This is a genomic window from Gordonia shandongensis DSM 45094 (genome assembly GCF_000423025.1).
Taxonomy (GTDB): domain Bacteria; phylum Actinomycetota; class Actinomycetes; order Mycobacteriales; family Mycobacteriaceae; genus Gordonia; species Gordonia shandongensis.
In genome coordinates, this window is record NZ_AUHE01000002.1 from 1 (window position 1) to 57,671 (window position 57,671).

General features: G+C 70.0%; 55 protein-coding genes (1 of these 55 running past the window's edge). 43 read left to right on the forward strand and 12 right to left on the reverse strand.

The window, feature by feature from the left end; translation table 11 throughout:
* The 10 genes from G528_RS16210 to G528_RS0102810 form a co-directional block, all read left to right on the forward strand.
* Positions 1-307 (forward strand): transposase (locus tag G528_RS16210; protein WP_035718775.1); only part of this gene is annotated, 307 nt, incomplete at its 5' end.
* 408 nt (positions 308-715) lie between these two features.
* On the forward strand, positions 716-1,123 hold the full coding sequence (locus tag G528_RS0102770; RefSeq protein ID WP_026917636.1) for an OsmC family protein: 408 nt from the start codon (positions 716-718) through the stop codon (positions 1,121-1,123).
* The gene (locus G528_RS0102775; protein ID WP_026917637.1) at positions 1,123-1,401 is read left to right on the forward strand and encodes an acylphosphatase; all 279 of its coding nucleotides are present in this window, start codon (positions 1,123-1,125) and stop codon (positions 1,399-1,401) included. Before G528_RS0102770 ends, G528_RS0102775 begins: the two co-directional genes overlap by 1 nt.
* A 52-nt stretch (positions 1,402-1,453) precedes the next feature.
* Entirely contained in the window at positions 1,454-5,056 is a 3,603-nt protein-coding gene (gene smc / locus G528_RS0102780) for a chromosome segregation protein SMC (RefSeq protein WP_026917638.1), read from the forward strand.
* Positions 5,057-5,073: 17 nt separating this feature from the next.
* Entirely contained in the window at positions 5,074-6,423 is a 1,350-nt protein-coding gene (ftsY, locus tag G528_RS0102785) for a signal recognition particle-docking protein FtsY (protein WP_026917639.1), read from the forward strand.
* A gap of 53 nt (positions 6,424-6,476) precedes the next feature.
* Entirely contained in the window at positions 6,477-8,096 is a 1,620-nt protein-coding gene (locus G528_RS0102790) for an acyl-CoA dehydrogenase family protein (protein ID WP_026917640.1), read from the forward strand.
* Between the two features lie 133 nt (positions 8,097-8,229).
* Positions 8,230-9,564, forward strand: a complete 1,335-nt coding sequence (locus G528_RS0102795; RefSeq protein ID WP_026917641.1) for an ammonium transporter — start codon at positions 8,230-8,232, stop codon at positions 9,562-9,564.
* A 63-nt stretch (positions 9,565-9,627) separates the two neighbouring features.
* Complete coding sequence (locus G528_RS0102800) at positions 9,628-9,966, forward strand: P-II family nitrogen regulator (protein ID WP_026917642.1); 339 nt, start codon at positions 9,628-9,630, stop codon at positions 9,964-9,966.
* Between the two features lie 63 nt (positions 9,967-10,029).
* Positions 10,030-11,604 (forward strand): signal recognition particle protein, encoded by a 1,575-nt coding sequence (gene ffh, locus G528_RS0102805; protein WP_026917643.1) that lies wholly within the window; start codon positions 10,030-10,032, stop codon positions 11,602-11,604.
* 6 nt (positions 11,605-11,610) lie between these two features.
* Positions 11,611-12,684 carry an amidohydrolase family protein gene (locus tag G528_RS0102810; RefSeq protein WP_026917644.1) on the forward strand — a complete coding sequence of 358 codons (1,074 nt, stop codon included), beginning with the start codon at positions 11,611-11,613 and terminating at the stop codon, positions 12,682-12,684.
* Positions 12,685-12,688: 4 nt separating this feature from the next.
* On the opposite strand, the gene G528_RS0102815 is transcribed toward G528_RS0102810, so the two are convergent.
* Complete coding sequence (locus tag G528_RS0102815; RefSeq protein WP_026917645.1) at positions 12,689-13,345, reverse strand: membrane protein; 657 nt, start codon at positions 13,343-13,345, stop codon at positions 12,689-12,691.
* A gap of 301 nt (positions 13,346-13,646) precedes the next feature.
* On the opposite strand from G528_RS0102815, the gene rpsP reads away from it, so the two are divergent.
* From rpsP to rplS, 6 genes are all read left to right on the forward strand, one after another.
* Positions 13,647-14,171 (forward strand): 30S ribosomal protein S16, encoded by a 525-nt coding sequence (gene rpsP / locus G528_RS0102820; protein WP_026917646.1) that lies wholly within the window; start codon positions 13,647-13,649, stop codon positions 14,169-14,171.
* Positions 14,168-14,410: an RNA-binding protein gene (locus tag G528_RS0102825; RefSeq protein WP_026917647.1), complete on the forward strand. Its 243-nt coding sequence runs from the start codon at positions 14,168-14,170 to the stop codon at positions 14,408-14,410. The genes rpsP and G528_RS0102825 overlap by 4 nt, the downstream gene beginning before the upstream one ends.
* 10 nt (positions 14,411-14,420) lie before the next feature.
* Positions 14,421-14,948 carry a ribosome maturation factor RimM gene (gene rimM / locus G528_RS0102830; RefSeq protein WP_026917648.1) on the forward strand — a complete coding sequence of 176 codons (528 nt, stop codon included), beginning with the start codon at positions 14,421-14,423 and terminating at the stop codon, positions 14,946-14,948.
* Between the two features lie 5 nt (positions 14,949-14,953).
* A complete protein-coding gene (gene trmD / locus G528_RS0102835) occupies positions 14,954-15,634 on the forward strand; it encodes a tRNA (guanosine(37)-N1)-methyltransferase TrmD (RefSeq protein ID WP_026917649.1) in 681 nt (226 codons plus the stop codon).
* A gap of 58 nt (positions 15,635-15,692) precedes the next feature.
* On the forward strand, positions 15,693-16,949 hold the full coding sequence (locus G528_RS0102840) for a hypothetical protein (RefSeq protein WP_156890334.1): 1,257 nt from the start codon (positions 15,693-15,695) through the stop codon (positions 16,947-16,949).
* A 169-nt stretch (positions 16,950-17,118) separates the two neighbouring features.
* Positions 17,119-17,460 (forward strand): 50S ribosomal protein L19, encoded by a 342-nt coding sequence (gene rplS, locus G528_RS0102845; RefSeq protein WP_026917651.1) that lies wholly within the window; start codon positions 17,119-17,121, stop codon positions 17,458-17,460.
* A gap of 236 nt (positions 17,461-17,696) precedes the next feature.
* Here rplS and G528_RS18695 read toward each other — a convergent pair whose 3' ends face one another.
* The gene (locus G528_RS18695) at positions 17,697-18,098 is read right to left on the reverse strand and encodes a nucleoside/nucleotide kinase family protein (RefSeq protein ID WP_051198222.1); all 402 of its coding nucleotides are present in this window, start codon (positions 18,096-18,098) and stop codon (positions 17,697-17,699) included.
* A gap of 155 nt (positions 18,099-18,253) precedes the next feature.
* On the opposite strand from G528_RS18695, the gene lepB reads away from it, so the two are divergent.
* The 7 genes from lepB to G528_RS0102885 all read left to right on the forward strand — a co-directional run bounded on the left by lepB (position 18,254) and on the right by G528_RS0102885 (position 24,183).
* Positions 18,254-19,105 carry a signal peptidase I gene (lepB, locus tag G528_RS0102855; protein WP_026917652.1) on the forward strand — a complete coding sequence of 284 codons (852 nt, stop codon included), beginning with the start codon at positions 18,254-18,256 and terminating at the stop codon, positions 19,103-19,105.
* 13 nt (positions 19,106-19,118) lie between these two features.
* Positions 19,119-19,772 carry a ribonuclease HII gene (locus G528_RS0102860; protein ID WP_026917653.1) on the forward strand — a complete coding sequence of 218 codons (654 nt, stop codon included), beginning with the start codon at positions 19,119-19,121 and terminating at the stop codon, positions 19,770-19,772.
* A complete protein-coding gene (locus tag G528_RS0102865) occupies positions 19,772-20,083 on the forward strand; it encodes a DUF2469 domain-containing protein (protein WP_026917654.1) in 312 nt (103 codons plus the stop codon). Before G528_RS0102860 ends, G528_RS0102865 begins: the two co-directional genes overlap by 1 nt.
* A gap of 119 nt (positions 20,084-20,202) precedes the next feature.
* Positions 20,203-20,598 carry a YraN family protein gene (locus G528_RS0102870; RefSeq protein WP_026917655.1) on the forward strand — a complete coding sequence of 132 codons (396 nt, stop codon included), beginning with the start codon at positions 20,203-20,205 and terminating at the stop codon, positions 20,596-20,598.
* A 2-nt stretch (positions 20,599-20,600) separates the two neighbouring features.
* Entirely contained in the window at positions 20,601-22,118 is a 1,518-nt protein-coding gene (locus G528_RS0102875; RefSeq protein ID WP_245569653.1) for a YifB family Mg chelatase-like AAA ATPase, read from the forward strand.
* On the forward strand, positions 22,115-23,239 hold the full coding sequence (gene dprA / locus G528_RS0102880) for a DNA-processing protein DprA (RefSeq protein WP_026917657.1): 1,125 nt from the start codon (positions 22,115-22,117) through the stop codon (positions 23,237-23,239). The genes G528_RS0102875 and dprA overlap by 4 nt, the downstream gene beginning before the upstream one ends.
* A gap of 83 nt (positions 23,240-23,322) precedes the next feature.
* A complete protein-coding gene (locus tag G528_RS0102885) occupies positions 23,323-24,183 on the forward strand; it encodes a siderophore-interacting protein (RefSeq protein ID WP_026917658.1) in 861 nt (286 codons plus the stop codon).
* Between the two features lie 43 nt (positions 24,184-24,226).
* Here G528_RS0102885 and G528_RS0102890 read toward each other — a convergent pair whose 3' ends face one another.
* Positions 24,227-25,633 carry an MFS transporter gene (locus G528_RS0102890; protein WP_425402205.1) on the reverse strand — a complete coding sequence of 469 codons (1,407 nt, stop codon included), beginning with the start codon at positions 25,631-25,633 and terminating at the stop codon, positions 24,227-24,229.
* 267 nt (positions 25,634-25,900) lie between these two features.
* Between G528_RS0102890 and G528_RS0102895 the strand changes: the two genes are divergently transcribed.
* Positions 25,901-26,908 carry a tyrosine recombinase XerC gene (locus G528_RS0102895; protein WP_026917660.1) on the forward strand — a complete coding sequence of 336 codons (1,008 nt, stop codon included), beginning with the start codon at positions 25,901-25,903 and terminating at the stop codon, positions 26,906-26,908.
* Positions 26,909-26,977: 69 nt separating this feature from the next.
* Here the strand turns inward: G528_RS0102895 and G528_RS0102900 are convergent, their stop codons facing one another.
* On the reverse strand, positions 26,978-27,442 hold the full coding sequence (locus G528_RS0102900) for a M23 family metallopeptidase (protein ID WP_342663102.1): 465 nt from the start codon (positions 27,440-27,442) through the stop codon (positions 26,978-26,980).
* 336 nt (positions 27,443-27,778) lie between these two features.
* Here G528_RS0102900 and rpsB point away from each other — a divergent pair, with 336 nt between their 5' ends.
* The 5 genes from rpsB (at position 27,779) to G528_RS0102925 (ending at position 31,909) form a co-directional block, all read left to right on the forward strand.
* Positions 27,779-28,636 (forward strand): 30S ribosomal protein S2, encoded by an 858-nt coding sequence (gene rpsB, locus G528_RS0102905; protein WP_026917662.1) that lies wholly within the window; start codon positions 27,779-27,781, stop codon positions 28,634-28,636.
* Between the two features lie 92 nt (positions 28,637-28,728).
* The gene (tsf, locus tag G528_RS0102910; RefSeq protein WP_026917663.1) at positions 28,729-29,553 is read left to right on the forward strand and encodes a translation elongation factor Ts; all 825 of its coding nucleotides are present in this window, start codon (positions 28,729-28,731) and stop codon (positions 29,551-29,553) included.
* A 132-nt stretch (positions 29,554-29,685) separates the two neighbouring features.
* A complete protein-coding gene (gene pyrH / locus G528_RS0102915) occupies positions 29,686-30,453 on the forward strand; it encodes a UMP kinase (protein ID WP_026917664.1) in 768 nt (255 codons plus the stop codon).
* A 68-nt stretch (positions 30,454-30,521) separates the two neighbouring features.
* Positions 30,522-31,079 (forward strand): ribosome recycling factor, encoded by a 558-nt coding sequence (frr, locus tag G528_RS0102920; RefSeq protein ID WP_026917665.1) that lies wholly within the window; start codon positions 30,522-30,524, stop codon positions 31,077-31,079.
* A complete protein-coding gene (locus G528_RS0102925; RefSeq protein WP_026917666.1) occupies positions 31,076-31,909 on the forward strand; it encodes a phosphatidate cytidylyltransferase in 834 nt (277 codons plus the stop codon). Before frr ends, G528_RS0102925 begins: the two co-directional genes overlap by 4 nt.
* Before the next feature lie 31 nt (positions 31,910-31,940).
* Here the strand turns inward: G528_RS0102925 and G528_RS0102930 are convergent, their stop codons facing one another.
* The gene (locus tag G528_RS0102930) at positions 31,941-32,267 is read right to left on the reverse strand and encodes a LapA family protein (RefSeq protein ID WP_051198223.1); all 327 of its coding nucleotides are present in this window, start codon (positions 32,265-32,267) and stop codon (positions 31,941-31,943) included.
* 30 nt (positions 32,268-32,297) lie between these two features.
* Between G528_RS0102930 and rlmN the strand changes: the two genes are divergently transcribed.
* A complete protein-coding gene (gene rlmN, locus G528_RS0102935) occupies positions 32,298-33,404 on the forward strand; it encodes a dual-specificity RNA methyltransferase RlmN (RefSeq protein ID WP_026917667.1) in 1,107 nt (368 codons plus the stop codon).
* 4 nt (positions 33,405-33,408) lie between these two features.
* Here rlmN and G528_RS0102940 read toward each other — a convergent pair whose 3' ends face one another.
* A complete protein-coding gene (locus G528_RS0102940) occupies positions 33,409-33,672 on the reverse strand; it encodes a DUF2631 domain-containing protein (RefSeq protein WP_026917668.1) in 264 nt (87 codons plus the stop codon).
* 65 nt (positions 33,673-33,737) lie between these two features.
* Between G528_RS0102940 and dxr the strand changes: the two genes are divergently transcribed.
* From dxr to G528_RS0102965, 5 genes are all read left to right on the forward strand, one after another.
* On the forward strand, positions 33,738-34,910 hold the full coding sequence (dxr, locus tag G528_RS0102945; protein WP_026917669.1) for a 1-deoxy-D-xylulose-5-phosphate reductoisomerase: 1,173 nt from the start codon (positions 33,738-33,740) through the stop codon (positions 34,908-34,910).
* Between the two features lie 33 nt (positions 34,911-34,943).
* On the forward strand, positions 34,944-36,176 hold the full coding sequence (locus tag G528_RS0102950) for a M50 family metallopeptidase (RefSeq protein ID WP_026917670.1): 1,233 nt from the start codon (positions 34,944-34,946) through the stop codon (positions 36,174-36,176).
* 112 nt (positions 36,177-36,288) lie between these two features.
* Complete coding sequence (ispG, locus tag G528_RS0102955; protein ID WP_035718781.1) at positions 36,289-37,458, forward strand: flavodoxin-dependent (E)-4-hydroxy-3-methylbut-2-enyl-diphosphate synthase; 1,170 nt, start codon at positions 36,289-36,291, stop codon at positions 37,456-37,458.
* Between the two features lie 18 nt (positions 37,459-37,476).
* The gene (locus G528_RS0102960) at positions 37,477-38,313 is read left to right on the forward strand and encodes a GNAT family N-acetyltransferase (RefSeq protein ID WP_026917672.1); all 837 of its coding nucleotides are present in this window, start codon (positions 37,477-37,479) and stop codon (positions 38,311-38,313) included.
* Positions 38,314-38,434: 121 nt separating this feature from the next.
* Entirely contained in the window at positions 38,435-40,252 is a 1,818-nt protein-coding gene (locus G528_RS0102965) for a penicillin-binding transpeptidase domain-containing protein (RefSeq protein WP_026917673.1), read from the forward strand.
* Between the two features lie 16 nt (positions 40,253-40,268).
* Here the strand turns inward: G528_RS0102965 and G528_RS0102970 are convergent, their stop codons facing one another.
* The 3 genes from G528_RS0102970 to G528_RS0102980 are packed head-to-tail and all read right to left on the reverse strand — an operon-like array spanning position 40,269 to position 43,046.
* Complete coding sequence (locus tag G528_RS0102970) at positions 40,269-41,051, reverse strand: heme ABC transporter ATP-binding protein (protein ID WP_026917674.1); 783 nt, start codon at positions 41,049-41,051, stop codon at positions 40,269-40,271.
* Positions 41,048-42,142: a FecCD family ABC transporter permease gene (locus G528_RS0102975; RefSeq protein WP_084638007.1), complete on the reverse strand. Its 1,095-nt coding sequence runs from the start codon at positions 42,140-42,142 to the stop codon at positions 41,048-41,050. Before G528_RS0102975 ends, G528_RS0102970 begins: the two co-directional genes overlap by 4 nt.
* The gene (locus tag G528_RS0102980) at positions 42,114-43,046 is read right to left on the reverse strand and encodes a heme/hemin ABC transporter substrate-binding protein (protein ID WP_051198298.1); all 933 of its coding nucleotides are present in this window, start codon (positions 43,044-43,046) and stop codon (positions 42,114-42,116) included. The genes G528_RS0102975 and G528_RS0102980 overlap by 29 nt, the downstream gene beginning before the upstream one ends.
* A gap of 180 nt (positions 43,047-43,226) precedes the next feature.
* Here G528_RS0102980 and map point away from each other — a divergent pair, with 180 nt between their 5' ends.
* On the forward strand, positions 43,227-44,090 hold the full coding sequence (gene map / locus G528_RS0102985; protein ID WP_026917677.1) for a type I methionyl aminopeptidase: 864 nt from the start codon (positions 43,227-43,229) through the stop codon (positions 44,088-44,090).
* 22 nt (positions 44,091-44,112) lie between these two features.
* On the opposite strand, the gene G528_RS16220 is transcribed toward map, so the two are convergent.
* Entirely contained in the window at positions 44,113-45,813 is a 1,701-nt protein-coding gene (locus G528_RS16220; protein WP_169515215.1) for a protein kinase domain-containing protein, read from the reverse strand.
* A gap of 111 nt (positions 45,814-45,924) precedes the next feature.
* Here G528_RS16220 and G528_RS0103000 point away from each other — a divergent pair, with 111 nt between their 5' ends.
* Complete coding sequence (locus tag G528_RS0103000) at positions 45,925-47,481, forward strand: cobyric acid synthase (RefSeq protein WP_035718785.1); 1,557 nt, start codon at positions 45,925-45,927, stop codon at positions 47,479-47,481.
* Positions 47,450-48,277, forward strand: a complete 828-nt coding sequence (locus tag G528_RS0103005; protein WP_026917679.1) for an alpha/beta fold hydrolase — start codon at positions 47,450-47,452, stop codon at positions 48,275-48,277. The genes G528_RS0103000 and G528_RS0103005 overlap by 32 nt, the downstream gene beginning before the upstream one ends.
* Before the next feature lie 15 nt (positions 48,278-48,292).
* Here the strand turns inward: G528_RS0103005 and mtr are convergent, their stop codons facing one another.
* A complete protein-coding gene (gene mtr, locus G528_RS0103010) occupies positions 48,293-49,696 on the reverse strand; it encodes a mycothione reductase (protein ID WP_026917680.1) in 1,404 nt (467 codons plus the stop codon).
* Positions 49,693-50,685 (reverse strand): alpha/beta hydrolase, encoded by a 993-nt coding sequence (locus tag G528_RS16225; RefSeq protein WP_084638029.1) that lies wholly within the window; start codon positions 50,683-50,685, stop codon positions 49,693-49,695. Before G528_RS16225 ends, mtr begins: the two co-directional genes overlap by 4 nt.
* A 225-nt stretch (positions 50,686-50,910) precedes the next feature.
* Between G528_RS16225 and mqo the strand changes: the two genes are divergently transcribed.
* The 5 genes in view from mqo to G528_RS0103040 are tightly spaced (at most 42 nt apart) and all read left to right on the forward strand, a layout consistent with a single transcriptional unit that may run on beyond the window.
* Entirely contained in the window at positions 50,911-52,383 is a 1,473-nt protein-coding gene (gene mqo, locus G528_RS0103020; protein ID WP_425402208.1) for a malate dehydrogenase (quinone), read from the forward strand.
* Between the two features lie 2 nt (positions 52,384-52,385).
* A complete protein-coding gene (locus tag G528_RS0103025; protein WP_026917682.1) occupies positions 52,386-54,338 on the forward strand; it encodes an AAA family ATPase in 1,953 nt (650 codons plus the stop codon).
* A gap of 42 nt (positions 54,339-54,380) precedes the next feature.
* A complete protein-coding gene (gene cobO / locus G528_RS0103030; RefSeq protein ID WP_026917683.1) occupies positions 54,381-54,998 on the forward strand; it encodes a cob(I)yrinic acid a,c-diamide adenosyltransferase in 618 nt (205 codons plus the stop codon).
* The gene (locus G528_RS16230; protein WP_035718788.1) at positions 54,992-56,395 is read left to right on the forward strand and encodes a cobyrinic acid a,c-diamide synthase CobB; all 1,404 of its coding nucleotides are present in this window, start codon (positions 54,992-54,994) and stop codon (positions 56,393-56,395) included. The genes cobO and G528_RS16230 overlap by 7 nt, the downstream gene beginning before the upstream one ends.
* Positions 56,392-57,671, forward strand: the 5' portion of a protein-coding gene (locus G528_RS0103040) for a GAF domain-containing sensor histidine kinase (protein WP_156890335.1). Its footprint extends 349 nt past the window's final position; only the first 1,280 of its 1,629 coding nucleotides appear in the window; its start codon is at positions 56,392-56,394; its stop codon lies off the right edge, out of view. The genes G528_RS16230 and G528_RS0103040 overlap by 4 nt, the downstream gene beginning before the upstream one ends.

A 57,671-nucleotide genomic window follows, 5' to 3' on the forward strand; every position in this document is an offset into this window, starting at 1 on the left:
CGACGACGCTGATGTGCTGCTGGAGTTCTACCGTTACCCGGCCGAGCACTGGATTCATCTGCGCACGACCAACCCGATCGAGTCGACCTTCGCCACGGTCCGGTTGCGCACCAAGGTGACCAAGGGCCCCGGCTCACGGGCCGCGGGACTGGCGATGGCCTACAAACTCATCGAAGCCGCACAGACGAAATGGCGGGCCGTCAACGCACCCCACCTCGTCGCTCTCGTCCGGGCCGGCGCTACCTTCAAAAACGGCGAACTCGTCGAACCCGGCACCGTCTCACCCGACCAGCAGGAGGCTGCCTGAAACAACCTCATCCACAGGTCTTGACAATAGCTCCTCGCCCTTGCGGACGGACTAACTGTTGACGTGCTGGCGGGCGCGTTCACCGTAGAGGAAGGCCGCTCCATCGTGCTGGCGCTCTGGAACCTGCCGTGAACCGTCTGTAAGTCTTCGTAGTGGCTGGCCGGCAGGGTTGGCGTCGTCACTCGGCGCTCGCTGTGACTCCTGAATCGTCTGCACCCTTGGGGCGTCATGCCCAGGATCTGTCCAGCGGTGGCTCACAGAGGCTGCCACCGTCCCTGACCGGGGTTCGTCGACCGGGTCGTGACATCTATCGTCGACGTACACCGCGGGATGCGACGCGACACCGATGCCCGAGCGAGCCGCGGCCCGCGCGGCCGGCGGCCGACCGACGAGAGAGCAGGAGATCACATGACCGAACTGTGGGTGGAACGGACCGGGACCCGGCGCTACACGGGGCGAAGTTCGCGGGGCGCCGAGGTGCTGATCGGCGACGAGTCGTTCGACGGCGTCTTCACCCCCGGCGAACTGCTCAAGATCGCGTTGGCCGGCTGCACCGGGATGTCGACCGACCGCCCGTTGTCGCGTCGCCTCGGCGACGACTACGACGCCACCGTCCGAGTGTCGGGCGACGCCGACCGCGAGCAGGAGCGCTACCCGCGTCTCGATGAGACCCTGGAGGTCGACTTCTCCGAACTCGACCCCGATGCGGCGCAGCGCCTCCTCGTGGTGGTGCAGCGGGCCGTGGAGAAGGTCTGCACCGTCGGACGGACGCTCGATGCGGGCGCCGAAGTGAATCTGCAGATCGAGACGGACTGATGGCCGCGGACCGACGGCTTACCGCATGGGTGCACGGCACCGTGCAGGGAGTCGGATTCCGCTGGTGGACTCGGTCGCGGGCCCTTGAACTCGGGTTGGTCGGATACGCGTCGAACAAACCCGACGGCCGCGTCCTGGTCGTCGCCGAAGGGTCCGAGAACGCGGTCGCCGCGCTCCTCGACGCGCTGCGCTCGGGCCGGACACCGGGACGAGTCGACCTCGTCGTGGAATCGTTCGAGGCGCCCCGCGGCGGCCTCACGGGCTTCGAGGAACGATGATCGTGGCAGGTCGCGGGCGGCCGCACCGCCGGAGTGGGTAGGCTGACGGGTCGTGCACCTGAAGAGCCTCACCCTGAAGGGATTCAAGTCGTTCGCGTCGTCCACGACGCTGCGCTTCGAACCCGGGATCACCTGTGTGGTGGGGCCCAACGGATCGGGCAAGTCGAACGTCGTCGACGCCCTCACGTGGGTCATGGGCGAACAGGGCGCCAAAGCGTTGCGCGGCGGAAAGATGGCCGACGTCATCTTCGCCGGCACCTCCGGACGCTCGCCCCTCGGGCGCGCCGAGGTGACCCTCACGATCGACAACTCCGACGGCGCCCTGCCGATCGACTACTCCGAAGTCTCCGTGACCCGCCGCATGTTCCGCGACGGAGCCGGCGAATACGAGATCAACGGTGAATCGTGCCGTCTGATGGACGTGCAGGAACTCCTCTCGGACTCGGGCATCGGCCGCGAAATGCACGTGATCGTCGGCCAGGGACGCCTCTCGGCGATCCTCGAATCTAAACCCGAGGACCGGCGGGCGTTCATCGAGGAGGCCGCAGGCGTCCTCAAACACCGCCGCCGCAAGGAGAAAGCGGTCCGCAAACTCGACTCGATGGCCGCCAACCTCGCCCGCCTGACCGACCTGACCACCGAACTGCGCCGACAACTCAAGCCACTGGGCCGGCAGGCCGAAGTCGCGCGCCGCGCCGCCACCGTGCAGGCCGACCTCCGCGACGCCCGCCTCCGGCTCGCCGCGGACGACCTCGTGACCCGTCGCGCAGAGATGGCCGAACACAGTGCGGTCGAAGCCGACGTGCGCCGCCAACAAGACGAGGTGGCCGCGGCCCTCGACTCGGCCACCGAGGCCCTGCACACCGCACAGGAGCAGCTCGCACAGGCGACCCCCGCCGCATCGGAGGCCGAACGCGTCTTCTACCAGCTCAGTGCCCTCGCCGAACGCGTCGACGGCACCAACCGGCTCGCCGGTGAACGCGCCACCAACCTGGCGACGCCGACCGCCGCCGAAACCGGTCCGGACCCCGACGACCTCGACCGCCAGGCCGAGGAGGCCGCCCTCACCGAGGCGGAGCACGCCGAGACCGTCGAAGCGGCCGCCGAACAACTCGACTACGCGACGGCCGCACTCGCCGCCGCCGAACAAGCCGCGACCGCCGCCGAACAAGCCCACATGGCGGCCGTCCAAGCCGTCGCCGACCGCCGCGAAGGGCTGGCGCGCCTCGAAGGCGAAGCCGCCAACCTGCGGACCCGCGTGGAATCGGTGGACGCCGAGACCGCACGGCTCACCGCCGCGATGGACGCCGCCGCCGACCGCGCGCAGACGGCCCAAGCCGGACTCGATCTCGAGACGGCGCGCGTCGCCGAACTCGAAGAAGCCGAACGCGGACTCGACGACCACCACGAGAAATGCGTGGCGGCCCTCGAACAGGCGACGACGACCGTCGACCGATTGCACGAGGAGGAGCGCGAAGCGGCGCGGTCCATCGCCTCACTGACCGCACGCATCGAAGCCCTCGCCGTCGGACTCGAACGCGCCGACGGCGGCGCATGGCTCGTCGAACAGGGCGCCGACGGCCTGCTCGCCCCGCTCGCGGATCTCATCACCGTGGAACCCGGGTACGAGGCGGCCGTCGCCGGTGCTCTCGGCCCGGCCGCCGAATCGCTCGCCACGGTCGACGGCGTCGCGGCGGTGCGGGCACTCGACGTCCTGCGCGCCGGAGACGGCGGGCGCGCAGCGCTCATCGTCGGCGGCCTCCCACAGCGGCCGCGAGCAGCCGTCGACCTGCCGGCCGGCGCCGTGTGGGCGCGCGACCTCGTCGCCGCGCCGGAATCGGTGGCCGGCGCCCTGGACGTCCTCCTGGCGTCGGTCGTCGTGGTCGACGACGCGACGGCGGCACTCGCGGTGGCCGGCGACCACGGGTTGATCGGCATCACCCGCGACGGCGACCGCATCTCGGCGGCCACCGTGGAAGGCGGATCGACACGCCGACCGTCGACCCTCGAAGTCCAGTCGGAGATCGACGCGGCCACCGACCGGCTCGCCGCGTCGCAGAAGACCGCCGAACGCGTCGAGCGCGAACTCGTCGAGGCGCGGGCCGCCCAGGAGCGGGCCAGGGACTCCGCCGAGGATGCGCTCGCGGCGCTCAACGAGTCGGATGCGGCGGTCGGCGCGGCCTACGAGACGCTCGGCCGGCTCGGCGCCGAGATCCGTGCGGCACGCGACGAGGCCGATCGCATGATGCGCCAACGGAACTTCGTCGAACAGGGCAGGGCCGAGAACCTGGCGGCGCTCAGCGACGTCGAGGAACGGCTCGCCCGGGCGATCGACGGCGACGACGAACCGACCGGCGACACCGATCGCGAACTGCGGGAGGCGGCCGCGGCCGAGGTCGCCGAGGCCCGTTCGGCCGAAGTCGAGACGCGGCTGACCCTCCGGACCGCCGAGGAGCGTCTCGCGTCGGTCCGCGGCCGCGCCGACAGCCTGCGGCGCGCGGCGGAGGCGGAGCGCGCAGCGCGCGAACGGCGCCGCCGCCAGGACGAACAGCGTCGCGCGGCGGCGACGATCGCCGCCGCGGTCGAATCCACCGGCGAACGGTTGGCCGTCGCCGTCGCGGCCGCCGTCGCCGACGCCGCCCAGACACGCGACAGTCTCGCGGCGGTCCGCTCCGAACGCAGCGCCGAGGTGGACGCGTTGCGCGCCCAGACCGAACAGCTGGCGGGCGTGATGAACGGGTTGCGCGACGCCGTGCACCGTGACGAACTGGCGAAGGCTCAGGCCGCCCTGCGGATCGAACAGCTCGAGGAGCAGGTGCTCGAACAGTTCGCGATCGCCCCCGACGATCTGGTCGCCGAATACGGTCCCGACGTCCCGATGCCGCCGTCCGAGCTGGAGATGCGCGAGTACGAGGCGGCCAAGGAACGCGGGGAGCAGGTGGTGGCGCCGGCGCCGATGGCCTACGACCGCGCGACGCAGGAACTGCGTGCGAAGACGGCCGAGAAGGACCTGCGCACCCTCGGCAGGGTGAACCCGCTGGCGTTGGAGGAGTTCGCCGCACTGGAGGAGCGATACACCTTCCTGTCGGCGCAGTTGGAGGATGTGAAGGCGGCCCGCCAGGACCTCCTCGACGTCATCGAGGACGTCGACGCCCGCATCCTGCAGGTGTTCACCGAGGCGTACGCCGACGTCGAGAAGGAGTTCTCGCAGGTCTTCGCGACGCTGTTCCCGGGCGGTGAGGGCCGTCTGGTGCTGACCGACCCCGGTGACATGCTGACCACCGGCGTGGAGGTGGAGGCGCGGCCGCCGGGGAAGAAGGTCAAACGCCTCTCGCTGCTGTCGGGCGGGGAGAAGTCGCTGACGGCCGTCGCCATGCTCGTCGCGATCTTCCGGGCGCGGCCGTCGCCGTTCTACGTGATGGACGAGGTCGAGGCGGCCCTCGACGATGCGAACCTCCGGCGCCTCATCTCGCTGTTCGAGCAACTGCGGGAACGCTCGCAGCTCATCGTCATCACGCACCAGAAGCCGACGATGGAGATCGCCGACGCCCTCTACGGTGTGAGCATGCGGGGCGACGGCATCACCCAGGTCATCTCGCAGCGCCTCCGTGGCATCGACATTCAACCGAACACCGACTCCGCTCCCGTGAGCTGAAAGGGAAGACGTCACTCGTGGACACCCAGTTGATCATCGGCATCGTCATCGCCGTTCTCGTGGTCCTCGCCCTCGTCGCAGGTGTGGGCTACGCCCTGAACCGGCGGCGCCGCATCTCTCTGCGCGATGAGCCGACGACCCCGGGTGTGCAGACCACCGACGGGGACAGTCGCGCCGTCGACCGGTCCGGCGGTTACAGCGCCGGGTCGGGCTTCACGTTCAGCCAGGGCGGCCCGGGCGGGTCGGCCGGTACAGCGGCGCCGGAGCCGCCGGAGCCGGACCAACGAGAGCCGGAGCCCCAGGAGCCGGCGGTGGAACCGGCGTCGCCCCCGGAACCGGATGCGACGGCCCCCTCGGAAGCCGCGCCGACCCCCGCACCCGAAGCTGAGCCCGAACCCCAGCCCGAACCCGAGCCCGAACCCGAACCCCAGGTCGAACTCGATGAGATCGCACCGCCGGCCGGGCGCCTCTCGCGCCTTCGCGGCCGACTCTCCCGATCCCAGGGAGCGATCGGGGCGAGCGTCCTCGGCCTGCTCGGCGCCGGCGACCTCGACGAGGACAGCTGGGAGGAGATCGAGGACACGCTCGTCATGGCCGACCTCGGAACGGCGGCGACGGCGACCGTCACCGAGCGGCTGCGGGAAGAACTCGCCGCGGGCCGCGTCCGGTCCGCGGACGACGCCCGATCCGCCCTCCGGCGCGTCCTGGTGGAACAACTGCAGCCCGACCTGGACCGATCGGTCAAGGCGCTGCCGCACGCCGATCGACCGGCGGTGATCCTGGTGGCCGGCGTGAACGGCGTCGGAAAGACGACGACCACCGGCAAACTGGCCCGCGTCCTGGTGGCCGACGGTCGACGCGTGCTGCTCGGCGCGGCCGACACGTTCCGGGCCGCCGCCGCCGACCAGCTGCAGACGTGGGGCGAACGGGTCGGAGCCGACACCGTGCGCGGCCGCGAGGGCGCCGATCCGGCGTCGGTCGCCTTCGACGCGGTGTCGACCGGCATCGACCAGGGCGTCGACGTGGTCCTCATCGACACCGCCGGCCGGTTGCACACCAAGTCGGGGCTGATGGACGAGCTGGGCAAGGTCAAACGCGTCGTCGAGAAGAAGACCGACGTCGACGAAGTGCTCCTCGTCCTCGACGCCACCGTCGGCCAGAACGGGCTCATGCAGGCGAAGGTGTTCGCCGAAGTCGTCTCCCTGACCGGCGTCGTGCTCACCAAACTCGACGGGACCGCGAAGGGCGGCATCGTCTTCCGCATCCAGGAGGAGCTGGGCGTCCCGGTGAAGCTCGTCGGTCTCGGCGAGGGCGCCGACGATCTGGCGCCGTTCGAACCCGAGGCCTTCGTCGACGCCCTCCTGTGAATCGAGGCTCGGCCTACGCTGGTGATGCGGCAACCGAGAGGCAGGGAGTCCCGATGAGCGATACGCACGATGTGGTCAACCAGGCGCCGGCACGCGTCGACGTCAACGAGTACACGTCGCACCCGGCACTCGTCGACGCCGTCGGCGTCTACGGCGGATCGTGGGCGACCGACGCGCTGACCGAGGCGGGGGCGCTCGTCGGGCGGGCCGACTTCCAACGCGACGCCGAACTGGCCAACACCATCCCGCCGACGCTGCACACGCACGACCGGTGGGGCAATCGGGTCGACGAGATCGAGTTCCATCCCGCCTACCACCGCGTCATCGGCGACGCGATCGCCCGCGGAGCGCACACCAGCTGCTGGTCCGAGCCCCGCGCCGGCGCCCACGTCGCGCGCGCCGCGATGTTCATGCAGTTCGGACAGATCGAACCCGGGCACGCGTGCCCCGTCAGCATGACGCACGCGGTGGTCCCGTCCCTGCGGACCGATCCCGTCCTCGCCGAGCAGTGGCTCGGACGGGTGTTCTCGCGCGACTACCGTCACGAGCTCGACGGTCCGAAGACCTCGGCGATCTTCGGGATGGCGATGACCGAGAAACAGGGCGGTTCGGATGTGCGAGCCAACACGACGCGCGCCGTCGAACAGGCCGACGGCTCGTACCTCATCACCGGACACAAATGGTTCTGCTCGGCACCGCAGTCGGATGCCTTCCTCGTGTTGGCGAAGACCCCGGGCGGAGTCACCTGCTTCGTGGTGCCGCGAGTGCTGCCCGACGGCACACGGAACGTGTTCCGCATCCAGCGGCTCAAGGACAAACTCGGCAACAAGTCGAACGCGTCGAGCGAGGTGGAGTTCGAGAACACCGTCGGCCACCGGCTCGGCGACGAGGGCGCCGGCGTCCGAACCATCATCGAGATGGTCAACCAGACCCGTCTGGACTGCGTGCTGGGCAGCGCGGCCGGAATGCGACAGTCGGTGGCCGAGGCGGCCTGGCATGTGCGGCATCGGTCCGCGTTCGGCGCCGTCCTCGTCGACCAGCCGGCGATGACCGCGGTGATCGCCGACCTGCAACTGGAGGCCGAGGCCGCCGTGTGGACGGGGATCCGGCTCGCCGCGGCCTACGACGACGACTCCGCGGAGTCGACGGCGTTCCGGAGGCTCGCGACCGCAGTCGGCAAATACTGGGTGTGCAAGCGCGGTCCCGGCCACGCCTACGAGGCCCTCGAATGCCTCGGCGGCAACGGCTACTGCGAGAACGGCTTCCCGTTGGCGCGTCGCTACCGTGAACAGCCGGTGATGGCCGTGTGGGAGGGGTCGGGCAATGTGATCGCCCTCGACGTGCTGCGGGCCATGATGCGCGACCCCGCGTCGGTGGAAGCGCTCGACGGCGAGTTCGAGAAGGCGCTCGGCGTGCACCGCGCCTACGACCTGCACGTGGAGCGGACACGCAAACTCGTCGCGGCGGCGGCCGCCGACCCCGCGGCGGCCCCCGCGCTCGCCCGCCGTCTCACCGAGTCGATGGCCATCGCATTGCAGGGCAGCGTCCTCATCCGGGAGGCTCCGGCTGCGGTGTCCGACGGTTTCGTCGCCGCCCGGATCGCCGACCCGGGGCACCTCTACGGGGTCCTCGGCACCGACCTCGACCTCGGCGCACTCGTCGATCGCGCCTGAACGTAACCGCAGCGAAACACGCCGTCGCATCGTGTGACGGCGACGAAACGATTCCGGCCCCGACCCGGCAACATCCCGGGCGCATCCTCGTGTCGAGCCGTCGACGGACGACGACTCGGCAGGAGGTGCCATCGTGCAGAGTGCATTGCCCGACGACGTATTCGGGACCGTCGACACCGGTGACACGGCCTGGCTGCTGATCAGTGCGACGCTCGTGCTGCTGATGACCCCGGCGTTGGCGTTCTTCTACGGGGGACTCGCCCGTCGCAAATCGGTGCTCAACATGATGATGATGTCGTTCGCCGCCCTCGCATCGGTGACCGTGGTGTACGTGCTCTGGGGGTTCTCGACGGCGTTCGGCGACTCGGTGACCGGCGCCGACGACATCGGCGGGGTCTTCGCCGACCCGTTCGCGCTCTTCGGATCCGGGCAGCTCACCGAGACCCGGACCGTCGGCGGCGCCGCCGAGACGGTCCTGTGGGGTGCCACGCACGTCCCGGCCACCGCCTTCCTCGCCTTCCAACTGACGTTCGCAGTCATCGCGGTGGCACTCGTGAGCGGGGCGATCGCCGAACGCGTCCGGTTCGTGACCTGGGTGGTCTTCACCGTCCTCTTCGTCACCGTCGTCTACTGTCCGATGGCGCACATGGTGTGGGGCGGCGGACTGCTCTCCGACGCCGGCCGCTCCCTGTCGGCGTGGATGTTCGGCGTCGCCGACGGTGTCGCGAAGGTCGCGCCGATCGACTTCGCCGGCGGGACCGTCGTCCACATCACGGCCGGCACCGCGGGGTTGGTCATCGCGCTGGTCGTCGGACCGAGGCGGGGATTCGGTCGCACCGCGTACCGGCCGCACAACATCCCGCTGGTGATGCTCGGCGCCTCCCTGCTGTGGTTCGGCTGGTTCGGATTCAACGCCGGCTCGGCGTTGACCGCCGACGCCACCGCCGGACTCGTGTGGATCAACACCGTCGCCGCGACCGCGGCGTCCGTGATCGGCTGGCTCGCGGTGGAGTGGATCCGCGACCGGCACCCGACCAGTGTGGGCGCGGCCTCCGGCGTCGTGGCCGGCCTCGTCGGCATCACCCCGGCCTGCGGTGCGCTCACCCCCGCCGGGTCGCTGCTCCTCGGACTCGTCGCCGGCGTGCTCTCCGCGCTCGCGATCGGACTCAAGTTCCGGTACGGCTTCGACGACTCGCTCGACGTCGTCGGCGTGCACCTGGTGTCGGGACTGTGGGGGACCGTCGCGGTGGGACTGCTGTCGCACGAGAGCGGGCTGCTGTACGGGCACGACTACCGGCAACTCGTCGTCCAAGTGGTCATCGCCGCCGCCGCCGTCGCCGTCAGCGGAGTGCTCACCGCCGTGATCGCGGTGGCGCTGCGTCCCCTGGGGTGGCGGATCGACCCCGAGGCCGAACTCACCGGCATCGACGCCGCCGAGCACGCGGAGAGTGCCTATGAAGCCGTGTGAGAAGGGCCGCGGCACTAGGCTTTCGAACCAGGCACGGCGTTCGGGCGAGGGAAGGGTCGAACCATGAAACTGATCACCGCGATCGTCAAGCCGTTCACGCTCGACGACGTCAAGGCCGCACTGCAAGAGGCCGGCGTCGTCGGGATGACGGTCAGCGAAGTGCAGGGATACGGTCGCCAGAAGGGGCACACCGAGGTGTACCGCGGGGCGGAGTACGCCGTCGACTTCGTCCCGAAGGTGCGTGTGGAGGTCGTCGTCGACGACGACGCCGTCGACCAGGTCATCGACGTGGTCGCGGACGCCGCGCGGACCGGCAAGATCGGCGACGGCAAGGTGTGGGTGACCCCGGTGGAGACCGTCATCCGCGTCCGCACCGGCGAACGCGGGCCCGACGCCCTCTGAGCAGCCGCCGTCGGTGAACGGTCCCGGCTGCAGGCCGGGGGCGACGCATGGAAAGATGGAGGAATGTTCGAATCCCTCTCCGACCGGTTGACCGGTGCTCTGAAGGATCTGCGCGGCAAGGGGCGTCTGACCGACGCGGACATCGACGCCACCGCGCGCGAGATCCGACTCGCACTGCTCGAGGCCGACGTCTCGCTGCCCGTCGTCCGGACGTTCATCGGCCGCATCAAGGAGCGCGCCAAAGGCGCCGAGGTGTCCGGCGCGCTGAACCCCGCCCAGCAGATCGTGAAGATCGTCAACGAGGAGCTCGTCGGCATCCTCGGCGGCGAGACGCGGCGCGTCCAACTCGCCAAGACCCCGCCGACGGTCATCATGCTCGCCGGCCTGCAGGGTGCGGGCAAGACCACCCTCGCCGGCAAACTGTCGGCCTGGCTGGTCAAGCAGGGACACACCCCGATGCTCGTGGCGTGTGACCTGCAGCGCCCCGGAGCGGTCCAGCAGCTGCAGATCGTGGGCGAGCGGGCCGGAGTCCCGGTGTTCGCACCCCACGCGGGCACCGGCGTCGGCGGCGAGGGCGACCTCGGCGTCGACGGATCCGCCGCCGCGGTCGACGTGGCGCAGGCCGGTGTCGACGAGGCCCGGACCAAACACCACGACGTCGTCATCATCGACACCGCCGGTCGCCTCGGCATCGATGAGGAACTGATGCGGCAGGCCTCCGACATCCGGGACGCCACCGACCCCGACGAGGTGCTGTTCGTCCTCGACGCCATGATCGGTCAGGACGCGGTCACCACGGCGCAGGCCTTCGCCGACGGCGTCGACTTCACCGGCGTGGTGCTCACCAAACTCGACGGCGACGCACGCGGCGGTGCCGCCCTGTCGGTCCGGGAGATCACCGGCAAACCCATCATGTTCGCGTCCACCGGCGAGAAGCTCGAGGACTTCGACGTCTTCCACCCGGACCGGATGGCCAGCCGAATCCTCGGCATGGGCGATGTGCTGTCGCTCATCGAGCAGGCCGAAGCGCATTTCGACGCCGCCGAGGCCGAGAAGACCGCCGCCAAGATCAGCCAGGGCGAGCTGACGCTCGACGACTTCCTGCAGCAGATGATGATGATCCGCAAGATGGGTCCCATCGGCAATCTGCTCGGGATGCTGCCCGGCGCCGGGGACATGAAAGACGCCCTCGCGCAGGTCGACGACAAGCAACTCGACAAGATCCAGGCGATCATCCGGGGTATGACGCCCGGTGAGCGTGACGACCCGAAGATCATCAACGCATCGCGGCGGCGTCGTATCGCCACCGGTTCCGGCGTCACCGTCACCGACGTCAACCAGCTCGTCGACCGGTTCTTCGCCGCCCGCAAGATGATGTCGCAGATGTCCGGGCGGATGGGCATGGGCCCCGGCGGCGGCCGAAAGAACAACCGCAAGGGCAAGAAGGGCAAGAAGGGCAAGGGCAAGAACAGGGGGCCCACGCCGCCCAAGGCCATGCGCGGCGGCTTCCCCGGAATGCCGCCGGGGATGGGGCTGCCGCCCGGAATGGACCTGTCGTCCATGCCGCCGGGCCTCGACGAACTGCCGCCCGGCCTCGAGGGCATCGACCTGAACGATCTGAAGTTCCCGAAGAAGTAGTCCGGCATGAGTGACGCTGTCGAGTTCTCGGGTATCGACCCCTTCACCGGGGAGCCGCTCCGGTTCTGGGTGGTCGACGGGACCGTGTCCACCGACCCGGTTCCCGGCGCGACCCGCGTCGACGATGCAGGCTGGATCGTTCCCGGCCTCGTCGACGCCCACAACCACGTCGGCATCGCACCGGGCCTCGGGGTGACGATCGACCAGGCGCGGGGCCTGGCGGACAAGGATCTCCGCGCGGGGACCACCCTCATCAGGGAGGTCGGATCGCCGCTCGACACCCACCCGCTCGACGACGACCCGCACGGACCGAGATTCGTGCGGGCCGGACGGCACATCGCACGCCCCAAGCGGTACCTGCGCGACTACGGCGTCGAACTCGACGACCCCGACGACCTGGCCGCCGAAGTCGCCGTGCAGGCCGCAGCGGGCGACGGGTGGGTCAAGATCGTCGGCGACTGGATCGACCGCGAGGTCGGCGACCTCGCACCGCTGTGGACCCGCGCGCAGCTCGACGCCGCCGTCGCGGCCGCACACGAGAACGGGGCGCGGATCACCGCGCATGTCTTCGGTGCCGACGCGCTGCCGGACCTGATCGGTGCGGGGTTCGACTCGATCGAGCACGGCACCGGCCTCGACGAGGACCTCATCGACGAGATGGTCCGCCGCGACATCGCCCTCGTACCGACGCTCATCCAGCTCGAGACCTTCCCGGACATCGCGGCGGGAGCCGACCGATTTCCGACGTACAAGCAGAACATGCTCGCATTGCACGCCGGTCGTCACGACGTGTTCGCGCAGGCCCGCGAGGCGGGCGTCCGGATCTACGCAGGCACCGACGCCGGCGGGACCATCGAGCACGGCCGGATCGTCGACGAGATCGAGGCGCTGACCGGGATCGGACTGTCACCGCTCGAAGCCCTCGCCGCGGCATCGACGGCCCCGCGTGCCTGGCTCGGCGTGCCCGGCATCGAACACGGTGCCCGCGCCGACTTCCTCGCCTTGGACGCCGACCCCGCCGTCGACCCGTCGACCCTGCGTCGCCCACGCCACATCGTGTGCGGCGGGCAGCGGATCTGAACCGCTACTGCAGGATCTGCAGAACGCCGATGATGATCAGCAGGACGGTGACGAACCATCCGGCGCCACGGGCGACCGTCTCCTGATTGCGACGCCCGTAGGCGAAGACCCGTCCGATCCACCAGTGCGGCCGAGCGCGCACCGCCACTAGTGCCAGACCGGCCAGGAACGGCAGACTCAACGCGACCAGCGCGTACAAAACCACCCCGAGATACCGTTCGGCGCCCGGGATCTCGGAGGCCGACAGGACCGCCAGCCCCGCATAGAACGGGACCGAGGTGGCCGACTGCACGACACCGAGGACCACACCCACCACCACGGTGAGCGGCGACGGCTCCTTCAACGGCGTGAGAATCCTGTCGACGAGCCCCGAAGAGTCACCGCCCCGCCACGTCAGGTACGCGGTGAGCAGGCCCGTCAGGATCAGCAGGACGCCGAACGCCGGCGAGTCGAGGACCGCCTCGACGAGGGGTTGCAGCCCGTCGAACACCAGCATCACGACCACGGCCAGGGCGAAGACCCCCAGCCAGTCGCCGATCAGCAGGAGGGGAGCGATCCGCCGGTACCGGCCCGGCGCCAGCATCATCGCCAAGGCCACGAGGACTCCGATGAGGAGCACGTTCACCGAGTCGACGAAGGCGAGCGACAGGGCGTGCAGCATGGGTCCGGCGTCCTCCGACGATCGTGCGGAGACTGTCATGACGTCTCCGGTGGTCCGGTGCCACGCTACCGGGTGGATGTCGTCCCGAGCGTTCCGGACTGCCGGACCACGGGCGGCCGGCCGGACCGGACCGTTCCGACGATCCCCGGTTTGGGTGACAAGCGCCGCTTCTGGCAGAATGAAACGCTGGTTCGTCGGACCCGGTCACGGCCGACCGACGGTCACCCCGTAAGAGATCGCAAAACCGGGCTCGCCACACCTCGGCGAGTCGCTGAATTGCGCAGTGACAAGGAGACGCCCCATGGCTGTCAAGATCAAGCTCACGCGGCTCGGCAAGATCCGCAACCCGCAGTACCGCATCGTCGTCGCCGACGCGCGCACCCGTCGCAACGGCCGCGTCATCGAGACCATCGGCAAGTACCACCCGAAGGAAGAGCCGTCGCTGATCGAGGTCGACTCGGAGCGCGCACAGTACTGGCTCGGCGTCGGCGCGCAGCCGACCGAGCCGGTCCAGGCGATCCTCAAGGTCACCGGCGACTGGCAGAAGGCCAAGGGCCTCCCGGGCGCCGACGGCACCCTGAAGACCGCCGCTGAGAAGCCGAGCAAGCTCGACCTCTTCAACGCCGCCCTCGCCGCCGCCGACAGCGAGCCGGCCGCCGAGGCGACCACGGCCAAGAAGAAGTCGAAGAAGGCCGCCGAAGACAAGGCCGCCGAGAAGGCTGACGAGGCGAAGGCCGACGACAAGGCTGACGAGGCGAAGGCCGACGAGGCGAAGGCTGACGAGAAGCCCGCCGAGGATGCAGGCGACGCCAAGGCGGACGCGTGAGCGTCATCGTCGCTGATGCCGTCGAACACCTCGTTCGCGGTATCGTCGCCAACCCCGACGACGTCCGCGTCGACCTCATCACCGGTCGTCGCGGCCGCATGGTCGAAGTTCACGTGAGTCCCGAGGACCTCGGCAAGGTGATCGGCCGCAACGGCCGAACCGCCACCGCGCTGCGCACCCTGGTGACCGCCATCGGCGGCCGGGGAATGCGCGTGGACATCGTCGACACGGACCGGTAGACGCCGTCTGATGGATCTCGTCATCGGTCGCGTGGTGAAGACGCACGGCGTCCGCGGCGAGGTCGTCGTCGACATCCGCACCGACGACCCCGCCACCCGGTTCGCCGTCGGCACCACCCTGCGGGGGCGTGCGCCACGGCAGGCCGGCGGCGACGAGTCCGAATACCAGGTGACAGCCGCCCGGATGCACTCCGGGCGGCTGTTGCTGTCCCTCGAGGGCATCGCGACCCGGGAACGGGCCGACGAGCTGCGCGGCACCCTGTTCCTCATCGACGCCGCCGACGTCGACTCCGGCGACGATCCCGACGAGTTCTACGATCACGAACTCGAGGGACTGCCGGTCAGCAGAGTCGACGGCGAATCGATCGGCACGGTCCGCGAAGTCCTGCACCTGCCGGGCAGCGACCTGCTGGCCGTCGTGACCCCCGACGGCCGCGAGGTGCTGATTCCGTTCGTCGCCGAGATCGTCCCCACCGTCACCCGAGACCACATCGAGATCGACCCGCCCGACGGTCTCGTCGACCCCGTCGAGGACTGAGACGGATGCGGATCGACGTTCTGACGATCTTCCCCGAGTACCTCGAACCGCTGCGCGCCGCACTGCTCGGCAAGGCCATCGAATCGGGGCTCATCGAGATCGGCGTCCACGACCTGCGGGACTGGACGCACGACGTGCACCGAAGCGTGGACGACACCCCCTACGGCGGCGGCCCCGGGATGGTGATGAAACCCCAGGTCTGGGGCGATGCACTCGACGACGTGTGTCCCGACGACGCGCTCCTGGCGGTCCCGACGCCCGCCGGCGTCCCCTTCACGCAGGCCACCGCAGAACGGTGGAGCCGCGAGGATCGCATCGTCTTCGCGTGCGGTCGATACGAGGGCATCGACCAGCGGGTCTTCGACGACGCCGCCCGCCGCGTCCGGGTCGAGGAGGTCTCGCTGGGCGACTTCGTCCTCATCGGCGGAGAGGTCGCCGTGCTGGCGATGGTGGAGGCGACCGTCCGCCTCATGCCGGGCGTGCTCGGGAACCCGCAGTCGCACCGCGAGGACTCGTTCTCCGACGGCCTGCTCGAGGGGCCGAGCTACACCCGCCCGCGCGAGTGGCGGGGCCTGGAGGTTCCCGAAGTCCTGCTGTCGGGGGATCATGCGCGTGTCGCGGCATGGCGGCACGCGCAGTCCGTGGAACGCACTCGCGATCGACGCCCCGAACTCCTCGACGACTGAATTCGCGGCGGGTCGGCGTGTCGCGGAACCGGCCGCCGTCGGTGCGCGTCTGACCGGTATGGGGACTTCCTGGATGGTCGACGTCACCGAGATCCTCGCTCGCCTCGACTCGATGGACTCCGCCGCTGCGCAGGCCGACGCCGCGGAGATCGGTCGGATCATCGCCGACGCCCGTCGGATCGCCGAACGACTCCGCGCCGCGTTCACACCGATCGTCGGTGAGGCCGGCCGATCGGCAGCCGAGTCGAGCAGAGCGGGAACCCTGCTCGGCCGCGATCTCGACGCGGCACTCGACGGGCTCACCACCGGGCACGACGCGCTCGCGTCGGCGTCGGGTCACCTGGCCGCGGCGTCTGCCCTCCGTCCACGAGTCGCGGCCATACCGGACCTGCCCCCGGTGACACCCGCCGCCGCGCTCATCGTCGAATCGCTGCGGACGGCCATCGCTTCGGAACTGACTGCCGGATACAACGTGCCGATGGCCGGGGCGGCCGACGGGCTCGCGGCGGCACCCGCGGTCACCCTCAGCAACGGCGTGCCGAACGCGGCGGCGCTGCGGGCGGACCCGGCGGCCGGCGTCGCGGGACACGCTCGTGACCTGCCGGATGTGTCCGCGACGCCGGGGCCGACGCCGGGAGGTGCCGTCGGGACGGATCCCGCGTCGGGGCCGGCGAGTGCCCCCACAGCGCCGGCTGCGACGCCGGATCCGGCCGGCCAGGCGGTGCGCTCGCCGTCGGTCGCGGGAACTCCGGAGTCGGGGGCACCCGCGTCGTCGGGCCCCGGCGGTGGAGGACCGGCCCCGGCGCCGTCGGCGGTCCCGGTCGTGCCGGCGACCGGGATGCGCGGGCGTCCGGTGTCGGCGACCGCCCGGCCGGCGGCGTCGACCAGTCCGGTCGCGCGGAGCGGTGGTCTCGTCGATCGGCTCGCCGCCCTGCGACGGCAGGTCCCGCCCGGTGCGTCGACCACGCAGGCGCCGCCCGCCGACGCGACGGAGTCGGTGACGCGACGTCCTGCCGCGCGCCCCAGCGGGGCGGGTGCCGGTACGCCGTACGGGCCGGCGGGCACCCGCGGCGCACCGGGAGCGGGGGACGATCGGAGCAGACGTCGTCCGGCCGCATATCTGTCGTCGGCGGACGAGGGCGTTCTGGTCCTGGGGCCGCAACCCTGGGTGGTTCCGGCGGTCATCGGGGCGGTGGAGGACGACGACGGTGTCGACGGTGACGGTGATGTGGCGGACGACGGCCCGTCTGCCGGGGACTGTGCTGGTGAGGACGGGGCCGGGGACGCAGAGCAGCGGATCGATCCGACGCTGTGACCCGATTTCCGTCGGGGCGGGTTCTCTGGCAGAATGTTTCAGGTTGCCGACCGACGTCTTCCGGCGTTCGGGTCGTGCACGGAAACCATGCCACGGGCACGAACCGGTCGAACCCCGCGCACGCGCGGCGGCCGCCAGGTTCCTCTGCTCCAGCCCAGATTGGACGACAATGAACACGCTCGACTTCATCGACAAGCAGTCTCTCCGCGACGACGTACCCGAGTTCGCTCCCGGCGACACCCTTGACGTGCACGTCAAGGTCATCGAGGGCTCGAAGGAGCGCGTCCAGATCTTCCGCGGTGTCGTCATCCGGCGCCAGGGCGGCGGGGTCCGCGAGACCTTCACCGTCCGCAAGGTGTCGTTCGGTGTCGGTGTGGAGCGCACGTTCCCGGTGCACAGCCCGAACCTCGCCAAGATCGACGTCCTGACCCGCGGTGACGTGCGTCGTGCGAAGCTCTACTACCTGCGCGACCTGCGCGGCAAGGCTGCGAAGATCAAGGAGAAGCGCTGATCCGGCGCCGTCTCACACGGCTTTTCGTGAACCGCTGACACGCGAAACGTCGGTGGCCTCGTCCCGAACGGGACGAGGCCACCGACGTTTTCCCCCTTCCCGCGTCAGCCCGTGCCTTCCCGCGTCACCCAGGAGCATCCGCGGCCGTTCGTCCGGCCGCGGATGTGTTCGGCTGACGCGGGAGCAGGCGGGGCGCGATGATGGACGCCGCCGAGCCGGTCCGGGGCGACGCGCGTTCAGTGGCAGTCGACCGGTGCGACGGCCCGATGATCGGTCACGACGCGGTCGGACTCCAGATCGTGGATCTTGGTGACGAACCGGAGGTCCCCGCCGGGGCCGAGCGGGCGGAGGACCCGCGCGGCCAGCGAGTCGAAGTCGTACGCGTCCTCGTAATAGCCGCGAGCGGAGTCGGTGTCGCGTCGACGATGGCGCCGAGCGGCGACATGGTGAAAACCGTCGGAAGCGACGAACACCACCGGGCGACCCAAGGCCCTGACCGTGGCGGCGAGCGCACGGGCGAATGTCGACTTTCCGGCACCGCAGATGCCGTCGACGCCGACGCGCCAGGGGTGGCCCCGCGGCGCGTCGACGAGTGCCCGCGCCACGCGATCGATGACGAGGTCGCTCGTGTCTGACATGTGACCAGCCAACACGGGCTCAGGGGGCGGTGCAAGGCGGGAAGGTCGCCGCGCGGCGGCGAGCGGAACAGGTGATCGCTACTCTGATCTATGTGACAGACGACTACGGGGACGAGACGGACCGCGGCGAACGGGCACGCGAGGACGCGGACCGCATCGCAGGACATCGGGCGCACGGCACGCACGAGGGAGACGCCACGCACGACGAGGGCTCCGCGTACGGCCGCGACGGAGCGGGGCGAGAGCCGTCTTTCGTGATCCGCGAGGACGAAGACGAGGACGAGAAGCGAAAGCCGTTCCGCTGGCTCACCGAGCTGGTCGTCATCGTCTTGATCGTGCTCGGACTGATGTTCCTCGTCGCGCAGTTCGGGTTCCGCCAGTACGTCGTCCCGTCGGAGTCCATGGAACCCACCCTGCACGGCTGTGACGGGTGCGCCAACGACCGGATCGCCGTCGACAAGATGGTCTACCGATTCAGTGATCCCGAACCCGGCGACGTGGTGGTCTTCAAGGCGCCGAGCGACTCGTGGGACGGCATGTGGCAGAGCCCGCGCTCGTCGAACGAGGTGATCCACAAGGTGCAGGACGTGCTCTCCTGGTTCGCGCTGCAGCCGCCGGACGAGAACAACCTGGTCAAACGAGTGATCGCGACCGGCGGGCAGACCGTGGAGTGCCACGCCGACGACGGTCGCGGCGTCGTCGTCGACGGCAAGCCGCTCGACGAGCCCTACATCGACCTCTCCCTGCAGGCGAAGGCGTACAGCGAGTCCGGCGGTGTGCTCGGCGGCGGTTCGTGCTTCGGACAAGACTTCGGGCCCATCACGGTGCCGGACGGCAACGTGTGGGTGATGGGCGACAACCGCTCCGACTCGGCGGACTCGCGAGCACACACCGAGGACCGCTTCCACGGCACCGTCCCGGTGTCCGACATCCGCGGCAAGGTGCGGTTCATCATCTACCCGTTCTCGCGTATCGGCGGTGTCGGCTCGGTCGACCCCCAACACTGACCACGGGGGATCGGTGCTCACACGATGGCCGCCGCGATCGCCGGTGCGTAAGGCCTCCGGACTGCGGACGTTGGAGCAGACCCTGTCCCGACAGGGTCTCGGTCCGGTCGCCGGTGTCGACGAGGCGGGACGCGGGGCGTGTGCCGGCCCCCTCGTGGTCGCCGCATGCGTTCTGAGAAACGGACGGCGAGCGGCGCTCGACGGGCTCGACGATTCCAAACGGTTGACGGCACAGAGCAGGGAGCGCCTCTACGACGCGGTGATCGCGCACGCACTCGCCTGGCACGTGGTGGTGGTCGGCCCCGGCGAGGTGGACCGAATCGGGATCCACGTGGCGAACATCGAGGGCATGCGGCGAGCTGTCGCGGGACTCGGCGACCGCCCGGGATACGTGCTCTCCGACGGTTTCGCCGTGCCGGGTCTGGCGGCACCCTCGCTGCCGGTGATCGGCGGTGACGCGAACGCGGCATGCATCGCGGCGGCGTCGATTCTCGCGAAGGTGACGCGAGACCGCATAATGGTGGCGCTCGACGAGACCGTCCCGGGCTACGAGTTCGCCGTGCACAAGGGGTACAGCACGGCGTTGCACATGGCGCGCCTCGACGCCCTGGGACCTTCGCCGCAGCACCGTATGAGTTACCGGAACGTCCGCGATAGGCTGGCCTGATGAGCGCTGAGGATCTCGAGAAGTACGAAGCCGAGATGGAGTTGTCCCTGTACAAGGAGTACAAGGACATCGTCGGTCAGTTCACGTACGTCGTGGAGACCGATCGCCGTTTCTACCTCGCGAACGGTGTCGACCTCATCCCGCGGAACGCCGACGGCGAGGTGTATTTCGAGATCCACATGAGCGATGCGTGGGTGTGGGACATGTACCGTCCGGCGCGGTTCGTCAAACAGGTTCGGGTGGTGACGTTCAAGGACGTCAACGTCGAGGAGTTGGAGAAGCCCGAACTGCGGTTGCCCGACGAACCCTGAATCGATCGTCGACGTCGGCCCAGAGTGATCTGGGGATCGATGGCGGTTGATCCACACTCGCCGAGACCTGCCGTCGGTGTGCTTGTTCGTGCACGCAGTGGCCGAGGATCGTCGTCGGCATGGGGGAACAGCGGCCGCGTCGGGACCGACGGCGACTCATCGGACAGATCGGCGAAGACCTCGTCGCGGACTATCTGCACGGCCTGGGGTGGCGGGTGCTCGCACGGAACTGGCGGACGCGGTACGGCGAGCTGGATCTGATCGCGGCGGACGGCGACACCCTGGTGGTCGTCGAGGTCAAGACGCGGGCGAGCCGCACGTACTCCGATCCGCTGGCCGCCGTCACGCCGGACAAGCTGCGGCGGATGCGGTCGCTCGCGCGCCAGTGGCTCGATCAACAGGAGGCCTTCTGGCCGACGATTCGGTTCGATGTGGTGTCGGTGAAGTTGGACGTCGCCGATCCGGAGGATCCGGCGCGTGCCAGTTGGCGGCATCACGCCGGAGTCTGCGAGTAGTCGTGGCCGGGCTGGGACGCGTGCATTCGGTGGGCCTCAACGCCTTCGCCGCCGACGTGATCGAGATCCAGGCGAACATCAGCTCGGGGCTCCCCGGAGTCACCATCAGCGGGAGCGTCGACACCTCGCTGCGGGAGGCCAAGGAACGCGTGCGCGCCGCGATCGCCAACAGCGACCTTCAGTTTCCGGCGACGAAGGTGACGATCGCGCTCGCCCCCGCGCGCCTGCCGAAGTCGGGACCCGGCTTCGATCTGCCGATGGCCGTCGCCGTGTTGATCGCGGCGGGCAAGGCCCCCACGACGAGGCTGCCGGGCACGGTCATGCTCGGGGAGTTGGCGCTCGACGGCCGGGTGCGGGCCGTGCGCGGCGTCCTCCCGCTGCTGCTGGCCGCTCGCGCCGCCGGATTCGAGCGTGCCGTGGTCCCGATCGAGAACGTCGCCGAGGGCGCATTGGTGACCGGCCTCGACGTGGGCGGCGCCCGATCGCTGTCGGACGTGCTGGCCTGGCTGGCCGGCGACCTGGTCCTCGACACCGTCGACGGCGACCCGGTGGAACCGGACCGGCCTGCGGTTCCCGACCTGGCCGACGTCGCCGGTCAGGCGTCCGCGCGCCGAGCGCTCGAGGTCGCTGCGGCCGGGGCTCACCATCTGTTCATGGTGGGGCCGCCGGGAATCGGTAAGACGATGCTGGCCAGCCGGCTCCCCGGGATCCTGCCGCCACTGTCCGACGAGGAGTCGCTGGAGGTGACGGCCGTCCATTCGGTGGCGGGCACTCTCGCCGGTCGGCATCCCCTCATCACGTTCCCGCCCTTCGTGGCACCGCACCACAGCACGGGGATCGCCGCCCTCGTCGGCGGTGGAACGGGGTTGGCCCGGCCCGGGGCGGTGTCGCGGGCCCATCGCGGGGTGCTGTTCCTCGACGAGTGCGCGGAGATGGGACCGAAGGTTCTCGACTCCCTGCGACAGCCGCTGGAGGAGGGGGAGGTGCGGATCAGCCGCCGCGACGGCACGGCCGTGTATCCGGCGAGGTTCCAACTCCTGCTGGCGGCCAACCCCTGTGCGTGTGCGCCGCCGAAAGACGTCGACTGCGTGTGCACGTCGGTCCAGCGTCGCCGCTATCTCGGGAGGCTCTCGGGGCCCCTCATGGATCGCATCGACATCCGGGTGCGGATGGATCCGCCGGGCGACACCGCACTGATGACCGGCGGCGCCGAAGACAGCGCGGCGGTGGCGGCGCGGGTCCGGCAGGCGCGTGCGGCGGCCGCTCATCGATGGGGCGACGACGGGTGGCGAACCAATGCCGAGGTGCCGGGAACCGCGCTGCGCCAACGGTATCGGCCCGCGCCGGATGCGTTGCGCCCGGTGGAGGACGCGCTGCGTACCGGACGGATCACGGCGCGCGGGGCGGATCGTGCACTGCGCGTGGCGTGGACGATGTGCGATCTGCGCGGTGGCGACTCACCCGATGTCGACGACGTGATGACGGCACTGTTGTTTCGCGATCGAGGAGGACACCCGTGAACGATGAGACGGCCCGTTCGTGGGCGTATCTGGCGGCGGTGGCCGAGCCGCCGTGCGCATCCCTGATCGCACTGGTCGACGAGTTGGGTCCGGTCGACGCCGCGACGGCGATCCGGCGGCGGTCGGTGCCGGACGCGCATCGCGCGGTCCTGGCCGTCACCGAGGCGAGGGCGGCGACCGACACCGCGGTCGGCGACATGGAGCGCTGCGCCGAGACGGGTGCGCGACTCGTCACCCGCGACGACGCGGACTGGCCGACGTGGCAGCTGCTCGCCCTCGATCGTGCGGAGACCGCGCAGCGTGGTGGGGCACCCCTGGCGCTGTGGGTGCGGGGGCCGGCGTCGTTGACGGCGGTCGCCGACGCGGCGATCGCACTGGTCGGGTCGCGTGCCTCATCGGCGTACGGCGAACACGTCGCCCGCGACATGGCGGGCGGGCTGGTCGACCAGGGGTGGGCGGTGGTCTCCGGCGGCGCGTACGGGATCGACGGTGCGGCGCACCGCGGGGCTCTCGGTGCCCACGGCGTCACCGCTGCGGTGTTGGCCTGCGGTATCGACCGCGATTACCCGTCGGGACACGCGGCCCTCCTCGCGGAGATCGCCGCGACGGGGCTGGTGATCAGCGAGTACCCGCCTGGTACGGGTGCGGCCAAACATCGGTTCCTGACCCGCAATCGACTGGTGGCGGCGCTCTCGTCGGCGGTGGTCGTGGTGGAGGCGGGACGGCGGTCCGGTGCTGCGAACACCGCGGCGTGGGCCGCCCGCACGGGCCGCCCGCTGGGGGCCGTTCCCGGGCCGGTGACCAGCGCGACGTCCGTCGGCGCGAATGCGATGATCGCCGACGGCGACGCGGCGCTGGTCGCGGATGCGGCGGCCGCGGTGAGTCTGGCGGCTCCGGACGGCCGCGATCACCGGCCGGAGGTGCGGTCGCGGCGGACCGACGGGCTGCCGCCGGATCGGCTGCGGGTCCTGGAGGCGTTGCCCGCGCGCGGGACGTCGACGGTGGACGAGATCGCGTTCACGGCGGGACTGCCGCCGTCCGAGGTGCTCGCGGCCCTCGCGGCCCTCGACCTCGCGGGGCTGGTCGACGGTGTCGACGGCGCGTGGCGGCTCGACCGGTGATTCGTGTTAGGCTGACCTAAGAAAGGCACTTGGGTGCCTGTACGGGGGGACGATGGACTCACGGGGGACGACGAAGGAGAGCAGTGGCCAAACGCGTGAACACGATGACGGTGCTCCGGCGAGAGCGGCTGACGCCGCACATGATCCGGTTGTGGCTGGGGGGAGCCGGCTTCGACGACTTCCTCCCGGTGGTCGGCGAATCCGGACTGCCGGACACCGACATGTACGTGAAGATCGTGTTCGCCCCCGAGGGCGTGACCTATCCGCAGCCGCTCGACATGGAGGCGATCAAGGCGACACTGCCGCCCGAGCAGCAGCCCGTGCTGCGGACCTACACCGTGCGTCACCATCGCCCCGACGACCGCGAGATCGCGATCGACTTCGTCGTTCACGGCGAGGAGGGGATCGCGGGACCGTGGGCCGACCGGGTGGAGCCGGGGGAGACGGTCACCTTCCTGGGGCCCGGGAGCGGATACCGTCCGGATCCGGAGGCGCCGTGGCATCTGATGGTGTCCGACGAAGCCGGCCTGCCGGCACTGGCGGCGGGACTGGAAGCGCTGCCGGACGATGCGATCGCGAAGGTCTTCATCGAGGTCGCGGGCGAATCGGATGAGCTTCCGCTCACGGCGCCGGCGGGCGCCGAGATCACCTGGGTGCACCGGGGCGCACCGGCGGGTGACGCGGACGACGCTGTCGCCGGAGACAACGCGCCGGTGATCGACGCGGTCCGCGCGGCGTCGTGGCTGCCGGGTGAGCCGCAGGTGTTCATCCACGGTGAGGCCCAGGCCGTGATGAAGAATCTGCGCCGCTACGTCCGCAAGGAACGCGGGGTCGGTGCCCGCCGGGCCGGTTCGATCTCCGGATACTGGCGCCGCGGCCGGACCGAGGAGGGATTCCGGCAGTGGAAGGCCGACCTCCGGACGGCCGAAGCCGCGACATCGTGACACCCCGGACGTCGCGGACGAGGTCGACCGCGACGGGGCGCGATCACAGCACCGGCTCGTCCTCGAGTCGACTCCGCGGCACGGCGAGCGCAGACACGGAAGCGGTCACACACGCGGCGAGCGAGATCACCGCCGCCCACACGTAGGCTCCCGGCGTCGGCACGGTGTTCGCGCCGAGCGGCGCCCCGGGCACGTGCTCGACGGAGGCGGCCAGGATCATCCCGATCACGGCCGTCGCCGACGACGTGCCGACCGACCGCATCAACGCGTTGACGCCGTTGGCCTCGCCGGTCTGCGTGACCGGCACCCAATCCATGATGAGCGCGGGCATCGCCGAATAGGCGATGCCCAGACCGGCGCCGATGAAGGCGTTCACGACGAGCATGAACGGCCACGTCGGATGCCACGGTCCGACGATCATGACCAGGAAGGCCAGGTATCCGACGGAGATCACCGCGCCGCCGGTCGCCAGCGAGATCCGTGCTCCTCGGATTCGGGTGAGCCACGCGCTGACATACGAGAAGGCGAACATCACCAGACCGGCGGGCATCAGCACCAGGCTGGCGTTCACGATGTCGAGACCGATCCCCGTCGACGACGAGGTCGGCGCCTCGAGCACCTGAATGGGCATCATCTGCATCGCGTAGAACGCGAACCCGGTGGCGATCGACGCGATGTTCGTCAACAGGATCGGTCGGCGGATGGTGGTCGCGAGATCGATGAGGGCGTTCTCCACCCGGTTCTCCCACGTCCACCACAGGACCGATGACACCGCGAATCCCGCGAACAGGCCGAGGATCGCCGGGCTCGACCAGCCCCATTCGGCGCCCTTCGACAGCGCCAGGAGCACGCAGCTCAGCAGGACGGTCAGTCCGATGGCGCCGATCGCGTCGAAGCGGCCGCCGGTTGCGATGTCGCTGCGCGGGACGGTGAGCGCGACGGCGGCCGCGGCGACGACGCCGACCGCGGTGGACACCCAGAACAGCGCGTTCCAGTTGATCTGCTGCGCGATCACCGCGGCGAACGGCAACCCCAGTGACCCGCCGACGCCCAGCGAGGCGCTCATGGCACCGATGGACGAACCGAGTCGGGCGGGCGGCACGATGTCGCGCATCAGGCTGATCCCGACGGCGATGGTTCCGATGCCGAGTCCCTGGATACCGCGCCCGACGAGGAACAGCAGCAGCCCCGACGACAGCGCGCACACCGCCGAGCCCACGGCGACGGCACCGAGGCTCGCGATGAGGACGAGACGCTTGCCGATCATGTCGCCGAGACGCCCGGAGATCGGGGTGATGACGGCGCCGACCAGCAGTGTGATCGTCAGGGCCCAGGACGCGTTGGTGGAGGTCGTGTCGAGCATCGTGGGCAGATCCGGGATCAACGGCACGATGATCGTCTGCATCAGTGCGACGACGATGCCGGCGGCGCACAGGACGGCGACCGCCAACCGGGGATGTTCGGCGGGATCGGTGGTCGAGGCGGTGTCGGGACGGGCTGTCAGGGTCGAACCTTCGGTGAGACGCGGCGGGGCGTGAAGCGGACTGGGATGGGGCGGATGCGAATGGGCGCGGGTCGGGTGCGCCCTTCGAAGATAGCCCGACTCCGAACCTCCCGAGTCCGGCGGACTCGCGTGTGACGACGATCGACGGTTCCTCGCCGAGCGCCGCGGCGAGGTGTCCGGGTGACGCGGTCGGTGCGCACTAGACTGTGCGGCATGGCTGATCTGCTGGATCGCTTCGCCGATCACCTGCGGTACGAGCGGGGGCGCAGTGAGCACACGGTGCGCGCCTATCTCGGCGACGTGCGAGGCCTCGTGGCGTTCGGCGGTGCCCGCGGAGTTCCCGTGGAGGAGACCGATCTGGATCTGTTGCGGGCCTGGCTCGCCGAGATCACCCGTCGGGGGGCGGCTCGGACGACCGTGGCACGGCGGGTGTCGGCGGCGAAGACCTTCTGTGAGTGGGCCACCCGCGAGGGGATCCTCGGGGCCGACCCGGCGGTGCGGTTGCAGGCGCCCCGTGCGCACCGGGTTCTGCCGACGGTGCTCGGTCCGGACGAGGCCGCGGCTGCGGTGGACGCGGCGGCCGCGCGGCGCCGCCCAGCCCCTGATTCTCCAGCCCCTGATTCTCCAGCCCCCGCTGTTCGAGACCCCGCTGTTCGAGGACCCGACGTTCCGGTGGGGGATTCGGTTCGGGATTCGTCGGTCCCCGAGGTGTCCGACGATCCGGTCGCCGTGCGTGATCGCGCGCTCGTGGAGGTGCTGTATTCGTGTGGCCTCCGCGTCGGCGAACTGTGCGGGCTGGATCTGGGCGACGTCGACGTCGACCGCCGTGTGGTGCGCGTGATCGGCAAGGGTGACAAGCAGCGGACGGTGCCTTACGGCGTGCCCGCGCAGCGGGCGCTCGACGACTGGCTGCGGTCCGGCCGGCCGGCGCTGGCGACGGCGGCGTCGGGGGAGGCGCTCTTCGTCGGTGTTCGCGGCGGTCGGCTCGATCAGCGGATGGCGCGGACCGTGGTCCACCGTGCGACGGCCGCCGTCGGGGCACCGGTCGGCCCGCACGCGTTGCGGCACAGTGCGGCGACCCATCTCGTCGAGGGTGGTGCGGACCTGCGGGTGGTCCAGGAACTCCTGGGGCACTCCTCGCTCGCGACCACGCAGCTCTACACCCACGTCAGCGTCGAACGACTCCGCGCGGTCCATCGCCAGGCCCACCCGCGCGCCTGATCGGGTGCCCGACGCCACCTGCTCCCGACGGAGCAGGCAGCCGCAGCGGACACCATGCCGTCGCAGCGGTCACAGGGGTGGTTTGAGTCGTACTCGCAGGAGTCCGAGCAGTCCGAGCGGATTCAGGTAGTCGGCGAGCCGACCGGTTCCGCGGCGCGCGCCCCAATGCAGGCACGCCGCCCGGCGGCACCCCTCGTGACCGGCGACGAGATAGCCGATGACCTGTCCGGTCACCACCTGCTCACCGCGGCGCACCCGAGGATCCACCGGCTCGTACGTGGTCGACAGTCCGTCGGGGTGCAGGATCGACACCACCGGGCGCCCCGCGAGCGGGCCGGCGAAGACCACCGACCCGGCCCGTGCGGCGAGGACCGCCGACTGCGCCGGCGCCGCCAGGTCGACACCGCGATGACCGGCGAGCCACCGCTGGGCGGGCGGATCGAAGGACCGGACCACCGACGGGCGGGGAGCCAGCGGCCAGTCGTACCCCGCACGGGCGGAGGCGGGCGCCCCCGCCGTCGACGCGAGGAGCACCGCGAGGAGGGTGACGGCGCACAGGCCGCGAAGTACGACGGGACGGAATACGACGGGAGGCGAAGTCGAAGGGCGGGCGGCTCTCATGCCAATTGGACGCACGCCGGTCGGGTTCGGATCCCTCGGCGTGTCGCGGAGACGGTCGATTTGGCTGGTGGCAGCGGCGCGGAGTAGTCTGGCCGACGCACTCGGAACTGTTCCGAGTGACTTCGCGCGCCCGCGTGAGACGTCGACCCCGAGCGGTCCCGGAGCGATCCGGGTACGGGGCGGCAGCGGGTGCCAGGGCCGGACTCGACGGGAGTACCGGCGACAACTGCGAGAATAAGGACGTGAGTCATGGCAGTCGTGACCATGAAGCAGCTGCTCGACAGCGGCGCACACTTCGGGCATCAGACCCGGCGGTGGAACCCGAAGATGAAGCGGTTCATCTTCACCGACCGCAACGGCATCTACATCATCGACCTGCAGCAGACGCTGTCGTACATCGACCGCGCCTACGAGTTCGTCAAGGAGACCGTCGCCCACGGCGGGACCATCCTGTTCGTCGGCACCAAGAAGCAGGCGCAGGAGTCGATCGCCGCTGAGGCGACCCGTGTCGGCATGCCCTACGTGAACCAGCGGTGGCTGGGCGGCATGCTCACCAACTTCCAGACGGTCCACAAGCGTCTCCAGCGTCTCAAGGAACTCGAGACCATGGAGCAGACCGGCGGCTTCGAGGGGCGCACCAAGAAGGAAATCCTCATGCTGACGCGTGAGAAGAACAAGCTCGAGCGCACCCTCGGCGGCATCCGCGACATGGCCAAGGTGCCCTCGGCCGTGTGGGTCGTCGACACCAACAAGGAGCACATCGCCGTCGGTGAGGCGCGCAAGCTCAACATCCCGGTCATCGCGATCCTCGACACGAACTGCGATCCCGACGTGGTCGACTACCCGATTCCGGCGAACGACGACGCGATCCGGAGCGCAGCGCTCCTGACCCGCGTCATCGCCTCGGCGGTCGCCGAGGGCGTGCAGGCGCGCGCCGGACAGACCGGCGGGGACGCCAAGCCGGAGGCCGGCGAGGGCGAACCGCTCGCCGAGTGGGAGCAGGAACTGCTGGCGGAGGCTTCGGCCCCGGCGGCCGCCGGCGCGGAGGGCGCCGCGAGCGCCGAGACCGCGACCGATGGCGCCGAGCAGGCTCCTGCCGCAGAATAAGACCGGGCTGGACCCTTCTCCGGCGGGGTGACCACCCCGCCGGAGAGTCTCGCTTTTCTCCACACAGAATCGTAGAAGGAGGGTCGCCACAGATGGCGAACTACACCGCGGCAGACGTCAAGCGTCTGCGCGAAATGACCGGCTCGGGCATGCTCGACTGCAAGAACGCCCTCGCTAACAACGATGGCGATCTCGACAAGGCCATCGAGGAACTGCGCATCAAGGGCGCCAAGGACGTGGGCAAGCGCGCCGAGCGTTCCACCGCCGAAGGCCTCGTCGCCGCGCGTGACGGCGTGATGATCGAGCTCAACAGCGAGACGGACTTCGTCGCCAAGAACGAGGAGTTCCAGAAGCTGGCCGACGACATCCTCGCCGCGGCGATCTCGCTGCGGACCAACGACCTCGATGCGCTGCAGGCGGCCCCGCTGGGGACCGGCACCGTGGCCGAGGCCGTCGAGGCGATGTCGGCCAAGATCGGCGAGAAGCTGGTTCTTCGCCGCGTCGCGGCGTACGACGGACCGGTCGCCGTCTACCTGCACAAGCGGGCATCCGACCTGCCGCCGGCCGTGGGCGTTCTCGTCTCGTACACCGGTGAGGGCGACGTGGCGGCCGAGGCCGCCCGCGGCGCCGCCATGCAGGTCGCGGCACTGCGCGCCCAGTACGCCACGCGCGAGGAGATCCCCGCCGACGTCGTCGAGAACGAGCGTCGCATCGCCGAGGAGACCGCGAAGGCCGAAGGCAAGCCGGAGCAGGCGCTGCCCAAGATCGTCGAGGGCCGCGTGACGGGCTTCTACAAGGACGTCGTCCTGGTGGACCAGCCGTCGGTCACCGACTCCAAGAAGACCGTGAAGGCGATCCTGGACGAGGCCGGCGCCTCCGTCGTCGCGTTCACCCGCTTCGAGGTCGGCCAGTCCTGACATCGGACTGAACAGCACGCACTCCGGCCCCGGATCCGCCCACCGGGCGGCACCGGGGCCGGAGTGCGTCTGGGGCGGTGTCGACCGCCTAAGATGATCAGAGTGTGTGCCGACTCCCGAGTGAAGGAAGAGATGAGCGTGACGCAGTCGACCGCCGACCCGGCCTCCAGCGCCGAGCGGGGACGAGCGGGTTTCTCCAGGGTTCTGCTCAAGCTGGGTGGTGAGATGTTCGGCGGCGGTCAGGTGGGACTGGATCCCGATGTCGTCGGCGCGGTCGCCGACCAGATCGCGGATGTGGTCACGTCCGGTGTGCAGGTCGGCATCGTGATCGGCGGGGGAAACTTCTTCCGCGGGGCCGAACTCCAGCAGCGCGGCCTGGACCGTGCGCGTTCGGACTACATGGGCATGCTCGGCACGGTCATGAACTGCCTCGCCCTCCAGGACTTCCTCGAGAAGCGGGGCATCACCACCCGCGTGCAGACGGCCATCACGATGGGGCAGGTCGCCGAGCCGTACCTGCCGCTGCGGGCCGTCCGACACCTGGAGAAGGGGCGGGTCGTCATCTTCGGCGCGGGTATGGGCATGCCGTACTTCTCGACCGACACCACCGCCGCCCAGCGAGCCCTGGAGATCAAGGCGGAGGCGGTCCTGATGGCGAAGGCCGTCGACGGCGTCTACACCGACGACCCCCGGGTGCGCCCCGATGCCGAGCTCATCCATGAGATCACCCACCGCGAGGTGCTCGAGCGTGAACTGAAGGTGGCCGACGCGACGGCGTTCAGCCTGTGCATGGACAACAACATGCCGATGCTCGTCTTCAACCTCCTGGAACGCGGCAACATCGCCCGCGCGGTCGCCGGGGAGCCGATCGGCACCCTCGTGCGCAGTCCGCGGCCTTGACCGGGTCGGGGACGCTTGCCTCCACCGACCAGTACTCTCACCGGGAACGAACAAAGGACAGATAAGTCATGATCGACGAAGCTCTGCTCGACGCCGAGGAGAAGATGGAGAAGGCCGTCGCACACCTGCGCGACGACATGGCCTCCATCCGCACCGGGCGTGCCAACCCCGCGATGTTCAACCGGGTCGCCATCGACTACTACGGTGCGATGACCCCGATCACCCAGGTGGCGAGTATCAATACGCCCGAGCCGCGTCTCGTGGTGATCAAGCCGTACGAGCAGTCGACGATGGGCGACATCGAGACGGCGATCCGCAACTCGGACCTCGGCGTCAACCCGACCAACGACGGCACCGTCATCCGCGTCGCCGTTCCGCAGCTCACCGAGGAGCGCCGGAAGGATCTCGGCAAGCAGGCCCGCGGTAAGGGCGAGGACGCGAAGGTGGCGATCCGGAACGTGCGCCGCAAGGCGGCCGAGGAGCTCAAACGCATCCAGAAGGACGGCGAGGCCGGTGAGGACGAGGTGAGTCGCGCCGAGAAGGAACTCGACAAGACCACGCACACCTACACCGACAGCGTCGACGAGCTGGTCAAGAACAAGGAAGCCGAGCTGCTCGAAGTATGACAACCGCTCCCACGTCCCGGGCCGGGCGGAATCTGCCGGCCGCGATCGGGGTCGGCGTCGGCCTGGGGGCCATGCTGATCCTCGTGCTGGCCTACGTGCCCGATGTCTGGTACGTCGTGGTCTCCGTTGCGATCGCCGTCGCGACGTGGGAGGTCGGCAAGCGGATGCGGGACGGCGGTTTCGACATCGCGCTGATCCCGCTGCTGCTCGGCGGGCAGGCGATCATCTGGAGCTCATGGCCGTGGGGCGTGGAAGGCGCGTTCGTCGCCTTCGCCGTCACCGTCCTGGTGATGATGGTGTGGAAGCTCTTCGCCCAGGGCCTCGCCGAGGCGCCCACACATTATGTGCGGGACCTGTCGCTGTCGATCCTGGTCCTGGCGTGGTTGCCGATGCTGGCGATGTTCGCCGCCGACATGGTGCGGCAGTCGGACGGCAACTTCCGGGTCTTCACGATGGTGATCGTCGTGGTCTGCTCCGATGTGGGCGGCTACGCGGCGGGTGTGCTGTTCGGCAAGCACCCGATGGCTCCGGCGATCAGCCCGAAGAAGTCGTGGGAGGGACTCGTCGGCTCGCTCGTGGTCGGCACGGTCGGCGCGGTCTGCTGTTCGCTGTTCCTGCTCGGCACCGCGTGGTGGGTCGGGGTGGCTCTGGGCCCGCTCATGGTGATCGTCGCGACCGTCGGGGACCTCGTGGAGTCGCAGGTGAAACGGGATCTGGGGATCAAGGACATGGGGTCCCTGCTGCCCGGGCACGGCGGCATCATGGACCGCCTGGACTCCCTGCTGCCGTCGTCGTTGGTGAGCTGGGGGATCCTCACCCTCCTGGTGTGACGGCCCCTCCCGGTGTGACGGCGGCCGGCGGTCAGGCGCCGTCGCGGCGGGCGGCGCGGCGAAGCGCGCGGCGCAGTTGAACGAGCCGGGCGCCGCTGAGCGCGGCGGTGATGAGCGCGCCGGCGATGGCGGCGATCAGAAGGCTGACGCCGACGGGAACGTCGGCGGTGAGCGTGAAGAAGTGCACCGACTGACTGGTGAGGTTCTGCAGAATGAACACCAGCAGCAGGATGGTGACGAGGACGCCCACGATCCAGCCGATCAGGGTGGCACTGCTGCGGGTGTGCGCGATATCGCGGTCCGCGGACGGCCGCGGTGCGGGGTTCTCTGGTCCGGTGCTGGGTTCTGGCGTGGTCATGACCCCATCTTGGCATGAGAGAATGGCGTCATGACGTCTCTTCCCCTGGTTTTCGACGCGCCGAAGCGCGGATTGCCGCCCAAGCACTTCGCCGATCTCGATGCCGAGGCGCGGGTCGCCGCCGTGACCGCTCTCGGATTGCCGAAGTTCCGGGCGAAGCAACTGGCCAACCACTACTTCGGCCGTCTCACCGGCGACGTCGCCGAGATGACCGATCTCCCCGCCGCCAAGCGCGACGAGGTGGCCGCCGCGCTGTTTCCGACGTTGATGACGCCGCTGCGTCACATCGCGTGCGACGACGACAGCACACGCAAGACACTGTGGCGACTGCACGACGGGACGCTGCTGGAGTCGGTGCTCATGCGGTATCCGGAGCGGAACACCCTGTGCATCTCGTCGCAGGCGGGATGCGGCATGGCCTGTCCCTTCTGTGCGACGGGGCAGGGCGGACTCGATCGCAACCTGTCGACGGCGGAGATCGTCGATCAGGTGCGGGCGGCCGCGCGGGCGCTGCGCGACGGTGATCTCGGGGCGCCCGGTCGTCTGTCGAACATCGTCTTCATGGGGATGGGCGAGCCCCTCGCGAACTACCGGCGGGTCGTCGACGCCGTCCGCAAGATCACCTCGCCGTCGCCCGACGGTTTCGGCATCTCGGCGCGGTCCGTCACCGTGTCGACGGTGGGTCTGGCCCCGGCGATCCGACGGCTGGCCGATGAGGGGCTGCAGGTGACACTCGCCGTGTCGCTGCACACGCCGGACGACGAACTGCGTGACACCCTGGTCCCGGTGAACAACCGGTGGTCGGTGTCGGAGGTGCTGGACGCCGCCCGCTACTACGCGGACACGACCGGGCGTCGGGTGTCGATCGAGTACGCGCTGATCCGCGATGTAAACGATCAGCCGTGGCGCGCGGAGATGCTGGGGCGCAAGCTGCACCGCGCACTCGGCGGTCTGGTCCACGTGAACCTGATCCCGTTGAACCCGACCCCCGGGTCGCAGTGGGATGCGAGTCCGAAACCGGTGGAGGCCGAGTTCGTCCGCCTGGTCCGCGAGCAGGGGGTGTCGTGCACCGTCCGCGACACCCGGGGTCAGGAGATCGCCGCGGCCTGCGGGCAGCTCGCAGCGGAGGAGAAGTAGCGGGTCAGCGCTTCCAGGCGCCCTTGCGCGGGATCATCTCGTAGACGGTGTAGCCGATCAGCGCGACGGCGAACACCACGAGGTAGATGTCCTCGACGTGGCCGACGTGGTTGCCGATGAGCATCGCCAGCAGGATGATGCCGGTGACCAGCGATGCGGCGGCGATGGAGCGACGTCCGACGCCGTGCCACCCGAAGCGGGCCGACGGCGCATCGGCGGGTTCGCGAACCCATCCGGTGTCGATGGGCTGGACCTGGGTACTTGCCACGTTCACTCCTTATGACTGCCTGTAGTAGTCCGGCCTACAGCATAACCCGGCGGCGGTGCGCGACAATGGCGGGTGTGACGACGAGTGTGTTGATTCTCGGATCCACGGGATCCATCGGTACCCAGGCCCTCGAGGTGATCGCCGAGCATCCCGGTCGATTCCGGGTGGTCGGCCTCGGGGCCGGTGGCGGCGACCTCGACCTCCTGCACCGGCAGATCGCCCAGACCGGTGTGGGTGCCGATGCGGTCGCGGTGGCCGACCCCGCGGCCGCGGAGGTGCTGGGCGGGCGGCTCGGTGCCCCGGTGCACGGCGGCGAGGACGCGATGGTCGCCCTCATCGAGTCGGTGGGGGCCGACGTGATCCTGAACGGCATCGTCGGTGCCATCGGTCTGCGGCCGAGCCTGGCGGCGTTGGCGACCGGTGCGCGGCTGGCGCTGGCGAACAAGGAGTCGTTGGTGGCCGGCGGTGCCCTCGTCCTCGACGCGGCTGCGCCGGGGCAGATCGTTCCGGTCGACTCGGAGCACTCGGCGATCGCCCAGTGTCTGCGGGGCGGTACGGCCGACGAGGTGGACCGGTTGGTTCTCACCGCTTCGGGCGGACCCTTCCGCGGGTGGTCGGCCGAGCGGGTCGCCGAGGTGACTCCCGAGCAGGCGGGGCGTCATCCGACGTGGTCGATGGGGCCGATGATCACGCTCAACTCGGCGACCCTGGTGAACAAGGCCCTCGAGGTCGTCGAGGCACACCTGCTGTTCGGTGTCGACTACGACCGCATCGACGTGACCGTGCACCCGCAGTCGATCGTGCACTCGATGGTGACCTTCGTCGACGGGGCGACGATCGCCAAGGCGTCGCCGCCGTCGATGAAACTGCCGATCGCCTTGGCGTTGGGGTGGCCCGACCGCGTCCCGGGATCGTCCGCGGCCTGCGACTGGTCGACGGCGTCGACCTGGACTTTCGAGCCCGTCGACGACGCGGTGTTCCCGGCGATCGAACTGGTCCGCGACGCGGGTCGACGGGGCGGCAGCCTGACGGCGATCTACAACGCGGCCAACGAGGTGGCGGCATCCGCGTTCTTCGCCGGTGCGATCGGCTTCCCCCGGATCGTCGGGACCGTGGCCGACGTGCTCGCCGACGCCGACGCGTGGACGACGCGACCGGGTACCCTCGACGAGGTGTTGGCGGCCGACCGATGGGCGCGCGACCGTGCCGCGGACGTCGTGGCGGCGGTCGCCCGGTGACGGCGAGCCGCTCCTGAACAGGAAGGACGCAGTGTGAGTCTCGCGCTCGGCATCGTGCTCTTCGCGATCGCACTGCTGGTCTCGATCGCGTGGCACGAGCTCGGTCACATGTGGGCCGCGAAGGCCACGGGCATGAAGGTCCGCCGATACTTCGTCGGCTTCGGCCCCACCCTGTGGTCGCGGCGGGTCGGGGAGACCGAGTACGGCATCAAGGCGCTGCCGCTCGGCGGCTTCTGCGACATCGCGGGGATGACGCCCTACGACCAGCTCAGCGATGAGGACGCGCCGCGTGCGATGTATCGACAGAGCACGTGGAAGCGACTCGTCGTTCTGCTGGCCGGACCGTTCCAGAACTTCGTCCTCGGCTTCGTCCTCATCGTGATCGCCGCACTCGGTTGGGGACTGCCGGTCCTGAACCCCGATCCCGTGCCGGTGCACGTCGCGAAGGTCGAGTGCGTCGCGGCGACCACCGATGCGGAGGGGAACCCGGAGCCGTGCACCGGTCCGGCGCCGGCCGCCGACGCGGGCCTGCGGGTCGGGGACCGACTGGTCTCGGTGAACGGCCGCGCCATCGACTACAGCGGCGATCTGGTCCGCGAGGTGCAGGACACCTCGCGGCCCGTCGACCTGGTCGTCGAGCGGGACGGGCGGGAACTGGACCTCACGATCCCGGTGTCGCGGGTGCAGCGCATGGTCTCCGACGACGGGGGACAGTCGGTCCGGCCGGCGGAGGTCGGCGCCATCGGTGTGACGATGACGAACGACGGCACGCTCGAAACGGTGCGGCACTACGATGCGCTGTCGGTGTGGGGCGGCGCGATCTCGTTCACCGGGGAGTTGGGCGTCGAGACGGGGAAGGCGCTGATCTCGCTGCCGTCGAAGGTGGCGGGACTGTGGACGGCGGTGACCGGCGGTGAGCGTGCCGTCGACAGTCCGGTGAGCGTGGTGGGCGCGTCGGTCCTGGGCGGCGAGGCCGTGGAACGCGGCTACTGGGACCTGTTCGTCATGCTCCTGTTGAGCGTCAACTTCTTCCTCGGGGCGTTCAATCTCGTTCCGCTGCTGCCGCTGGACGGCGGGCACATGGCGATCGCCCTGTACGAGAGGGTTCGCAACAGCCTCCGTCGGTGGTCCGGCCGGGCCCCGGCCGGACCCGTGGACTACTACAAACTGCTTCCGCTGACGTACGCGGTGATCGTGGTGATGGCCGGATTCATGCTGCTCACCCTCACCGCCGACATCGTCAATCCGATCAAGCTGTTCGGATGACCGGACCCGTCCCGTGGGCGGCGACGGCCTCGTCCGTCGAGGTCGCCGACGGCGGGTCGGTAGAATCGGTGACGTCCGCCCGTGACTCGAGTGTTCTCCAGAGAGAAGGATCATGACTGCAATCGGCCTTGGAATCCCATCCGGTCCGCCGCCCGTTCTGGCGCCGCGACGCCGGACCAGGCAGATCCAGGTCGGTTCCGTGGGTGTGGGCAGTGACCATCCGATCTCGGTTCAGTCGATGACGACGACGAAGACCCACGACATCAATGCGACGCTGCAGCAGATCGCCCAGCTCACGGCCGCCGGCTGCGACATCGTGCGTGTCGCGTGCCCGCGGCAGGAGGACGCCGATGCGCTCAGTGTGATCGCGCGCAAGTCGCAGATCCCGGTGATCGCCGACATCCACTTCCAGCCCAAGTACATCTTCGCGGCGATCGACGCCGGGTGCGCGGCCGTTCGCGTGAACCCGGGCAACATCAAGGAGTTCGACGGCCGCGTCAAGGAGGTCGCGAAGGCGGCCGGCGACGCGGGAATCCCCATCCGCATCGGCGTCAACGCCGGCTCCCTCGACAAGCGCCTCATGGAGAAATACGGCAAGGCCACCCCCGAGGCGCTCGTGGAGTCCGCGCTGTGGGAGGCCAGTCTGTTCGAGGACCACGGTTTCGGGGACATCAAGATCTCGGTGAAGCACAACGACCCCGTCGTCATGGTCGAGGCCTACCGGCAGTTGGCGGCACAGTGCGACTATCCGCTGCACCTCGGCGTCACCGAGGCCGGCCCCGCGTTCCAGGGCACCATCAAGTCGGCGGTGGCGTTCGGATCGCTGCTCGCCGACGGCATCGGCGACACGATCCGCGTCTCGCTGTCGGCGCCGCCGGCCGAGGAGATCAAGGTCGGCGACGCGATCCTGCAGTCGCTGAATCTGCGTCCCCGCAAACTGGAGATCGTCTCGTGCCCGTCGTGCGGCCGCGCGCAGGTCGACGTCTACAAGCTGGCCGATGAGGTCACCGCGGGCCTCGAAGGTCTCGAGGTTCCGCTGCGCGTCGCCGTGATGGGGTGCGTCGTCAACGGTCCCGGTGAGGCGCGCGACGCCGACCTCGGTGTCGCCTCCGGCAACGGCAAGGGGCAGATCTTCGTCAAGGGCGAGGTGATCAAGACCGTGCCCGAGGCGCAGATCGTGGAGACTCTGATCACCGAAGCGCTGCGTATCGCCGATGAACTGGGGGAGACTGGTGATCGGGGAGATGCCGGTGAGGGCACGCCGACGGTGACCGTCGGCTGACAGACCAGGAGGTGGGGCGTGCTCGGAGTCGTCGGAGACCGCCCACTGGGCGCGAAGGACGTCGATGCGGTGTCGCGCGCCCTCGATCTGGAGCCGGTGGCGTCGTGCATGGTCGCGGCGCGCGTAGAGGCCTACGGGCTCTCGCCGAGGTTCCTCGGCGGCGAGATGTGGACCGCGTCCGTCCCGACCGATTCCCTCGCCTTCTCCGGAGCCAATCTCATGCCGCTGCGAGGCGGGCCCGCTGATCTGGACGTCTTCGCCGACCGCGCGCTCGCCGCGCCGCGGATCTGCACGTCGGTGGTCGGTGAGGCGGCGCTGACGCTGCCGCTGTGGGATCGGCTGGCGTCCCACTGGGGGCCCGCGCGGGAGATCCGCGCCGAACAGCCGCTGCTGGCGTTGCACGGATACCCGGCGATCGCCCCGGACCCGCACGTCCGACTGGTCACGATGGCCGATCTGGACCGCTACTTCCCGGCGGCCGTCGAGATGTTCATCGGCGAGGTCGGCGTCGACCCCTGTGCGGGTGACGACGGCCGCTCGTATCGGCGTCGTCTCGCCTCCCTCATCTCCGCGCGACGGGTCTTCGCCCGGTTCGACGGCGATCAGGTCGTCTACAAGGCCGAGATCGGGTCGATGTCGCGTCGCGTCGGCCAGATCCAGGGCGTCTGGGTGGACCCCGACGTGCGGGGTCGCGGGCACGGTGCGGCCGGGACCGCGGCGGTGGTGGCGGCGATCGCCCGCCAGGGGCGTACCGCGAGCCTCTACGTGAACGGTTTCAACCGCGCGGCGAAGGAGACCTACCGGAGGGTGGGATTCGCACAGGTCGGCACCTTCGCGACCGTCCTCGTCGACTGACCGCGGCCGGCTCACCCGATCCGCGGGGCCGTGACTCCGCACGTCGTGCGGCGCCTCCGCCGCGGCGCGTCGTGCGGCACCTCCGCCGCAGCGCTGCGGCCGCTGCATATCATGAGCGGCGATGTCCGCCGTACCGTTCCGTCTCGTCCCCGTCGCGCTGGTGACGGTGTGCGCGCTGATGTTCGGAACGATGGCCTGTGCGAACACCGATGACGGTCCCCGCGACGCGGCGGCCACGTTCCTCGACCTCATCGCCGACCGTGACCTGGCGGAGGCGGCGGCGGCGACCACCGACCCGAAGGCGGCGCGATCGGCACTGGCCTCCGCATGGGAGGGGCTGTCGGCCACGGCGCTGTCGGCCGCACCGGGGCGCATCCGCATCGACGGCGACGTCGCGGACGTGGACGTCGACTACCGGTGGACCCTGCCCGGGCGTCGGACCTGGACGGCGGACGCCACCCTGACCCTCGTCCGCGACGACGACGGTTGGACGGTGCGGTGGGCGTCGACGGCACTGCATCCGCGGCTCGGCGCCGATCAACATCTGACGTTCACGCTGACCACACCGCCCAGAGCGGCGGTCAACGAGTCCGACGGATCCGAGGTGATGGTGAACGGCGTGGTCGTCGGCATCGCCTTCGACGGGGCGGAGGCCGCACGCTCCGGTGACGTCTTCGGAGCGGCGCGGCAGCTCGTGGATACACTGCGCCCACTGGTTCCGGGACTCGACCCGCAGATCATCGCCGAGCAGTCCACGGCGCAGACGGAGCCGATGTCGATCGGCCGGATCAGCGAGGACGATTTCGACCGACTGCGCGACCGGCTGGCGATCCCCGGAGTCGTGACCGACCCGCAGGCCGTGTTGATGCCCCGCGACGACCGGTTCGCCCCGCAGTTGCTCGCGCAGGTGAAGCAGACCGTCGGGTCGGCACTCGACGGCACGGCGGGGTGGCGGGTCTCGGTGGTCAATCCGAACGGACTGGTGGCCGACGTGGTCTCCGAGGATCGTGGGCGTCCGGCGCCATCGGTGCTGTTGACCGTCTCCCGCACCGTGCAGGACGCCGCGCAGCGGGCGGTGAACACCGTCCGTGGAAAGCAGGCGATGCTCGTCGCGGTGCAGGCGTCGACGGGACGGATTCTGGCGGTGGCGCAGAACGCCGACGCCGACAAGGACGGATTGCTCGCCACCACCGGCCGGTACCCGCCGGGATCGACGTTCAAGATGGTCACATCGGCCGCCGCCTTCCACGCCGATATGGCGACGCCCGACACGATCGTGCCGTGTCCCGGCGAGATCCGGATCGGGGATCGCACGATCCCGAACTACAACGGCTTCTCCCTCGGCCCCGTCCCGCTGGAGACGGCGTTCGCCGATTCGTGCAACACGACGTTCGCGGACCTCGCGAGCCGGATGGGACCGACCGATCTGGCGCATGCGGCCACGGCGATGGGCATCGGACGTCAATACACCGTCCCCGGCCTCGATGTGGCGACCGGATCGGTGCCGGTGGAGCCCGCACTGGTAGCCCGCAGCGAGGACGGCTTCGGTCAGGGCAAAGTGTTGGCCACACCGCTCGGGATGGCCCTGGTCGCCGCGGCGGCGCAGAGCGGCCGGGCACAGACGCCGACGCTCATCGACGGCCGGACGACACGGGTCGCCGGACCGGATGTGGCACTGGAACCGCGGGTGTACGAACAGCTCCGACCGATGATGCGGGCCGTCGTCGCGCGGGGAACCGGGACCGCGATCTCATCGGAGGGCGAGGTCTTCGGCAAGACCGGTGAGGCCGAGGTGGAGGGCGGCTCGCACGCCTGGTTCGCCGGATATCGCGGCGACATCGCCTTCGCGTCGCTGATCGTTCTCGGCGGGGACTCGTCTCACGCGGTCACGATCAGTCGCGACTTCCTCGCCGGGATCCCGCCCGAGTATCGACCCTGATCACACCGGCCCGACCCTATCGGCCGGGAGTGATGATGCGTTCGCCGGTGTCGGGATGGTCCCAGATGAGGACCGGATGATCATAGGTCTGGCTGAGGAGGCCGGGGGTCATCACCTCGGGCACCGGGCCGGTCGCGAGGATCCGGCCCTCCTTCATGACGGCGACCCTGTCGGCGTAGGCGGCGGTCAGCGACAGGTCGTGGACGACCAGGACGACGGTGGCCCCGGCACGCGCCCGGCGGCGCAGAATCGTCAACACCTGTTCGGTGTGACCGATGTCGAGGGCCGCCGTGGGTTCGTCGAGCAGCAGCACCGGAGCGTTCTGAGCGAGCGCCCTCGCCAAAGAGACTCGGGCCTGCTGGCCGCCGGACAGCTGGGAGAACGGCCGGTCCGACAGTGAACCGAGGTCGCATTCGTCGATGGCCGCGTCGATGATCTCGGTGGACTTGCGCGCATCGTTGGTCCGAGTCCACGGGTAGCGGCCCATCTCGACGATCTCGCGGACGGAGAACGGCGTGTCGATGCGGTTCTGTTGAGTCACCAGCGCCCGCGCCCGCGCCAACGTCCGCGAATCGGTCCGGCGAACGTCCAGGCCGTCCACTCTCACCGAGCCGCGGTCGGGGGCTCTGATACCGGAGAGGACCGACAGGAGGGTCGACTTGCCGCACCCGTTGGGGCCGACGAGGGCGAGGATCTGACCGGGTTCGGCCGCCAGATCGATGCCGTGCAGGATCTCCCGACCGCCGAGGCGGATCTCGATGTCCTCGGCGATCAGGCGGCCGTCGCGGGGCGCGCTCACAGGCCGGCCTTCCGCTGCCGGAGGAGGAAGAAGAACACCGGTCCGCCGATCAGAGAGGTGAGCATGCCGAGCGGGAGTTCACCGCCGGTGATGGTGCGGGCGCCGAGGTCGGCGGCGGCGATCACCAGGGCGCCGCCGACGGCGCTCGCCGGCAGCAGGAGCGCGTGGCGCGGGCCGACCAGCAGTCGCATGACGTGGGGGACGATGAGGCCGACGAACATCACGATGCCGGTGAAGGCCACCCCGGCGGCGGTCAGCATCGCGACCAGCACGATGACCTGGCGGCGGACGACCTCGACGTTGATGCCCAGGGCGGAGGCCTGCACCTCGCCGAGTGCGAGGAGGTCGAGCTTCTTCACCAGCACCACGCCGCCGAGCAGACCGGCGACGACCAGTGGCGCGACGATCTTCACCTGTCCCCACGAGACGTTGCCGGCGAGGGAGCCCATCTGCCAGAACACGATCTGCTCGCGGGCGGCCGTCGATGCGATGTAGGTCAGGTACGCGATGATGCCGAGGGCGAAGGCGTTGACGGCGATGCCGGTCAGCACCAGCATGATGGTCGACGACGCACCGTCCCGGATGCTCAGCACGTACACGCCGACGGTCGTGATGAGGCCGAAGAGACCGGCCATTCCCGCGACGGCCCAGCCGTTGGTGCCGACGCCTCCGATGACGATCATCAGGCAGGCGCCGACGGCGGCACCGGAGGAGACGCCGATGATGCCGGGTTCGGCGAGCGGGTTGGCCAAGACGCCTTGCAGCAGGCAGCCTGCCGTCCCGAGGGCGACGCCCACGAGCAGACCGAGGACGATGCGCGGGAACCGATTGACCCAGAGCGCGTTCTCACCCTGCGGGTGCGAGGGGAGGGGACCGATCTCCAGATGCCAGTGGTGGGCGATCGACCCGAGGACCTCGGTGGGACTGATGTAGACGGCGCCGGTTCCCGCGGAGATCACGACGATGACGCCGAGCAGCAGGAGCGATCCGATCAGCACCCAGAGCGCACGACCGCGGAACAGGGCTCCGGCCTCGGCGAGAACGTCCCGCAGGCCGGCGGCCCTACGCGTAGATCGACTTCGCAAGAGCATCGAGCACCAGCCCGGTGTCGGGTCCGAACATGAGGATCTGCGTCTCGTCCATCGTGACGATCCGGCGGTTGCGGCCGGCCGGAGTGAGTGCGACGACCGGGAGGGCGAGCACACCGTCGATGCCGCCGACGGACTCGGCGCCCTGCGTCATCACCAGGAGCACGTCGGGTGCCGCCTTGATCATCGTCTCGGCGCTCACCTGGGTGAAGGCGGCGTCCAGCCCGGCCGCGGTACCGGCGTCCCGGCCGCCGAGGGCGCTGATCAGGTCGTCGGCGCCGGAATCCGGGCCCGCGAGCAGCACGAGGTGTTCCCCGCGGATGTAGAGGAAGCCGATCGTCGGGTCCCCGGACGGGTCGGGGATGTGCGATTTCGCCTCGGCGATCTGCCGGTCGGTGCGCCGCACGAGCTTCTCGCCGGCGTCGGGCACGCCGAGTGCGTCGGCGACCGTGCGAATCAGCTGGTCGTTGCTTGCGATCGACCGCTCCGACGGCATCACGGCGACGCGGATGCGGGCGGCGCGGAGTTGGTCGACGGCACCGGGCGGGGTGGCTTCGTCGGTCACCAGGACGACGGTGGGATTCTGTGCGAGGACGCGCTCGGGGTTGATCGCGTGTCCGGACTCGGTGACGACCGGCAGCGGCTCGGCCGACGGGAAGGTCGTGGACCGGTCGCGGGCGACGACGTGGTCGCCGAGGCCGAGGGCGAACACCGTGCTCCCGAGGGTGCCGTTCCGGTCGAGGGCGATGATGCGATCGGCGTCGGGTCCGGGACGCACGTCGGTGGCGACGGGGACGATGTCCGGGGTGGCGAGGGTCGCGGTCCGGGGACCGGATCGCAGGGCTGCCGTGTCGTCGGCCGGAACGTCGCCGGTGTCGATGGGTACGGTCGTGCACCCGACGAGCATGATCGCGGAGATGAGCGCGATGGTCCCGACGAGTGCGGTGCGCAGCCCCGAGGGCGGCGTCGCAGGACGCGGGGAGTGGGACACCGGGAGCCACCTTCGAATCGGGTAAATCAGTGTAGGCACACCTTACGGCGCGACGGGATGGCGATGCACATCGGTGGGGTCCGTAGAATCGCGGCCATGACAGTTCGCGCCCCCCTGGTCCCCGGTGTCGTCTCCGACACGCTGCCCGTTCCCGATTCCATCGAGCGTCCGGAGTACGCGTGGCGGGACTCGGTGAACGAGGGGCGTGAGCCGTGGGTGCAGACGCCCGAGACGATCGAGAAGATGCGCCTGGCCTGCAAGATCGCCGCGAATGCGTTGGCCGAGGCCGGCCGAGCCGTCGCGCCCGGGGTGACGACCGACGAACTCGACCGCATCGCCCACGAGTACATGGTCGACCACGGCGCATACCCGTCGACGCTCGGCTACAAGGCGTTCCCGAAGTCGTGTTGCACCTCACTCAACGAGGTGATCTGTCACGGCATCCCGGACTCGACGGTGATCCAGGACGGCGACATCGTGAACATCGATGTGACGGCCTACATCGACGGCGTCCACGGCGACACGAACGCCACCTTCCTGGCCGGCGACGTCTCGCAGGAGGCCAGGGATCTCGTCGACCGGACCCGCATCGCCACCGAGCGGGCCATCAAGGCCGTCCGGCCGGGGCGCGAGCTCAACGTGATCGGACGGGTGATCGAGGCGTATGCGAAGCGGTTCGGCTACTCGGTGGTGCGAGACTTCACCGGGCACGGCATCGGCGAGACGTTCCACAACGGCCTCGTCGTTCTTCATTACGACGAGCCGAGCGTCACCAGCGTCATCGAGCCGGGGATGACCTTCACCATCGAGCCGATGATCAACCTCGGCGGCCTCGACTGGGAGATGTGGGACGACGACTGGACGGTGGTGACCGCCGACCGTCGGTGGACGGCGCAGTTCGAGCACACGCTCGTCGTCACCGACACCGGAGCGGAGGTCCTGACCGTCCCCGACGCGTGACCGGACGGACGATCGGAATCGATCAGTTCAGCGTGTCGCCGACGCAGAGCGACGCATACGAGCGGCTCGGGCCGTTCTGTCGCTCGGACTTGGTGATCGCGTCGCGTTCGGCGGCCGAACGGGTGGCGCCCAACCCGAACTGGTAGATCTGCCGCGATGAGGAGGTCGGGGTCGCGAATGCGCCGCATCCGCTGGAGAAGTACACGTACCCCCACTCGCCCTTGACGAAGCCCCACTCGGCGCGGGCGGCCGCCAGGAGGGCGTCGCCGGAGGTGTAGTTCTTGAATTTCACCGTCTTGCCCTGGGGGCTGATGACGATCCCCCACACGTTGCCCGTCCTCGGCGACGGACTGGGACTCGAATCGAGGCGGGGATCCGAGTCGAGGCTGGGATCGGAGTCGAGGCTGGGATCGGAGTCCGGGCTGGGACTCGGATCATCGCTCGCGCTGGGATCGACGGAACTGCTCGACGCGTCGGCGGCGACCGCCGGATCGTCGTCGCCGAGCATCGTGATCGCGGCGATCGTGCCCCCGATGAGTGCCAGCACGACGAGGACGGCGACCGCCGACCACACGACGATCGGGGTGTTCGACTTCGGCGGTGGCGCGGCCGCGCCGTATGCGCCATACGGGGCCTGACCGCCATACGGTGCCTGGCCGCCGTAGGGGGGCCGGCCCGTCCCGTACTGCTGACCCGGGGGGCCGTACGGCTGAGTCCCGTACTGCTGGGCCACGTACTGCGGAGAGACGTACTGCTGCTGAGCCGCCTGCGGATGCGGTGTCTGCTGCTGGGGCGGGGCCTGCTGCTGGGGCGGTGCCTGCTGCTGGGGTGGGGCCTGCTGCTGGGGTGGGGCCGGCGGCGGGGGCGCGATGACGGGCGGCATCGGCGCGGCCGCCCGACCGTGTCCGCCGATCGCCGCGGACAGTGCGCGGGCGAAGTCGCCGCAGTCGGAGAAACGATCCGCGGGACGTTTGGCCAGAGCCCGAGCGACGACGGGATCGACCGCGGTGAGCCCGGGCCGCGTCTGGGAGATCGGTGGCGGTGCAGCGGTCGAATGGGCGTTGATGAGAGCGACGGCATTCCCCGCCACGAACGGGGTGCTCCCGGTCAGGAGCTCCTGCACGGTGCACGCCAGAGCGTACTGGTCGGCCGCCGGATTCGGGGTTCCGCCCGCGATGGCCTCCGGAGCCGCATAGGCGAGGGTTCCGATGAAGGAGTTCGCCGCCGTCATGCCGACGCTGTCGATGAGGCGCGCGATGCCGAAGTCGAGGAGCGTCACCCGATCGATCGTCCCCGCCGGATCCCGGTGGACCAGGATGTTCGCCGGCTTGATGTCCCGGTGCACCACGCCGCGACTGTGGGCGTAGTCGAGGGCGGGGGCCACCTCGGCGACCACCGTCGCCAACTCGGTCGGGTCCATCGGGGCGGCACGGCCCAGATCGGCCCCCTCGAGGTACTGCATCGTGTACCAGGGCTGATCATCGTCGAATCCGTAGTGGTAGACGGTGACGATGTTCGGATGGTCCAGACCGGCGGCCGTGCGGGCCTCGGCCGCGAACCGCGCATTGAACTCCTCACCGCCGTTGACGGTGATGACCTTCAACGCCTCGAGCCGGTCGAGCTGGGAGTTCCGAACCAGGAATACGCTGCCCATTCCGCCGCGGCCGAGAAGGCGGAGCACCTCGTAGCCGGCGAAGACGTCGCCCGGTGTGAGTTCGCGCATGATCCTCATTTCGTCTCGAGTCGCATCATCGTACCCATCCGTTCGCGCCGTACGTGGCGCGGCGGCGGCGCTCGTCCACCGGATGACCGACCGCCGGATACGCTGTCCGCCATGAGCACTGCCGGAGCGATCCTCGTCGGCGGCACGTCCAGCGATGCGGGTAAGAGTCTGGTCGTCGCGGGTCTGTGCCGCGCGCTGGCGCGGCAGGGCATCGCGGTGGCGCCGTTCAAAGCCCAGAACATGTCGAACAACGCGGCGGTGACCCTCGACGGCGGCGAGATCGGCAGGGCGCAGGCGCTCCAGGCACGAGCCTGCGGTGTGGAGCCCGACACCCGGTTCAACCCGGTCCTGCTCAAACCCGGCGGCGACAGGCGGTCGCACGTCGTCGTGCGGGGCGTCACGGTCGGTGACGTCGGGGCCGCGGACTACCACGCGCGGCGAGCCGAACTGGCGACGGTGGTGGCCGACGAACTGGCCTCGCTGCGATCGGAGTTCGACGCCGTCATCTGCGAGGGGGCGGGATCGGTCGCGGAGATCAACCTGCGGTCGACCGACATCGCGAACATGGGGTTGGCACGCGCCGCCGATCTGCCCGTCCTCGTGGTCAGCGACATCGACCGGGGCGGTTCGCTGGCGCATCTGTTCGGGACCACCGCGATTCTCGCCCCGGAGGACCAGGCCCTCATCGCCGGATTCGTGATCAACAAGTTCCGCGGCGACCCGGCGATCCTCGAACCCGGTCTGGAGATGCTGGCCGAGCGCACCGGCCGCCGGACCCTCGGCGTGATTCCGTTCTCCGACGGCCTGTGGCTCGACGCGGAGGATTCGCTGTCGGCGCCCGTGGGGCGGCGCGTCGGCGGGCCGCGACCGACGCTCGCGGCGGGGCGCACCCGACTCTCGGTGGCCGCCGTCCGCCTCCCGCGGATCTCCAACAGCACCGATGTGGAGGCACTGGCCTGTGAGCCCGACGTCGACGTGGTCTGGGTCGACGACCCCGCCGCGGTCCGGCAGGCCGATCTTGCGGTCCTTCCGGGTACGCGTGCCACGATCGACGACCTCGCGTGGCTGCGTCGGACGGGCATCGCCGACGCCGTCGTGGCGCGGGCGGCGCAGGGCCGACCACTCCTCGGGATCTGCGGCGGCTTCCAGATGCTCGGACGGGAGCTGGTCGACACCGTGGAGTCCGGTGCCGGACGGGTCGGCGGACTCGGCGTGTTCGATCTCGACATCGAGTTCCGGCGCACCAAGACGCTCCGGGAGTTCCACGGAGACGACGGTCGGGCCCCGGTGGACGGGTACGAGATCCACCACGGGGCGGTCGTCCGCAGCGGTGAGGCCCCCTGGCTGCACGAGCGGACCCTGGGGCCCGAAGGCGCGCAGCGCGGCGCGGTGTACGGAACGCACTGTCACGGACTGCTCGAAAGCGATGACTTCCGTCGCGGACTCCTCCGCGACGTCGCCGTCGCGGCGGGACGCGGCGGGTTCTCGCCCGACCCGTCGGTCGACGTCACAGGGGTGCGGACCGGACAACTCGATCTCATGGCCGATCTGATCACCGAGCACATCGACATGCCCGAGATCCACAGGTTGCTCGACGGTCGTTCCCGTCGTCGCCCCACCGTCCTATCCTGGCTGAGTGACGACTTCTCGCCTCACCGTCGACCATGACGGCCTGACGTTCGACATTTCCGAGAGCGGACCGCCGCGCGGCCCGTGGGCGGTGCTGCTGCACGGCTTCCCCGTCGACTCGCGGTGTTTCGACGCGGTGGTGCCGCGTCTGCACGACTCCGGGCTGCGGACCGTCACGATCAATCAGCGCGGATACAGCCCCGGGGCCCGGCCGGACGACGTCGAGGAATACCGGCTGGACAAGCTCGTCGGCGACGTCATCGGGATCCTCTCGCAGCTCAACATCTCGTATTCGATGCTCGTGGGGCACGATTGGGGCGCGATCGTCGCCTGGCAGTTGGCGGCCCGGTATCCCGACCGCTTCACGGGCCTCGTCGCGGTCAGCACGGGACACCCGTCGGCATTGCGCGACGCCCTCGCCGCCGGTGACGACCAACGCAACCGGTCGTCGTACATCAAGGACTTCATCGCCGACGGAGCGCAGGAGAAGCTCGCCGCCCGCGACGGCGTCCTCCTGCGCCGGGCGGGAGTGCCCGCTGACGAGCTGACCTCGATATTGCAGCCGGGCGCCCTCACCGGGCCGCTGAACTGGTACCGGGCGAACTTCACCGGAGACGTCGCCGCCACCCTGGAGTGCCCGCCGGTCGAGATCCCCACGACGATGGTGTGGAGCGACAACGACGCGGCCCTCGGGCGCGCGCAGGCGGAGATGAGTGGCCGCTACGTCTACTCGGACTTCCGATTCTCGGTCCTGGAAGGCGTCGACCACTGGATTCCCGAGAAGGCGCCGCAGGCCCTCGCAAGCGAGATCGCTCTGCGCTCGGCGCGGTTCTGACCCGAACCGGGGAGGTCAGTCCAGGTCGAGGCCGAGGAGCGCGTTCTCCAGCACCTCCGGCATGGCCGGATGGATCCAGTACTGCTCGCGCGCCATGCGCCGAGCATCGAGTCCGAACGTCATCGCCTGGATGACCGGCTGGATCACGGTCGGCGCCTGCGGGCCGATGAGGTGGGCGCCGAGGATCTCGCCCGTGGCGCGATCGGCGATGAGCTTGCACAGCCCGGTCGAGTCCTCCATCGCCCATCCGTAGGCGACGTCGCCGTAGGCCTGCACCTTCACGGCGATGTCGCGGCCGGTCTCGCGCGCCTGGCTCTCGGTGAGTCCGACGACGGCGATCTGCGGGCGGGTGAACACGGCGGCCGGGACCACCCGGTGGTTCAGGCGATGCAGGTCAGCGGAGTCCCAGCCGAGGAGCACATTCTCGGTGATCGTCCGCTGTTCGGCATTCGCGACGTGTTTGAGCTGGTACGGCGAGCTCACGTCGCCGAGCGCCCACACGCCCCTCGCGGACGTCCGGCCGAACTCGTCGACCGGCACGCGGCCGTCGTCGAGCAGATCGACGCCGACGGTGTCGAGTCCGAGGCGATCGCCGTTCGGGATGCGGCCGGTCGCGACGAGGACGGCGTCGGCATCGACGTGCCCGCCGTCGCGGAAGGTCAACCGGACGCCGTCGTCGCCCATGTCGAGGGCGCCGGCGACATCGGAGCCGTGGCGCACCGTCCACTGGCGTCCCGCGACCTCGGTGAACCGGGCGCTGATGTCGTCGTCGAGGGCACGCATCAGGCGTCCGGTCCGCGCCAACTGGATCACCTCGACGCCGAGGGCCGAGAAGACGTGCGCGAACTCGGCGGCGATGTACCCGCTGCCGACGATCGCGAGGCGCGCGGGGAGCGACGCGAGGCGCATCACGTCGTCATTCGTGTAGTACCGGATTCCGGAGTCGGCGATCACCTCGGGAATGTGCGAACGCGCGCCCGCGGCGATCACCACCTGGCTCGCCAGAACGACGTCGCCCGCGTCGGTGACGAGCCGGTGCCGACCGGTCTCCGCGTCGGTCCCGTCGAAACGCACGTGGCTCGGATACACGGTGATGTTGTCGCACCGGTCGGTGCGGTATTCGAGGCCGCCGGCGGAGATCGGGTCGACGCGACCGAAGACACGGTCGACGACGGCCCGCCAGTCGACGTCGTCGACACGGGCGTGGACGCCGAAGCGTTCGGAATCGGTCGCCGAGTGCGCCACATCGGCGGTGTGCACGAACATCTTCGTCGGAATGCAGCCGACGTTGAGGCACGTTCCGCCGAAGGTCCCCTCCTCGAACATCGCGATGGAGATGTCGGCGTATCGTTCGTCGGCCACGGAGTTGCCGCTTCCGGATCCGATGACGGCGAGATCGACGGTGGTCGGGGTGGTCACTGGTCAGCTCCCTCGAGGTGGACGGCACCGTCGGTCGAGACGGGCGGGACGATGTCGGTGTCGAGCCAGGTGTCGACTTCGGCGTACGCGCGGCGGCGCGGCTCGTCGAGCGACAGGAAGACGTCGTGCCGTGCGCCGGGGACGGCCACGGCCCACACCCGCCGGCCCAATGCACCCGACCACTGTGCGATCTGACGCACATCGAGCACGCAGTCGGCCGTGTCGACGTCGGGCGTGTAGTGGCCGGCGAACCGGGTGCGATCCGAGCGCAGGACGAGGGCGGGAACGCCGATGTCGATTCCGCGGTGGAGTCTGCGGTGCCCCTCCCGGACGGCTGCGATCCACCCGAAGGTCACCGGGAACCCGCCGAGCGGTTTGAGCCGCAGATCATAGGACCACCGTCCGTGCGCCGACGCGTGCAGACTCTCCCCGTACGCCCCGGACAGCTCGCGGGGCAGTTCGCGGGTCGGCGACACGGCGGCCAGGGCCCGGAGCGCCCACCCGACCGGAGCGGTGCGCAGGACCGGCTCGCCCTGAAGGTCGAACCACGGGCTGTTGAGCAGCAGCCCGCCGATGCTGCGGTGTCGGTCGGCGTCGGTGCGGCGGAGGCGGTCGAGCCACAGCGATGTGGTCAGGCCGCCCGTCGAATGGGCGGCGACGACGATCCGCCGCGGTGCTCCCGCCGCGTCCGTCTCCGCGGTGATCACATCGAGCGCCGCGGTCAGCTCGACGTCGTACTCGGCCAGGTCGGTCGTGTAGTGCGGTCGATGGTCGTTCATCGACCGCCCGCACCGGCGCAGATCGAGGGCGTAGAACGCGAAACCGCGGTCGGTGAAGTGCGCGGCGAGGTCGGCGTTGAAGAAGTAGTCGGTGAAGCCGTGGACGTAGAGGACGGCCCCTGCCGTCACGGTGCCGGGGGAGGCCGAGCGGACGAGGGTCGCGTCCAGGGGACCGGAACCGTCCGGGTCGTCACCGAGGTCGATGGTCATCGCCTCGAATCCGTCGAGGTATTCGTCAGGCCGCCAACTGCGGTCGTGTGCCGTGATCACGGCACCAGCTTAGGCGGCTCATCGATCGTGGGCGGTGTCGCACGTCCCACACTTGGGTGCACCGCTGCGCGACGGCGACGACCGATGGTGAACAATGAGAACCCGAGTACCAAGGTCGTGGATGCCCCGCACGGGGTGGAGGAGTGCTGCAGCGTGGCGAAGGTGATGAAGACAGACGTGGCGCTGGTCGGCGCGGGAGTCATGAGTGCAACGCTCGGCGCGCTGCTGCGTCGACTCGAGCCCGACTGGTCGATCAGCCTGTTCGAGCGGCTCGACGCCGCGGCGGCCGAGAGCAGCGATCCGTGGAACAACGCGGGCACCGGGCACTCGGCGCTGTGCGAGTTGAACTACACCCCGGCCGGGGCGGACGGCGAGATCGACATCACCAAGGCGCTCGGCATCAACGAGCAGTTCCAGGTGTCGCGTCAGTTCTGGGCGAGCGCCGTCGACAAGGGGATGCTGGGGGCGCCCGACGAGTTCATCAACCCGATCCCGCACGTGAGCTTCTGCCACGGAGCCGACGGTGTCGAGTACCTGAAGAAGCGTCACGCCGCACTCTCGAGTCAGACCCTGTTCGAAGGCATGGAGTTCATCGACGATCCCGCGGTGTTCGCCGATCGTCTGCCGCTGATGTCCGCGGGCCGCGACTTCTCCGACCCGGTCGGCCTGAACTGGTACACCGAGGGCACCGACGTCGACTTCGGTGCACTGACCCAACAGCTCCTCAACTATGTCGGTCGCGACGCCGACCTGTACTTCGGGCACGAGGTCCGCAACCTGACGAAGCAGTCCGACGGATCGTGGCGGATCAAGGTCCGGAACCTGCGGACCGGCGAGGTCCTGCGCGTCGAGGCGAAGTTCGTGTTCGTCGGCGCCGGCGGCGGAGCGCTGCACCTGCTGCAGAAGTCGGGGATCAAGGAGGCCAAGGGCTTCGGTGGATTCCCCGTCAGCGGCGAGTTCTTCCGCTGCACCAATCCCGACGTCATCGAGCGTCACTCGGCGAAGGTGTACGGGCAGGCGGCCGTCGGCGCGCCGCCGATGTCGGTTCCGCACCTGGACACCCGCGTGATCAACCACGAGAAGGGCCTGCTGTTCGGGCCGTACGCCGGGTGGTCGCCCAAGTTCCTCAAGACCGGTGGCGTCATGGACCTGCCGAAGTCGGTGAAGCCCGGGAACCTCGTCCCGATGATGTCGATCGCGCCGAAGGAGTTCGGACTGCTGAAGTACCTCATCTCCGAACTCGCGGCGAGCCCGATCGATCGGGTCAAGACCCTCCAGGAGTTCGCGCCGCGGGCACTCGGTGAGGACTGGGAGCTCATCATGGCCGGCCAGCGCGTCCAGGTGATCCGGAAGACCGGCATGGGCGGCAGCCTCGAGTTCGGCACCGCGGTCGTCGCCGAGGGCGAGGGCACGCTCGCCGGTCTGCTGGGCGCGTCGCCGGGTGCGTCGACTGCGGTCCCGGCCATGATCAATGTGCTGCAGCAGTGCTTCGGCGATCGTTTCGAGAACTGGCGTCCGACGCTCACCGAGATGATCCCGTCGTTCGGCCGCACGCTCAACGACGAACCGGCACTGTTCAGCGAGCTGTGGGACTGGACCAACCGGAGCCTGCAGCTGACCGGGCGCGACTCCGAGTAGCGATGGTCACCTCGGGCGTGCGCTATCCGTTCAGTGCCGTCGTCGGACAGGATCGGCTCAAGCTCGCCTTGATCCTGTCGGCGGTGTCTCCCGGGATCGGCGGCGTTTTGATCCGCGGCGAGAAGGGGACCGCGAAGTCGACCATCGTCCGCGGACTCGGGCCGCTCCTCGGTGACGGATCTCGGGTGGTGGATCTGCCGATCGGCGCGACCGAGGACCGGGTGATCGGCTCGCTCGACCTGACGCGTGTCCTGCGCGACGGGGAGGCGGAGTTCACGCCGGGACTGCTGGCGCAGGCCGACGGCGGCGTCCTCTACATCGACGAGGTGAACCTGCTCTCGGATCATCTCGTCGACGTCCTGCTCGACGCGGCGGCCAGCGGACGCGTGACGATCGAACGCGACGGCGTCTCGCACACCCAGGCCGCCGACTTCGTGCTCGTCGGCACGATGAACCCGGAAGAGGGCGAGTTGCGGCCGCAGCTGCTCGACCGTTTCGGGTTGGTCGTCGATGTGGCGGGACCGCGGGACGTGGACGAGCGGGTCGAGATCGTCACCTCGCGGTTGGCGTTCGACGCCGACCCGGACGGCTTCTCGGCCGGATTCGCCGACGAGGAGAGCGACCTGGCCGGTCGGATAGCGGCGGCCAGGGACTCGGTGGGTCGCGTGTCGGTCTCGGCGCGGGAACTGCGTCGGATCGCCGGCGTCTGTGCGCACCTGGACGTGGACGGCCTGCGCGGCGACATCGTCGTCGCGCGGACCGCGGCGGCCCACGCGGCGTGGCGCGGCGCATCCGAGGTCGACGAGGACGATGTTCGGGTGGCGGTGGAACTCGCCCTCCCGCACCGTCGTCGGCGCAATCCGTTCGACGAGTCCACGATGTCCGAGGAACAACTCGACGAGGCGCTCGATGCGGGCGACGAGGCGGCCGGACCAGACGACGATCCGGACCCGACCGACCCGGACCCGACCGATCCGGACCCCACCGACCCGGATCCGGACCCCGACGAGCCCGACGGCACCCCCGACACGGACGGACCGGATGGCTCCGACCCCTCGGACGAGACGGGGCCGACGGACCCGACCGACTCGTCGGACGAGGCGACCGACGGCTCCGGGGGCGGGCCGGGCACCCCGTCCGGCCCCGACTTCGGGACTGCGACCGGCGGTGCGCGGATCCGGACGTTCCGGGCGCCGGGCATCGGCGACGGCGATGTGGGGCGCCGGTCACGCGCCCGCAGCACCCGGGGCATGACGACGCGATCGGTCGACTTCGGTCCGAGCACCGGCGTCCATCTGTTCGGCACGGTGCTCGCCGCGGCGCAGCGCGGCGCCCGCGAGAGCGCGGGAGCCCGGCCGCCGACGATAGCGGCGGAGGATCTCCGCGGAGCCGAGCGGATCGGGACCGAAGGCAACCTCGTCGTCTTCGTCGTCGACCTGTCCGGGTCGATGACCGCGCGGACACGGTTGGACGCGGTCCGCACCGCATGCGTCGACCTGCTCCGCGACTCGTACACCCGCCGCGATCGCGTCTGCGTGATCGTCGCCTGCGGTCGCGACGCCTACGTGGCCGTCCCGCCGACCCGGTCGGTGGAGATCGCCGTGGCCCGTCTGGCCCAGGTGCGGACGGGCGGCCGGACGCCGTTGGCCGAGGGACTGATGCGCGCCGTCGACGTGATCGATCGGGCCGCGCACACCGACCCGGGACGTCGAGGGCTCCTGGTGGTCCTCACCGATGGTCGCGCGACGGCGGGACCCGATGCGTCCCGCCGCGCCGACGGGGCCGCCGACGAGGTGGCCCGCCGCGGCGTCGGAGCCGTTGTGGTGGACTGTGAGCAGGGAATGGTCCGACTCGGATTGGCTCGGGTCCTCGCGCACCGGCTGGGAGCGCAGTACGCGCCGATGGAGTCGCTGACCGCGACCGGCCTCGCCGGACAGGTCCGCGGCGTCGCCTGACCGACCCACAGCGAACGGACCCGGAACCACGAAGGAGCAGCGATGCCCAAGGGCGTACCCGAGGTGATCCCCGACGACGGGCTGACGACACGTCAGCGACGGCAGTTGCCCGTTCTCGCGGTCCACACCGGCCCCGGCAAGGGGAAGTCGACGGCGGCGTTCGGCATGGCCATGCGCGCCTGGAACGCGGGCATGGACGTCGCGGTGTTCCAGTTCGTCAAGAGCGCCAAATGGAAGGTCGGTGAGGAGAGCACGATGCTCGCTCTCGGCGACCTGTACGAGCAGACCGGTCGCGGCGGCCCCGTCCAATGGCACAAGATGGGGCAGGGCTGGTCGTGGATCCGGAAGAACGACGAGACGCAGGACGATCACGCGGCCTCGGCGCGAGCCGGATGGTCGGAGATCGCCCGACGGATCCGCGAGGAGCAGCACGACTTCTACGTGCTCGACGAGTTCACCTATCCGCTGCACTGGGGGTGGATCGACGTCGATGAGGTCGTCGATGCCTTGCGCGACCGCCCGGGACGCCAGCACGTCGTCATCACCGGCCGATACGCGCCGGAGCCGCTGATGGCGGCGGCGGACCTCGTGACCGAGATGACGAAGGTCAAGCACCCGATGGATGCCGGACGCAAGGGGCAGAAGGGCATCGAGTGGTAGCTGCCCGGCGGACACCCGCGGTGGTGATCGCGGCGCCGTCCTCGGGGAGCGGGAAGACCACGGTGACCACCGGTCTCATCGGCGCCCTCGTGGCGGCCGGGCACCGGGTGGCGCCGTTCAAGGTCGGACCCGACTACATCGATCCGGGTTACCACGGGCTGGCCGCGGGGCGGGTGGGACGCAACCTGGACCCGAATCTCGTCGGTGCGCAGCGCGTCGCGCCGCTCTTCGCGGCGGGGTCCGCGGGCGCGGACATCGCCGTCGTCGAGGGCGTGATGGGGCTGTTCGACGGACGCATCACCGGCGACGACGCGGACATGCTGGGGGCCGGATCCACCGCGCACGTCGCCACGCTCCTGGGGGCACCGGTGATCCTGGTGGTCGACGCCGCCGGACACAGTCAATCGCTGGCGGCCGTGCTGCACGGTTTCCTGAGCTACGACTCCCGCGTCCGGATCGCCGGAGTCATCGTGAACCGAGTCGGATCGCAGCGGCACGAACAGGTCCTCCGCCAGGCATGCGCTCGCGTCGGCGTTCCCGTCCTCGGCGCCCTGGGGCGAGACGAGGCGATGGCGGTGCCCTCCCGGCACCTGGGACTGATCCCGGCGGCCGAACGCAGCGCGGCCGCCGTCACCGCGGTCGGCGCGATCGTCGACCGCGTCGCGGCGGCCGTCGACCTGGCCGCCGTCGTCGCCCTCGCGCGGTCGGCATGCGGCCCCGCGGTCGCGCCCTGGTCTCCCGGTGACGAGGTCGGCGATGTCGCTACCGCAGACCGGCCGGTCGTCGCCATCGCCCGCGGGGCTGCGTTCACCTTCGGATACGCCGAACACGCGGAACTGCTCACCGCCGCGGGTGCCGACGTCGTGGGTTTCGACCCGCTGTGCGAACGGCTGCCCGAGGCGACCGCGGGCGTCGTCATCGGCGGCGGCTTCCCGGAGGAGCACGCCGACGAGCTGTCGGCGAACCACCTGCTGCGCGACGACCTGCGCGCCCATGTCGCGCGCGGGGGACCGGTGCACGCCGAATGCGCCGGACTCCTGTACCTGGCGGCGGCGCTGGACGGCCGGCCGATGGTCGGCGTGCTCGAGGGGACCGGTTCCTTCGGACCGCGCCTCACCCTCGGTTATCGGGATGCGGTCGCCGTGTCCGACTCGGTCCTCCACCGCGCTGGAGACCGCGTCACCGGTCATGAGTTCCACCGGAGTACCGTCGAACTCGTCGGTGCGACCCCGGCGTGGGCGTGGCGTGACGGCGCCGGGACGACCAGGGCGGACGGGGCGGTTCACCGCGGGGTCCACGCCTCGTATCTCCACGTGCACCCGGCGGGGACGCCGGAGTCGGTGGCGCGGTTCGTGGTCGCTGCGGATCGCCACACGAGAGCGGAGGGGGACCGGTGAAGAACCGTCGGCGGGAACTGGCCGAGGTGCGGACCGCGCTCGACGCGTTGACGCAGAGCGGTACCGACGACCCGACGATCCTGCGGGAGCTGCTCGAGGCCGTGCTCATGGTCGGTCGCGGGTTGGAACTCGACCAGGCGTTGCAACGGATCGTCGAGGTGGCCGCCGACGTCCTCGACGCACGGTATTGCGCGCTGGGCGTCCGCGGGGCCGAGCTGAGCCTGCAGGCCTTCGTCAACACGGGGATCGAACCGGAGATCCGACAGAAGATGGGCCCCCTGCCGGTGGGACGCGGGGTGCTGGGCGAACTGCTGCACCATCCCGAAGTGCTGCGGATCCGCAAACTGTCCGACCACCCGGCCTCGGTCGGCTTCCCGCCTCACCACCCGCCGATGGACACCTTCCTGGGCGCGCCGATCATCGTCCGCGACGAGTTGTTCGGCAGCATCTATCTCACCGAGAAGCAGACGGCCCCCGAGTTCACCGAGCTCGATGAGAAGATCGTCGCCGTCCTCGCCGTCGCCGCGGGCATCGCCGTCGACAACGCACGAGCCTTCGAGCGCGCCCAGGCGCGGATCCGGTGGATGCAGGTCATCGCCGACCGCGGCTCCGAGCCGCTCGCCGGACGGCAGCTCGACGAGACGCTCAACGGCCTGTGCCGCGACATCTCGGCGCTCACCGGCGCGATCGACGTCTTCGTCGTCACCGGGAATCACGTGAACGGCCACACCGGCGCCGCCCCCGACGTCGACGGACTTCTCGACGTCGTCGACCCGGGCGGTGAGGCGGTGGCCGGCGAGATGATCGAGCGGGAACTGCACGCCGGTGCCCACCCGTGGTTGCGGCGGGGCGCGCACTGGGTCACCGTCCAGCCGCTGCAGCGCGGACCGGACCTGCTCAGCGCCATCGTCGTGACCCATGCGAGCCGGCGGTACTGGACCGGTGAGGAGGGCGCGGGTCTGCAGGGGACGGCGCGCGTCGCCTCGCTGGCGCTGGCGTACGCCGATCAGCAGCAGCTCGAACGCGATCTGCAGATGCTCGAGGACCGCCATCGGATCGGCCGTGACCTTCACGACCTGGTGATTCAGCGGTTGTTCGCGATCGGGATGTCACTGCAGACGGTGCAGGCCGGGCCGGAGTCGCTCGACGACCGCATGGATCAGGTCCTTCGCGATCTCGACGCGACGATCGCCCAGATCCGAACGTCGATCTTCGATCTGCAGGGGCTGCCGGGCCACAGCGGTGCGGTGACGCTGCGTCGACGCGCCCTCGACGT

Bases quoted from the DNA above. Each gene is read 5' to 3' on its own strand.
- G528_RS0102865 (WP_026917654.1), top strand. From the start codon at position 19,772: ATGAGCGCTGAGGATCTCGAGAAGTACGAAGCCGAGATGGAGTTGTCC.
- G528_RS0102975 (WP_084638007.1), bottom strand. From the start codon at position 42,142: ATGCTCTTGCGAAGTCGATCTACGCGTAGGGCCGCCGGCCTGCGGGAC.
- tsf (WP_026917663.1), top strand. From the start codon at position 28,729: ATGGCGAACTACACCGCGGCAGACGTCAAGCGTCTGCGCGAAATGACC.
- G528_RS0102775 (WP_026917637.1), top strand. From the start codon at position 1,123: ATGGCCGCGGACCGACGGCTTACCGCATGGGTGCACGGCACCGTGCAG.
- G528_RS0102810 (WP_026917644.1), top strand. From the start codon at position 11,611: ATGAGTGACGCTGTCGAGTTCTCGGGTATCGACCCCTTCACCGGGGAG.
- ffh (WP_026917643.1), top strand. From the start codon at position 10,030: ATGTTCGAATCCCTCTCCGACCGGTTGACCGGTGCTCTGAAGGATCTG.
- G528_RS16225 (WP_084638029.1), bottom strand. From the start codon at position 50,685: ATGACCATCGACCTCGGTGACGACCCGGACGGTTCCGGTCCCCTGGAC.
- G528_RS0102930 (WP_051198223.1), bottom strand. From the start codon at position 32,267: ATGACCACGCCAGAACCCAGCACCGGACCAGAGAACCCCGCACCGCGG.
- rlmN (WP_026917667.1), top strand. From the start codon at position 32,298: ATGACGTCTCTTCCCCTGGTTTTCGACGCGCCGAAGCGCGGATTGCCG.
- G528_RS0102840 (WP_156890334.1), top strand. From the start codon at position 15,693: ATGGGGACTTCCTGGATGGTCGACGTCACCGAGATCCTCGCTCGCCTC.
- G528_RS0102800 (WP_026917642.1), top strand. From the start codon at position 9,628: ATGAAACTGATCACCGCGATCGTCAAGCCGTTCACGCTCGACGACGTC.
- G528_RS0103000 (WP_035718785.1), top strand. From the start codon at position 45,925: ATGAGCACTGCCGGAGCGATCCTCGTCGGCGGCACGTCCAGCGATGCG.
- dxr (WP_026917669.1), top strand. From the start codon at position 33,738: ATGGCGGGTGTGACGACGAGTGTGTTGATTCTCGGATCCACGGGATCC.
- G528_RS0102965 (WP_026917673.1), top strand. From the start codon at position 38,435: ATGTCCGCCGTACCGTTCCGTCTCGTCCCCGTCGCGCTGGTGACGGTG.
- rplS (WP_026917651.1), top strand. From the start codon at position 17,119: ATGAACACGCTCGACTTCATCGACAAGCAGTCTCTCCGCGACGACGTA.
- G528_RS0103025 (WP_026917682.1), top strand. From the start codon at position 52,386: ATGGTCACCTCGGGCGTGCGCTATCCGTTCAGTGCCGTCGTCGGACAG.
- rpsB (WP_026917662.1), top strand. From the start codon at position 27,779: ATGGCAGTCGTGACCATGAAGCAGCTGCTCGACAGCGGCGCACACTTC.
- G528_RS0102815 (WP_026917645.1), bottom strand. From the start codon at position 13,345: ATGCTGCACGCCCTGTCGCTCGCCTTCGTCGACTCGGTGAACGTGCTC.
- G528_RS0102770 (WP_026917636.1), top strand. From the start codon at position 716: ATGACCGAACTGTGGGTGGAACGGACCGGGACCCGGCGCTACACGGGG.
- G528_RS16220 (WP_169515215.1), bottom strand. From the start codon at position 45,813: ATGCGCGAACTCACACCGGGCGACGTCTTCGCCGGCTACGAGGTGCTC.
- rimM (WP_026917648.1), top strand. From the start codon at position 14,421: ATGGATCTCGTCATCGGTCGCGTGGTGAAGACGCACGGCGTCCGCGGC.
- rpsP (WP_026917646.1), top strand. From the start codon at position 13,647: ATGGCTGTCAAGATCAAGCTCACGCGGCTCGGCAAGATCCGCAACCCG.
- G528_RS0102895 (WP_026917660.1), top strand. From the start codon at position 25,901: ATGGCTGATCTGCTGGATCGCTTCGCCGATCACCTGCGGTACGAGCGG.
- ispG (WP_035718781.1), top strand. From the start codon at position 36,289: ATGACTGCAATCGGCCTTGGAATCCCATCCGGTCCGCCGCCCGTTCTG.
- G528_RS18695 (WP_051198222.1), bottom strand. From the start codon at position 18,098: ATGTCAGACACGAGCGACCTCGTCATCGATCGCGTGGCGCGGGCACTC.
- G528_RS0102790 (WP_026917640.1), top strand. From the start codon at position 6,477: ATGAGCGATACGCACGATGTGGTCAACCAGGCGCCGGCACGCGTCGAC.
- cobO (WP_026917683.1), top strand. From the start codon at position 54,381: ATGCCCAAGGGCGTACCCGAGGTGATCCCCGACGACGGGCTGACGACA.
- mqo (WP_425402208.1), top strand. From the start codon at position 50,911: ATGAAGACAGACGTGGCGCTGGTCGGCGCGGGAGTCATGAGTGCAACG.
- frr (WP_026917665.1), top strand. From the start codon at position 30,522: ATGATCGACGAAGCTCTGCTCGACGCCGAGGAGAAGATGGAGAAGGCC.
- map (WP_026917677.1), top strand. From the start codon at position 43,227: ATGACAGTTCGCGCCCCCCTGGTCCCCGGTGTCGTCTCCGACACGCTG.
- G528_RS0102925 (WP_026917666.1), top strand. From the start codon at position 31,076: ATGACAACCGCTCCCACGTCCCGGGCCGGGCGGAATCTGCCGGCCGCG.
- pyrH (WP_026917664.1), top strand. From the start codon at position 29,686: ATGAGCGTGACGCAGTCGACCGCCGACCCGGCCTCCAGCGCCGAGCGG.
- trmD (WP_026917649.1), top strand. From the start codon at position 14,954: ATGCGGATCGACGTTCTGACGATCTTCCCCGAGTACCTCGAACCGCTG.
- G528_RS0102870 (WP_026917655.1), top strand. From the start codon at position 20,203: ATGGGGGAACAGCGGCCGCGTCGGGACCGACGGCGACTCATCGGACAG.
- G528_RS0102980 (WP_051198298.1), bottom strand. From the start codon at position 43,046: ATGCTCGTCGGGTGCACGACCGTACCCATCGACACCGGCGACGTTCCG.